This is a genomic window from Kitasatospora sp. NPDC051164 (genome assembly GCF_044455625.1).
Classification (GTDB): Bacteria; Actinomycetota; Actinomycetes; order Streptomycetales; family Streptomycetaceae; genus Kitasatospora.
Genome location: NZ_JBITFB010000033.1, coordinates 21251 through 78921 on the forward strand (window position 1 = coordinate 21251; position 57671 = coordinate 78921).

Below are 57671 nucleotides of genomic sequence, written 5' to 3' on the forward strand. Positions count from 1 at the left end.
GGCGGGGGGGGGGGGGGGGGGGGGGGGGGGGGGGGGGGGGGGGGGGGGGGGGGGGGCCGGGCGGGGGGGGGGGGGGGGGGGCCGGGGGGGGGGGGGGGGCCCCGGGGCCCCCCCCCCCACCACCGGTGAGACCGGAAAGCGGCGTAGCCGGCCGCGAAAAACAGTGAAGCCGGTCCATCCGAGGATGAACCGGCTTCACTGGAGGACCGGCATGCCGGTCTGCGCGTCAGCGCGAGACCTTACCGGCCTTGATGCACGAGGTGCAGACGTTGAGCCGCTTCGGCGTCCGCCCAATCACAGCGCGCACCGTCTGGATGTTGGGGTTCCAACGACGGGGGGTACGGCGGTGAGAGTGGGAGATGCTGTTGCCGAAGCCCGGCCCCTTGCCGCAGACGTCGCAGTTGGCAGCCACAGGAGTCACTCCAAGACTTCAGATCAGATACTTTCGAAAACCCCACTCACCCACCGGAAGCACTCGCGTGAACCGGGCCGGACAAGGGGGTGAGCCTGGACGGTTCCAGGCAACCGGAAGAGCATACATCGCTTGCTTCCGTCCCACGAAACTACCATGACCGGCCGAGTGATCGCTCCGGTCGCCGGTCCGGACGGCCCTCCCCGCCCCCCGATAACCTGCCGGTATCACCCCTCGCCGCTGCCCTGAAGGTGTTGCCGCCCCACAGGCCGTCGCGGCGTCCCATCCGGAGGAGACCTGGTGCTGCACACGCTCGACGCCCCGGCCGTGCGCACCTGGTGCCAGCTCGCCCTGCGCGCCCTCGGCCAGGCCCGCGAGGAGATCGACGCGCTCAACGTCTACCCGGTCCCGGACGGCGACACCGGCACCAACCTCTACCTGACCGTCGAGTCCGCCGCCGCCGAGGTGGAGAGCCGCTTCGCCGACCCCGCCGCCGAGCCGGCCCCCGGCCTGGCCGACGCGGCCCGCGCGATGGCCCGCGGCGCGCTGGTCGGCGCCCGGGGCAACTCCGGCGTGATCCTCGCCCAGTGGCTGCGCGGCACCGCCGAGACGCTGGCCGAGGGCGGCGGCGCCGAACACCTGCGGGCCGCCCTGCAGCGGGCCGCCGACTCGGCCTACCAGGCCGTCGCGGAGCCCGTCGAGGGCACGCTGCTGACCGTCGCCCGGGTCGCCGCCCGGGAGGCCGTCCGGGCCGGGGACGGGCTCGCCCAGGTCGCCGACACCGCGTACCGGGCCGCCCGGGACGCGCTGCGGCACACCCCCGAGCAGCTCGCCGTACTGGCCGAGAACGGCGTCGTGGACGCCGGCGGGCGCGGGCTGGTGGCCGTCCTCGGCGCGCTCGCCGACGCCGTGGCCGGGCAGCAGCCGATGGGGCCGGTCGCGCTGCGCGGGGACGTCCGGGCTGTCGAGAGCTGCGAGGTGCACGTGCGGCCGCCCGGGCCCGGGCACCCCGCCTTCGAGGTCATCTACCTGCTGGACGCCCCCGACGAGGCGCTGCCCGCGCTGCGCGAGCGGCTCGCCGGGCTCGGCGACTCGCTGGTGATCGGCGGCGGCGACGGCCTGTGGAACGTGCACGTCCACGTCGACGACGCGGGCGCCGCGGTGGAGGCCGGGGTCGGGGCCGGGCGACCGCACCAGATCCGGATCACGCACTTCGCCGAGGCCGCCGCCCGGGCCGGCAGCGCCGCCGAGCGCGGCGAGCGCGAGGAACGGGCCCGTGCGGTGCTCTCGGTGGTCTCCGGCGAGGGCCTGGCCGACCTCTGCGAGCAGGCGGGCGCCGTCGTCCTGCACGCCGACCCGGACCGCCCGCCGGCCAGCGCCGAACTCGCGGCCGCCGTGCGCCGCTCGGCCGCCCGCGAGGTCGTCCTGCTGCTCAACGACCCGGAACTGCGGGCCGCCGCCGGGGCCGCCGCCGACCAGCTGCGCGAGGAGGGCGTCCGGATCGCCGTCCTGCCCACCCGATCGCCGGTGCAGGGCCTGGCGGCGCTCGCGGTGCACGAGGGCGGCCGCCGCTTCGACGAGGACGTGGTCGCCATGACCTCCGCCGCCGGGGCCACCCGGTACGCCGAACTCGCCGTCGCCGAGGGGGAGTCCTGGACGATGGCCGGGGTCTGCCAGGCCGGGGACGTGCTCGGGCTGATCGACGGCGATGTCGCGGTGATCGGCACCGGACTGGAGGAGGTCGGCGGGAGCGTGCTGGACCGGATGCTCGGCGCGGGCGGCGAACTCGTCACCCTGATCCTCGGCGAGGGCACCGACGAGGCGCTCGCTGAACGGCTGGTCGCGCACGTGCGGCACCGGCGGCCCGAGGTGGACGCGGTGGTCTTCCACGGCGGGCAGGAGTCGGCGCCGCTGCTCATCGGGGTCGAGTAGCCGCCGCTCTGTCCGTCCCGTGGTGTAAACAGGGCCGTGATGGGCGCTCTCGATGAACCACTGACCAAGCTCGTCGGCGACCGCACCGCGAAGGTGCTCGCCGACAGCCTCAAGCTGCGCACGGTCGGGGACCTGCTGCACCACTACCCGCGCCGCTACGTCGAGCGCGGCCAGCTCACCAGCCTGGACGAGCTGGAGGTCGACGAGCACGTCACCGTGCTGGCCCGGATCGAGAAGGTCACCCTGATCCCGTTCCGCGGCCGCAAGGGCGACCGCCTGGAGGTCGTCGTCACCGACGGCCGCAGCCGGCTCTCGCTGGTCTTCTTCAACCAGGGCTGGCGGCAGAAGGACCTCAAGGCCGGCGCCCAGGGCCTGTTCGCGGGCAAGGTCGGCGTCTTCAACCGCACCCGCCAGCTGGTGTCGCCCGACTACCAACTCCTCGACGAGGAAGCGGGGTCGGACGCCGCGCAGCAGTTCGCCGGGCGGCTCATCCCGGTTTATGGCGCCAGCGCGCAGATGCCCAGCTGGAAGCTGTCGATCTGCGTCGAGACGGCCCTCACCAAGCACCTCGGCGATGTCGGCGAACCGCTGCCCGCCGAACTGCGCGAGCGGCACGACCTGATCCCGCTGCCCGAGGCGCTGGAGCTGATCCACCGCCCGCGCGGCCAGGCCGACCGCGAGCGCGCCCAGAGCCGGCTGCGCTGGGACGAGGCCTTCGTCCTCCAGGTCGCCCTGGCCCAGCGCCGGGCCGCCGAGTCCGCGCTGCCCGCCAAGCCGCGCAAGCCCCGCGCGGGCGGCCTGCTGGACGCCTTCGACGCCCGGCTGCCGTTCACCCTCACCGAGGGCCAGGAGAAGGTCTCCGCCGAGATCGCCGCCGACCTGGCGACCGAGCACCCGATGCACCGGCTGCTCCAGGGCGAGGTCGGCTCCGGCAAGACCCTGGTCGCGCTGCGCGCCATGCTCGCCGTGGTGGACGCGGGCGGCCAGGCCGTCCTGCTGGCGCCCACCGAGGTGCTCGCGCAGCAGCACCACCGCTCGATCGTCGAGATGATGGGGGACCTGGCCGAGGGCGGGATGCTCGGCGGCTCGGACCTCGGCACCCGGGTGGTGCTGCTGACCGGCTCGATGGGCGTCCCCGCCCGCCGCCAGGCGCTGCTGGACATGGCCTGCGGGGACGCCGGGATCGCCATCGGAACCCACGCGCTGATCGAGGACAGGGTCCGGTTCCAGGACCTCGGCCTGGTCGTGGTCGACGAGCAGCACCGCTTCGGCGTCGAACAGCGGGACGCGCTGCGCGCCAAGGGCGAGCAGCCGCCGCACCTGCTGGTGATGACCGCCACCCCGATCCCGCGCACCGTCGCGATGACCGTCTTCGGGGACCTGGAGACCTCCGTCCTGGACCAGCTGCCGGCCGGCCGCTCGCCGATCTCCACCCACGTCGTCCCGGCGCTGGAGAAGCCCAACTTCCTGGCCCGGGCCTGGGAGCGGGTCCGCGAGGAGGTGGCCAAGGGCCACCAGGCGTACGTGGTCTGCCCCCGGATCGGGGACGAGGAGCCCGCCGACCCGAAGACGAAGAAGAAGCGCCAGGCCTCCGCCGCCGAGGACGACCTGGAGGACGTGGGCGCCGGGAGCGACGAGCGGCGGCCCCCGCTCTCCGTGATCGAGACCACCGAGATGCTGGTGAAGGGCCCGCTGGCCGGGCTGCGGGTGGAGATCCTGCACGGCCGGCTCGCACCGGAGGCCAAGGACGACGTGATGCGCCGGTTCGCGGCCGGCGAGGTGGACGTCCTGGTCGCCACCACGGTCATCGAGGTCGGCGTCAACGTCCCCAACTCCACCGCGATGGTCATCATGGACGCCGACCGCTTCGGCGTCTCCCAGCTGCACCAGCTGCGCGGCCGGGTCGGGCGCGGCAGCGCGGCCGGCCTGTGCCTGCTGGTCAGCGACATGCCGGCGGCCAGCCCCGCCCGGGCCCGGCTGGACGCGGTGGCGGGCACCCTGGACGGCTTCGAGCTGTCCCGGATCGACCTCGAACAGCGCCGGGAGGGCGATGTGCTGGGCCAGGCCCAGTCCGGGGTGAAGTCCTCGCTGAAGGTGCTCTCGGTGCTGGAGGACGAGGAGGTCATCCTCACCGCCCGGACGGAGGCCACCCGGCTGGTCGCCGCGGACCCGGAGCTGGCCGCCCACCCGGAGCTGCGGACCGCGCTGGAGAGCCTGATCGACGAGGACCGCGCGGCCTACATGGAGAAGGGCTGAGGGCCGGCCGGGCCCCCGGATTGTCAGACCCCCGCGAGAGAATGTAGTTGTTCAGGGCGCACCCCCAAGGTGCGTACCTGGCGCGACACTTGGGGGTCCTGCCATGGCATTCCGTCATCTCAACGAGCTCCCGCTCGGCGACAAGGTCTTCCGGATCGAACTCGCCAGCGACGACGACCGCGAGGTCACCCTCACCCTGACCGGCTGGCGCGAGGGGGCGGCCGCCACGCCGCTCGCCTCGGGCAAGCTCCGCCTGCCGGTCGAGGACGTCGCCTCGCTGCGGATCGCGCTCAACCGCGCGCTCCGGGCGCTGGCGATCGTCGCCGACGTCTCCGAGCCCATCCCCGACCGCGACGTGCTGCGCGAGCTGTACCCCGGCCACGGCGCCCCCTGGGTGCCGCAGCACGAGGAGGAGCTGGTCCGGCGCTTCCACGACGGCGAGACCATAGCCCGGATCGCCGCCCGCTTCGGCCGTACGCCCGACTCCGTCCGGACCAAGCTGCGCGAGCTCGGGCACGACCCGCGCCGCCCCGAGTTCTGCCCGCCCGACGGCTGCCTGTCCTGGTCCCGCTACGCCTCGCCGGCGCTGCTCGGTGCGGCCGTCCCGGCCCAGGGCGCGGCGGCGGACGCGAGCTGATGCGCTGACCCCGGGGCCCCGCCGGCGCGTCGGTGGGGCCCCGGCTGTGACTCGCCCGCTCGCCTCCGGGGCGCTCGGGTCCGGTGCCGACGGTCGGCGCTCCCTCGCTCGTGCCTCGCTCCCTCGCTTCTCCCTTTCGGCACCGGCGCGCCCCTTCGGCTCGGGGCGGGATAGCGTGGTCGGGCAGCGACGAAAGGACCTTCCACCACCATGACCCGCGTGATCGCCGGGGCGGCCGGCGGCCGCCGACTGGCCGTACCGCCCGGCCGGGGCACCCGACCGACCTCCGACAAGGCCCGCGAGGCGATGTTCTCCACCCTGGAGGCGCTGCGCGGCACCCTGCACGGGGTCCGGATGCTGGACCTGTTCGGCGGATCGGGCGCGGTCGGGCTGGAGGCGCTGTCGCGCGGCGCCGAGCACGTCCTGCTGGTGGAGGCGGACGGGCAGGCGGCCCGGGTGATCCGGGAGAACGTCCGCGCGATCGGCCTGCCGGGCGCCGAGGTGCGGGCCGCGAAGGCGGAGCAGGTGATCGCCGGCCCGCCCCCGCCGAGCCCGTACGACCTGGTGTTCCTAGATCCGCCGTACGCCGTGACGGACGAGGAACTCCGCGAGATGCTGATCACACTCCTGGCCGGGGGCTGGCTCGCGGAGGACACACTCGTCACCGTGGAGCGCAGCACCCGTGGCGGCGAGTTCGGCTGGCCCGAGGGTTTCGAGGGGCTGCGCTCCCGCCGCTACGGCGAGGGCACGCTCTGGTACGGTGCCGCCGCCGCGGCCGACCAGCAGGAGTAGCGGGCCGCGGGCCCGCACGAGCCGTCACCCCACGAGGGAGCACACACGCCATGCGCCGAGCCGTCTGTCCCGGGTCGTTCGACCCGATCACCAACGGTCACCTGGACATCATCGAGCGGGCCTCGAAGCTCTACGACGTGGTGCATGTCGCGGTCGCGGTCAACCGGAACAAGCAGGGCATGTTCACCATCGAGGAGCGGATCGAGCTCATCGAGGAGACCACCGCCAAGTACGGCAACATCGTGGTCGAGTCGCACCTCGGCCTACTGGTGGACTTCTGCCGGGAGCGCGGCATCCCGGCGATCGTCAAGGGCCTGCGCGCCGTCAGCGACTTCGACTACGAGCTGCAGATGGCCCAGATGAACCACGGGCTGACCGGCGTCGAGACGCTGTTCCTGCCGACCTCGCCGACGTACAGCTTCCTCTCCTCCACGCTGGTCAAGGAGGTCGCGTCGTACGGCGGCGACGTCTCCCACCTGCTGCCCGAGACGGTGCACGGCCGGCTGGTCGAGCGGATCGCGGAGCGCAAGGCCGAGCAGTAGTCGGCAGCTTGTCCTTTTCTGCCGGTTCGTCACGCCTTGTCCGATGGGCGGGAGGCCGGTTCGGTTCGGGCGTTGTGACCCTGCCCCGCGGTGGCCGTACAGTCTGTATCCCTGCCCTGCGGTGAGGTTCACCGCGTCGGGCCTGCCTCCGCCGGACCGTCGGCGGCACACGGAAAGACGAAGCCCCCGTGGACGTGCAGAACAAGGTCGACGAGATCGTGGCGGCGGTCGAGAACGCCCGCTCGATGCCGATGTCGGCCTCCTGCGTGGTGAACCGGGCCGAGCTGATCGGCCTGCTCAACGACCTCAAGGCGGCCCTGCCCGCCGAACTCGCCCAGGCCCAGTCGATGATGGCCGACCACGAGCAGGTGGTGGCAGGCGCGCAGGCCGAGGCCGAGCGGATCATCCAGGGGGCGCACTCCGAGCGCGGCTCGCTGATCTCGGACACCGAGGTGGTCCGCCAGGCCCAGTCCCAGGCGGACCGGATCGTCGCCGAGGCGCGTACCGAGGTGGAGGCCAAGCGGGCCGAGGCCGACGACTACGTGGACAGCAAGCTCGCCAACTTCGAGGTCGTGCTGACCAAGACGCTCGGCGCGGTCGGCCGCGGCCGCACCAAGCTGCGCGGCGACGCCGGTGTCCTCGAGAGCGAGCACGAGGGCGACGGCGACGGCGAGGAGTTCCGGCCGCAGCGGATCAGCCCGAGCCCCGAGGTGGACGAGTACGTCGATGTGAAGCTCGCCACGCTGGAGAACGTGCTGAGCGCCACCCTGGAGGCCGTCGGCAAGGGGCGCGACAAGCTCCTCGGCAAGCGGCCCATCGACGAGCTGGGCGCCTACCTGGCCGCCGCCGACGAGGCGCAGCAGGCCAAGGAGCGGGCCGAGGCGGTGGCGGCGGGCTTCGCCGGCGACGCCGACGGCGCGGACATCGCCTGGTACCGCGAGGACGTCCCGCAGCAGCAGACCTGGCCCGAGCAGGCACCGGCCGCGGCCGGCTGGCAGGACCAGGGGACCGACCGGTACGCGGCCACCCAGCAGCCCGGCGGGCAGTACGCCGAGGTGTACGGCGGCGGCTTCGACCCGGCCGGGCAGGGCGACCCGTACAACACCCAGTGGGGCCAGCAGCAGGCCGGCGGCTACCAGCAGCAGCAGGGCTACCCGGCCCAGCATCAGGACGGCTACGGCTACCAGCAGCAGGGCTACGGCACGCAGCCGTACGACGGCTACAACTACCCGCAGCAGCCCGCAGCGCCGCCGGCGCTGCCGCCCGCCGTGCCGCAACAGCAGCAGGGCCTGGACGAGACCAGCTTCTTCGACACCAGCATGATCGACATGACCAGGCTGAGGGAGCTCGGCGGCCGCTGAGCGGACCACCGCGGAGTCTCCTGACGGGACCGAAGTTGGGCCTGACGGGAGACTCCGGTAGTCTGACCACTCCGGCATCCCCATGTCCGGCTGTCGGCTTGCCCTCGCGACGCCGACGTGACGGAGACGCATCGATCATCCCCATGGAAGTGCAGGACACCGTGAACCGCCTCGACCACCGCGACCCCCTCGTGTTCGACACGCACGAGCTGGGTCGTCGCGCCGGTGGGATGCGCAAGGTGACCCGCACCCTGGAGGCCCCCGAGGGCTTCGGGATCATCGATGTGATCGGCGTTCCGGAGAAGAGCCCGATCGAGCTGGAGCTCCGCCTGGAGTCCGTGGTCGAGGGCGTGCTGGTCACCGGCACCGCCGAGGCCCACGTCGAGGGCGAGTGCGTGCGGTGCCTGGAGCCCGTCGACTTCGACATCGACGTGGAGTTCCAGGAGCTGTACTACTACCCGGAGTCCGACGAGCGCCATCGCGCCCGGACCACGGGGACCGAGGACCTCGAAGAGGACTCGGAGAACGAGACTTACCGTCTGGAGGGCGATTACTTCGACCTCCGGCCGGTGCTGCGTGACGCGGTGGTGCTCGCACTGCCGTTGCAGCCGGTGTGCCAGGAAGACTGCCTGGGCCTGTGCTCCGAATGCGGAGCGCGCCTGAGCGACGACCCGGCGCACCACCACGACGCCGTCGACCCCCGGTGGGCGGCACTGCAGGGACTCTCCGCCACCCCCGGCGACGAGGCCCGCGGCGAAGTCGCTAACGGGCGGCGGGGAACTAAGAACAGCGGTACCCGTGAGGGTCTCGCCGAGAACCAGGAGAAGTAGCCGTGGCTGTTCCGAAGCGGAAGATGTCGCGCAGCAACACGCGCCACCGTCGGTCCAACTGGAAGGCCGTCGTTCCGGCCCTCGTGGCGTGCGACCGCTGCCACGAGCCGAAGCTGGGCCACCTCGCGTGCCCGAGCTGCGGCACGTACAACCGTCGCCAGGTCCTCTCGGTCTGATCGGCGGGGTGCACGGATCGATGTCGGACGGTAACTCCACCCGCAAGGCGTCCGCCGCCCCGAAGGGTTCCTCTTCAGGCGGTGGCAAGGCCGGCGGGCCGGCTTCGACCGAATACGACGTCCTGGAAGGGCGCCTCGGGTACACGCTCGAGCGCGCCCTTCTGGTACGTGCCCTGACCCACCGCTCGTACGCGTACGAGAACGGGGGTCTGCCCACCAACGAGCGCCTGGAGTTCCTCGGCGACTCGGTGCTGGGCCTGGTGGTGACCGACACCCTCTACCGCGTCCACCCGGACGTCCCGGAGGGCACGCTCGCCAAGCTGCGCGCCGCGGTGGTCAACTCCCGCGCGCTCGCGGACGTCGGCCGGGGCCTTGAGCTCGGCACGTTCATCCGGCTCGGCAAGGGCGAGGAGGGCACCGGCGGCCGCGACAAGTCGTCGATCCTCGCCGACACCGTCGAGGCCGTGATCGGCGCCGTCTACCTGGACCAGGGTCTGGACGCGGCCACCGAGTTCGTCCACCGGCTGTTCGACCCGCTGATCGAGGAGTCCTCTCAGCTGGGCGCGGGACTGGACTGGAAGACCAGCCTCCAGGAGCTCACCGCCTCGGTGGGCATCGGGGTTCCCGAGTACGTGGTCATGGAGTCCGGTCCGGACCACGAGAAGACCTTCACCGCAGCGGCCCGGGTGGCCGGCGAGGACTTCGGCAGCGGCGTCGGCCGCTCGAAGAAGGAAGCCGAGCAGAAGGCCGCCGAGAGCGCCTGGCGCGCGATCAAGGAGAAGTACGCCGACCGGCTGCCCGCCGGCGCGTGACGGCGCAGTAGCCTTCTCCTGCCGATCGATTCCGCAGGAGGCGTTTTCCCGTGCCCGAACTCCCCGAGGTCGAGGTCGTCCGCCGTGGTCTGGCCGGCTGGGTCGCCGGGCGGACCGTCGCCGACGTCCAGGTGCTGCACCCGCGCGCGGTGCGCCGCCAGCCGGCCGGCGCGGTCGACTTCACGGCCCGGCTGACCGGCACCACCCTCGGCACCGCGCAGCGGCGCGGCAAGTACCTGTGGGTGCCGCTGTCCGGGACCGGCGCGGGCTTCTCACTGATCGGCCACCTCGGGATGAGCGGCCAACTCCTCGTCCAGGACCCGTCGGTGCCGGACGAGACGCACCTGCGCGTCCGCCTGCGTTTCGCCGACGGCGGGCGCGAACTGCGCTTCGTCGACCAGCGGACCTTCGGCGGCCTGGCGGTCGAGGAGGCCGAGGACGGCGACCCGGAGGGCACGCCCGTCTCCATCGCGCACATCGCCCGCGACCCGCTTGACCCGCGCTTCGACGACGAGGCCTTCGTGGCCGCGCTGCGCGCCAGGCGCACCACCGTCAAGCGCGCGCTGCTCGACCAGACGCTGATCAGCGGCGTCGGCAACATCTACGCCGACGAGGCGCTGTGGCGCTCCAAGCTGCACTACGACCGCCCGACGACGACGTTGACCCGCCCGCAGGCCGCCGTCCTGCTGGCCCACGCCCGGGACGTGATGACCTCGGCGCTCGCCGTCGGCGGCACCAGCTTCGACAGCCTCTACGTCAACGTGAACGGCGAGAGCGGCTACTTCTCCCGGGACCTGGACGCCTACGGCCGTGAGCACGAGCCCTGCCGCCGCTGCGGCACCGCGATCCGGCGGGCGGCCTGGATGAACCGCTCCAGCTACTTCTGCCCCCGCTGCCAGCGCGTGCCGCGGGCCCGCAGCGGGGGCTGAGCCGGGCCTGGCCCTACTTCCGGCCGGCGAGTTCGGGCCGCTCGGCGTCCGCGTCGCCGGGCGTGCCGTGGGTGTCCTGGCCGAAGTAGGCGACCCCGACCGCGGACACCACCGCGAGCAGGAAGCCGAGCACGCCGAGCCAGCCCAGGCCGGCCTTGGAGGAGTCGCCGAGCCAGAGCACGCCGACCGCGCCGGGCAGCACCGTCTCGCCGACCACCAGCGCGGCCGTCGCGCCGTTCACCGAGCCGATCTGCAGCGCCACGGTGTGGATGTACATGCCGCCGAGGCCGCCGACCAGGATCGCGTACAGCGCCGGGTCGGAGAGCAGCGAGCCGAGGTCGAACGGCTCGACGCCGTTCAGGATGCGCACGCCGACGCCCAGGGCGCCGAAGCCGAGACCGGAGAGCAGACCGGCGACGATCGCGCCGCTCGCGCCCATCCGCCGCACCAGCAGGCTGCCGCCGGCCAGCAGCACGATGGTGATGATCAGCAGCCACCAGTGGAAGGACATCGCCGCGTGGTGGCCGCCCTCCGGGCCGGCCGAGACGGCCAGCAGCACCAGGGCCGAGCAGAGCACGCCGATCGAGGCCCACTCCAGCTGCTTGAGCCGGATGCCCAGCAGCTTGATGCTGAGCAGCGCGGTGATCACCAGGTTGGCGCTGATGATGGTCTGGGAGAGGAACAGCGGCAGCAGCCGCGCGGCCAGCGCGCCGAGCCCGAAGCCGATCAGGTCGAGCACCGTGCCGAGGATGAACTCCCAGGTGACGGCGGCCTTCGCGGTCGAGGACAGGCTCGGCCCGCCGTGCTCGGTCGTCGAGGTGGTAGCGCCCTTGGCGGCCTCCTCCCGGGCGGAACGGCGGGATCCGACGGCCTGCAGGACCGAGCCGGTGCCGTAGCAGGCGGATGCCGCCACGGCGGTGACGAGGCCGATGATCACCGAGTGCTCCGATCGGGAGTTGGGTCAAGAACGGGTAATGGGACCGACGGTCCGGGACCCACTATGCCCGTTCACGCGGTACGGTCGGCACGCCCCCTCGGGCGACCCGGAATCGGGCCGGACCCGCCGGGACGTACGCCCGGGCGCCTCCTGCGGTTCCCACGTGCCACCCGCATCAGGGTCGGCTGGGGGAAACATCATCCCCGAGAAGGGGAGCGGCCCCGGCGGACGGCGGGGACCCCCGCTATTACCAGTATGCGAAGGGTATGGCGTGCTCCGACGCCACTCGCGGTAGCGTCGGGGGCATGAGAACCCTTGCACGACGTTCCCGGGGCGCCGGGCCGCTTGCCCTGGTGGCGGCGCTGCTCGGGCTGCTGCTCCTGTTGGCGCCGGCGGCCTCGGCCGCGGGCGGGCTGAGCGACGCCTCCGGCACCCTGAAGAAGGGCAAGGTCTACGTCGACCCGGCGATGACCAGCCGCTTCAGCCAGGCCCAGGCAGACGCCCTGACCAAGAAGATCGACAAGGCCGACAAGCCGATCTTCATCGCGGTCGTCCCCGACTCGCCGGCCTACGGCAAGGACACCGTCTTCAAGGACCTGCGCACCCTGGTCGGCATCGACGGGGTCTACGGGATCTGGCGCGGCAACCAGTTCCTGGCCCACGCGGACCGCGGCGCGATGGGCGCCGGCATCCCGGAGCGGATCTCCGGCGCGGCCTTCCGCTCCCACGACGGCGACATCGACGCCACCCTGAACGACTTCGTCGACCAGGCGGCCCCGCAGACCAAGGGCCAGGGCGTCAACCACAGCACCTCGATCGCCTGGGTGGTCATCCCGCTCGTGCTGGTGGCCCTGGCCGGCGCCGGGGTCTTCCTCCTCTTCCGCCGCGCCAAGAAGCGCAAGGAGGAGAAGGCCCGGGCCGAGCTGGAGCAGCTGCGCCGGGTGGTGGACGAGGACATCACCGCGTTCGGTGAGGAGCTGGACCGGCTCGACTTCAACCCGCGCGCGGGGGACGCCGACGACGCCCAGCGCGCCGACTACGCCCACGCCCTGGACTCGTACGAGAAGTCCAAGCGCCTGATGGACGAGGCCAAGCGGCCCGAGGACGTCAAGCAGGTCACCGAGGCGATCGAGGACGGCCGGTTCGCGCTGGCCACCCTGAGCGCCCGGCGGGAGAACCGCCCGCTGCCCGAGCGCCGTCCCCCGTGCTTCATGGACCCGCGCCACGGCCCGTCCGTGAAGGACGTCGACTGGGCCCCGGCCGGCGGCTCCGCCCGCTCCGTCCCGGTCTGCCAGGCCGACGCGGACCGGGTGGCGGCCGGCCTCGACCCGGCCGTCCGCACCGTGGACACCGAGCACGGCCCGCAGCCGTACTGGAACGCCGGCCCCGCGTACGCCCCGTACGCGGGCGGCTACTACAGCAGCTTCGGCGGCGGCCTGCTGCCGGGCCTGCTGGTCGGCACCATGCTCGGCTCGATGATGAGCACCCCGGCCTACGCGGCGCCCATGATGGACGGCGGCCACCAGCACGGCTACCAGGACCAGTACGACGGTGGCGACTACACCGGCGGCGACTTCAACGGCGGCGACTTCGGCGGCTTCGGCGGCGACTCCGGTGGCGGTGGCGACTTCGGCGGTGGTGGCGACTTCGGCGGTGGCGGGGACTGGTAGCCCCAGGCCCGAGCGTTCGATCGCCCCGCGACTCCCCACGACTCCACGCGGCCCCGCCGGTTCCTCCGGCGGGGCCGCTCCCGTGCACGGCCCCGGGCCCCGGACCCGAGCGGTGACCGGGCGCGCGGGCGGCTAGGGTCGGGGCATGCACGGTCGCGACGCCCACAGTGAGGAACCGGTCCGGGTCACCGCCTGGGTCCGGGGGAAGGTCCAGCAGGTCGGGTTCCGCTGGTGGACCAGGGCACGGGCGCTGGAGGTCGGCCTGACCGGCTACGCGAGCAACCTCGGCGACGGCCGGGTGCAGGTGGTCGCCGAGGGACTCGCGGCGGACTGCGAGCAGCTGCTGGCCCTGCTGCGCGGCCCCGGAACCCCGGGGAACGTCAGCGGCGTGACCGAGATCTGGACGGCCGTCGGCCCTGGTTACGAGGGTTTCGAGATCCGCTGAGCCGCCGCCCGGGGGCCCGCCGCGGGCCCGCCGCCGGGTCCACCGGGAAAAGATCCGGAACGGTCGGTGTCACGAGGTTGCCATCCGGGCAGACTCGTGGTTGACTCCGCATCGAACGATGATCCACGAGCACGTGGTGGACCCCGTCCCGACGACCCCCCAGGCGTGACCACACCGCCGGGCAGGTGACAGGGGCGCGGTAGCGTGCGGTGATCGTGTTGACCCTTTCCGTCTTTGGTGAGACGCTGGAAACCCGCGCACACGACCGCGTTTTCCCGGCAGGCGCATGCCCTCGTGAGCCCAGCTCACAGTGCGTGTGCCGAAGTGCCCAGCCAGCACTTCCGGTGACGCGCCGCGCGTGCGTCCCCCTTCCCCCTAGACCTGGACCGTTCCGGTTCGGTCACTCAGCGTGGAGGACCATACATCATGGCAAAGGCGCTTCTCGGGTACGTCGGCGGCCCCGACCCGCGAATGCTCTCCGAGATGCGGCGGCTTCAGCAGCGCGTCCAGGACCTCGAAGACGAGCTCCTTCGGATGCAGGCTGAGAACGACGCTCTCACCGCTGTCGCTGACGAGCACTCGCTGCTCAACAGCATCGATCTGGATCAGCGGGAGCCGGCCCTCACCTGAGTCCCGCCCGGTCCTCGCAGATCGACGCCGCTGTGCACTGAGCCGCCCCGAAAGGGACGCAGCTTGCAAGGGACGCCCTGATGTGGCGTCCCTTCGTCGTGTCCGGCGCCGGATACAGTCGCACGCTGGGGGCCCTGGCGAGCGACGAGGAGACCGGCCGCGTGCACCTGAAGAGTCTGACGCTGCGCGGGTTCAAGTCCTTCGCCTCCAGCACCACCCTGCGCTTCGAGCCGGGCATCACCTGCGTCGTCGGCCCGAACGGCTCCGGCAAGTCGAACGTGGTCGACGCGCTGTCCTGGGTGATGGGCGAGCAGGGGGTCAAGTCGCTGCGCGGCGGCAAGATGGAGGACGTCATCTTCGCCGGGACGAGCGGGCGCGCACCGCTCGGCCGCGCCGAGGTCAGCCTCACCATCGACAACAGCGACGGCGCCCTGCCGATCGACTACTCCGAGGTGACCATCACCCGGACCATGTTCCGCAACGGCGGCAGCGAGTACGCCCTCAACGGGGAGACCTGCCGCCTGCTGGACATCCAGGAACTGCTCTCCGACTCCGGCATCGGCCGCGAGATGCACGTCATCGTCGGACAGGGACAGCTGGACTCCGTCCTGCACGCCGACCCGATGGGCCGACGCGCCTTCATCGAGGAGGCGGCCGGCGTCCTCAAGCACCGCAAGCGCAAGGAGAAGGCGCTGCGGAAACTGGACGCGATGCAGGCCAACCTCAACCGGGTCCAGGACCTGGTGGCCGAGCTGCGCCGCCAACTCGGACCGCTCGGCCGACAGGCCCGGATCGCCCGCCGGGCCGCCGGAATCCAGGCCGACCTGCGCGACGCCCGGCTGCGGCTGCTCGCCGACGACCTGTCCACCCTCCGCCGGGCCGTCGAGGCCGAGGTCGCGGACGAACTGGCGCTGCGGCTGCGCCGGACCACCGTCGAGCAGGAGCTGGCCCGCGCGGTGCAGCGCGAACGCGTCCTGGAGGCCCAGGTCCAGCAGCTCGGACCGAGCCTGGAGGCCGCCCGGCAGACCTGGTACCGGCTCTCCGCACTCGCCGAACGCACCCGCGGCACCATCGGGCTGGCCGAGGCCCGCGCCCGACACGCCGCCGCCGGCGGCCGGGTCGACGAGCGGCGCGGACGCGACCCCGAGGAGCTGGAACAGGAGGCCGAGCGGGTCCGCGAGGACGAGGCCGCGCTGACCGAGGCACTGGAGCAAGCGCAGTACGCGCTCGCCGAGGCGGTCGAGCGCAAGGGCGAACTGGAACGGGAACTGACCGCCGAGGACCGCCGGCTGCGGGACGCCGCCCGGGCCATCGCCGACCGCCGGGAGGGCCTGGCCCGGCTGCAGGGGCAGGCCGCCGCCGCCCGCTCCAAGGCCGCCGCGGCCCAGGCCGAGATCGGCCGGCTCGCCGAGGCCAGGGACGAGGCGCTGCTGCGCGCCGAGGCCGCGCAGGGCGAGCTCGACGACCTCCAGCACCAGGTGGACGGTGCGGCCGGGGACGACGAACAGGCCGAGGCCGGGTACCGGGAGGCACGCGAGGGGCTGGCCGCCGTCGAACGGGAACTCGCCGCCGCCCGGGAGGCGGCCGGCGCCGCCGAGCGCGAGCGGGCCGGGCTCACCGCGCGGCACGAGGCGCTCTCGCTCGGGCTGCGCCGCAAGGACGGCACCGGCGCGCTGCTGGCGGCAGGCGAACGGCTGGGCGGGCTGCTCGGCCCGGCGGCCGCCCTGCTGCGGATCGAGCCCGGGTACGAGGTGCCGGTGGCGGCGGCGCTCGGCGCCGCGGCCGACGCGGTGGCCGTCGACTCGCCGTCCGCCGCCGCCCGAGCGCTGCGGCTGCTGCGGGCGGACGACGCCGGGCGGGCCGCGCTGCTGATCGCCGGTGCGGCCGAAGTGCCGCACGAGCCGGGGGAGTTGCCGGACGGGGCGCGCTGGGCCACCGAACTGGTGGACGGCCCGGCCGAGTTGCTCGCCGCCGTACGGCGGCTGCTGGCCGGGGTGGCGGTGGTCGCGGACCTGGACGCGGCGCTGCGGCTGGTCACGACGTGCCCCGGACCGTCCGCCGGGCACCCCGGATTGACCGCTGTCACCGCCGATGGCGACCGGCTGGCCGCCGGCTTCGCGCACGGCGGCTCCGGCGGCGCGCCGAGCCTGCTGGAGACCCAGGCGGCCGTGGCCGAGGCGGCCCGGGCGATCGGGCAACTCACCGCCCGCTGCGCCGAGTCGGCCGAGCTGTTGGCCGAACTCACCGAACGGCGCCGGGAGTCGGCGGCCGAGCTCGAGCGGCTCGGCGAGCTGCGGCGGCAGGCGGAGAAGGAGCGGGCCCGGGTCGCGGGAGCGCTCGGCCGCCTCGCCGGGCAGGCCCGCGCCGCCGCCGGGGAGGCCGAACGGCTGTCCGCCGCCGCCGCGCGGGCCGAGCAGGGCCTGGCCGATCTGCCGGCCGCGGCCGAGGAGGCGGCGCAGCGCCTGGCCGCGGCCGAGGAGTCGGCGGACGCGGGGGAGGACGAGCCGGACACCGCCGAGCAGCAGCGGCTGGCGGAGGCCGCGAGCGCCGCCCGGCAGGCCGAGCTGGAGGCCCGGCTCGCGGTGCGCACCCACGAGGAGCGGGTCCGGGCGCTGACCGGGCGGGCGGACCAGCTGGACCGGGCCGCCCACGCCGAGCGCGAAGCGCGCGCCCGGGCGGCCGAGCGCCGCCGCCGGGCCGAGCACGACGCCGGGGTGGCGAACGCCGTCGTGGCGGGCGCCCGGCAGCTGCTGGCCTGCCTGGAGGTGTCGCTGGCCCGCGCGGACGCCGGGCGGGCGGCCGTCGAACAGGCGCGCGCCGAGCGCGAGGAGGAGCTGCGGGAGCACCGCGAGCACGGCCGCGGCCTCAAGGAGGAGCTGGACAAGCTGGTCGACGCCGGGCACCGGGACGAGGTGCTGCGGGCGGAGAAACGGCTGCGGATCGAGCAGCTGGAGTCCCGCGCGCTGGAGGAGTTCGGCATCGACGGCGGCGAGCTGCTCGCCGCGTACGGACCGGACCGGCTCGTCCCGCCCGCTGCGCCGGAGGAGGGCAGGGGGCCGGGGGAGCCGTACCCGTACGTCCGGGCCGAGCAGGAGAAGCGGCTGAAGGCCGCGGAGAAGGCGTACCAGCAGCTCGGCAAGGTCAACCCGCTGGCGCTGGAGGAGTTCACCGCGCTGGAGGAACGGCACAGGTTCCTCGGCGAGCAGCTGGACGACCTCAAGCGCGGGCGGCGCGACCTGCTGGACATCGTCCGGGACGTGGACCAGCGGGTCGAACAGCTGTTCACTTCGGCGTACCACGACACCGCCGCCCAGTTCGAGGGCGTCTTCGCCCGGCTCTTCCCCGGAGGGGAAGGCCGACTGGTGCTGACCGACCCGAACGACATGCTCGCCACCGGGGTGGAAGTGGAGGCCCGCCCGCCGGGCAAGAAGGTCAAGCGGCTGTCGCTGCTGTCCGGCGGCGAGCGCTCGCTGACCGCGGTGGCGCTGTTGGTGGCGATCTTCAAGGCCCGGCCCAGCCCGTTCTACGTGATGGACGAGGTGGAGGCGGCGCTGGACGAGACCAACCTGCGCCGGCTGGTCGGGATCATGGAGGAGCTGCGGGAGAGCTCCCAGCTGATCGTGATCACCCACCAGAAGCTGACCATGGAGTCCGCCGACGCGCTCTACGGCGTGACGATGAAGGGCGACGGCATCTCGCAGGTGATCAGCCAGCGGCTGCGCGCGGAGCACCGGGAGCGGCCGAAGGCGGTACGCGCCGCATCGGTGTAGGGCGGCTGCGGTCCATCCGGGCTCCTGTCACGGATACTGGAGCCGTTATGGGATACGTGATTCTTGCCGTTGTCATCGCCGTGGTCGCCGTCGGCGCGATCGCAGGCCTCGTCGTTTCCGGCAGACGACGCCAGCAGCTGCCTCCGAAGTCGCAGGCGCCGGTCATCACGGCGCCGAAGCCCACCCCGCAGGAGCCCCAGGTCGGCGAGGAGTCCGCGCCGCCGACCGAGGAACCCCGCCGCACCGTCGAGGAGGTGCAACTCCCGGCGGAGCCCGAGGCCCCCGAGGCCCCCGAGGCCCCGGAGGCCGTCGAGGTCGCGCCCGCCGAGGCCGAGGCGGTTCCCGCCGTCGAGGTCCCCGAGCCCACCGCCGGCCGGCTGGTCCGGCTGCGCTCGCGGCTCTCCCGCTCGCAGAACTCGCTCGGCAAGGGCCTGCTCTCGCTGCTCTCCCGGGAGCACCTGGACGAGGACACCTGGGAGGAGATCGAGGAGACCCTGCTCACCGCCGACGTCGGCGTCGCCCCCACCCAGGAGCTGGTCGAGCGGCTGCGCACCCGGGTGAAGGTGCTCGGCACCCGTACGCCCGGGGAGCTGCGCACGCTGCTGCGCGAGGAGCTGGTCGAGCTGATCGGCAAGGACTCCGACCGCACCGTCCGCTCCACCAAGCACGAGGAGGGCCCGGCGGTGGTCCTGGTCGTCGGCGTCAACGGCGTCGGCAAGACCACCACCACCGGCAAGCTGGCCCGCGTCCTGGTCGCCGACGGCCGCAGGGTGGTGCTCGGCGCCGCCGACACCTTCCGCGCCGCCGCCGCGGACCAGCTGCAGACCTGGGGCGAGCGGGTCGGTGCGCGCACCGTGCGCGGCCCGGAGGGCGGGGACCCGGCCTCGATCGCCTTCGACGCGGTCAAGGAGGGCATCGCCGAGGGCGTGGACACCGTCCTGATCGACACCGCCGGCCGACTGCACACCAAGACCGGCCTGATGGACGAGCTGGGCAAGGTCAAGCGGGTCGTCGAGAAGCACGGCCCGGTGGACGAGGTGCTACTGGTGCTGGACGCCACCACCGGCCAGAACGGCCTGATCCAGGCCCGGGTGTTCGCCGAGGTGGTCGACATCACCGGCATCGTGCTGACCAAGCTGGACGGCACCGCCAAGGGCGGCATCGTGGTCGCGGTCCAGCGGGACCTGGGCGTGCCGGTCAAGCTGATCGGTCTGGGCGAGGGCGCGGACGACCTGGCGCCGTTCGAGCCGGGTGCGTTCGTGGACGCGTTGATCGGGGACTGAGACTCCCCGCCGGTCTCCCGCAGGCCACTCGTACGAAAGGTCCGCTCGACCGCTTGGCTTCGAAGGCTTGGCTTCGAAGGCTTCGCTGGAAGGCTTGGCTCGAAGGGTCCGCTCCGCTCGGGGCGGGCCCTTCCGTATGCCCGGATCCGGGCGGGCTCGCGCGGATCACCGCCCGCGCCCCTTCGGCTCGGGGACGAGAGGGCTCGGGGGCGAGAGGGCGCGAGGGCGAGTTACGAAGCCGCCCAGGCGGGCTCGGCGGTGCGCTCGCGGCCGCGGTGACAGGCGTAGGCGAGGGTGCCGAGCAGCAGCCGGGCCTCGGGCGGGCAGCCGGCGTTGTCGCGGGTGGGGCGGCGCAGCCAGCGGACCGGGCCGAGGGCGCCGAGGACGGTGGGCGGGGCGGCGACGTAGCTGCCCTCGCCGTGGCAGGTGAGGTCGAGCGCGGCGTCGTCCCAGCCCATCCGGTACAGCAGGTCGGGCAGGCGGCGGGCGGTGCCGGCAGCGACCAGGAACTGCAGCCGGCCGGTGGGGGCAGCGAGCACCGGGCCGACCTGGGTGCCCATGCGCTCCAGCCGGACCAGTGCCTGCAGGCCGGCCTGCTCGGGGACGTCCAGGACGTCGAAGGCGCGACCGGTGGGGAACAGCACCGAGCCCTCGGCGCGGTCGGCATGGGCCCGGCCCTCGCAGCCCGGCACGGGGTGCAGGCCGGGCGCGGCGCAGCGGCCGGCGCCGCAGGGACAGCGGGTCGGGGCGGTGGCGCCAGTGGCCGGGGCGCCGGTGGCGACCGCCCAGCCCCAGCGGCCGGTGTACTCCGCGGCGGCCCGGGACGCGGTGACCTTGGTGCGGCGGCGCGCGCCCAGCGGTGCCAGCCGCAGGTGCCCCAGTCGAAGTTCGCCGAACAGGTTGTCCATGCCTCCCCCAACAGGTTCTCGTTGCCGATGGTTACGGGATGGTGACTGTGTGTCGATTGTCAGGTGTGTGGTGCGTAGTGCGGTGGCGGCGCGCGGCGCGTGGTGTGCGCCTGTTCCGATGGTGCGCCTCGGGCGCCGCCTTGCGAGGGCGACGCGGATGCCGGATCGTCGGGTGCGCGAAACTGTTGCCGCCCGGAGTGGGTGGTGAACTCGCTTGTGACTGCGGTGGATTGCGGGTTCTGCCGGGTCTACCGGGATGAGCCGGGCGACTTGGCGGCCCGCATATGCCGGACCGTCGGGACTACCCAGTGAAGCGTCTGCCCCCTGACTTCGGTTCACTCCTGGGGGTGGCGAAAGGTGGCGTTTCGCCAGGGTCGCTCCCACGGGCACCTCGCGGGGCATTACGTTCAGCACGCGGATGTCGCCGTGATCCCGCTCCGGGCCACCGGAGAACGGGAGTTGGGAATCTGACGGGACGTCCGCGACGATGGCACACCAGTGCGAGGGCGCGGTACGGCACCACCTCAGGCACGGCAGGCACGTCTGGCAAGAGCCCGCAACCGTCGGGCGGTCACGATCGGGGGCCCCGCGAGGGGCCGGGCGGGATGGGACGTTCCCATGGCAGAGAAGCAACCCAATGAGAAGCTGACCACGTGGTTCACCCGCAGCGGTTGGTCCAAGGGCGAGTTGGCCCGCCAGGTCAACCGCCGGGCCCGGCAGATCGGCGCCCACCACGTGTCCACCGACACCTCGCGGGTACGCCGCTGGCTCGACGGCGAACAGCCCCGCGAGCCGATTCCCAAGATCATGTCGGAGCTCTTCTCCGAGCGCTTCGGCTCGGTGGTCTCGATCGAGGACCTCGGCCTGCGCGCCGCGATTCCGGTCTCCACCGTGGGCGGCGGCGTCGACCTGCCGTGGAGCGGCCCGCAGACCGTCCAGCTGATCAGTGACTACTCCCGCAGCGACCTGATGCTCAACCGCCGGGGCTTCCTCGGCACCTCGCTGGCGCTGACCGCCGGCGCCGCGCTGATCGAGCCGATGCAGCGCTGGCTGACCCCCGGCCCGACCGGCATCCCCACCCCGATCCTCACCGCGGCCAACGGCGGCGAGGCGTTCACCGGCCGGCTCTCCGAGCCCGAGCTGGAACTGCTGGAGCAGACCACGGTCATGTTCCGCCAGTGGGACGCGCAGAACGGCGGCGGGCTGCGCCGCAAGGCCGTCGTCGGCCAACTGCACGAGGTCACCGACCTGCTCCAGGAGACGTACACCGAGGACACCACCCGGCGGCTGTTCCGGCTCACCGCCGAGCTCGCCCACCTGGCCGGGTGGATGTCGTACGACGTCGGGATGCACCCGAGCGCGCAGAAGTACTACGTGCTGGCCCTGCACGCGGCCAAGGAGGCCGGTGACCGCCCGTTCGGCGCGCTGATCCTCACCGACATGAGCCGCCAGATGATCCACCTCAACCGGGGCGAGGACGCCCTGGAGCTGATCCACCTGGCGCAGTACGGCAGCCGTGACACCGCCACCCCGCGCCAGCAGTCCCTGCTGTACGCGATGGAGGCGCGCGCCTACGCCACCATCGGGGAGATCAACCGCTGCGCCCGGGCGATCCGGCTGTCCGAGGACACCTTCACCGACATCCGTGAGGGCGACGGGGACCCGGACTGGCTGAAGTTCTTCTCACCGGCCGAGCTGAACGCCGAGAACGCGCACTCCTTCCGCGACCTCGCCTACCACTCGGACAACGCCGAGCTGTACGCCTCGCTGTCGGCGCCGGTGATGGAGCGCGCGGTCGACCTGTTCCGCCAGGACGGCGACCACGTGCGCTCGTACGCCTTCAACCTGATCGGCATGGCCAGCGTGCACCTGCTGCAGAAGGAGGCCGAGCAGGCGGCGGTGATGGCCGAGCAGGCGGTGGACATCGCGACCAAGGTGCGCTCGGAGCGGCTGAACTCCCGGGTGCGCAAGACCACGGAGGCCGCGGCGGCCCGGTTCAAGGGCGTGGACGCCGTCAGCCGGCTCAAGGAGCGGGTCGTCCAGGACATCCCGGAGTACCTCTCGGTGGTCTGATCACCGCTCCCTCCCCGACTCCACCACCCGCCCCGACTCCACCGCCCGTGCCGGCCGCCGCCGTCGCGGGCGGTGGCTCCTCCGCGCCGGGGCCGGGCCGTGCGGCGGCACGGTAGCCCCTCCGGGCCGCCGCGGGGCCGTGGTTCACGCAGCCGTAACCCGCGCGTCGCACGCGTCACGGCCGCGAAACAACCGGCCGCATTGGCCGAAACCAGCCTTCGGCACGCTCCTCTTCATCGCCGACACCCCGGGTGGCACGGGACAGGTACCCGGGTGCGGATCGGCTTGGACGCAGAGGAGACGCCGATGCCGGACGGCTTCAGCGCGGGCGACACCGCCTTCGTGCTCATCAGTGCGGCCCTGGTCATGTTGATGACCCCGGGCCTGGCCTTCTTCTACGGGGGCATGGTCAGGGCCAAGAGCACACTCAACATGCTGGCGATGAGCTTCCTCTCGCTCGGCATCGTGACCGTGCTCTGGGTCCTCTACGGGTACTCGCTCAGCTTCGGGCCCGACGCCTTCGCCGGCCTGATCGGCAACCTGGACTTCCTCGGGATGCGCGGCATCGGCCTGAACGAGCTGACCGGGAGCATCCCGATCACCGCCTTCGCGGTCTTCCAGCTGATGTTCGCGATCATCACCCCGGCGCTGATCAGCGGCGCCATCGCGGACCGGGCCAAGTTCGCCGCCTGGGGCCTGTTCATCGCACTCTGGGTGACGATCGTCTACTTCCCGGTCGCGCACTGGGTGTTCTTCTTCGACGGCGGCCACGGCGGCTGGCTGGGTGACAGAAACGGCGTGATCGACTTCGCCGGCGGCACCGCCGTGCACATCAACGCCGGTGTGGCGGGCCTCGCGCTCTGCCTGGTGCTGGGCAAGCGGGTCGGCTTCAAGAAGGACCCGATGCGCCCGCACAGCCTGCCGCTGGTGATGCTCGGCTCCGGCCTGCTGTGGTTCGGCTGGTTCGGCTTCAACGCGGGTTCGGCGCTGGCTGCCAACGGGGTCGCCGCGATGGCGATGGTCAACACCCAGGTCGCCACCGGCGCGGCGCTGGTCGGCTGGCTGATCTACGAGAAGCTCAAGCACGGCGCCTTCACCACGCTGGGCGCTGCCTCCGGCGCGGTGGCCGGGCTGGTCGCGATCACCCCGGCCTGCGGCTCGGTCAGCCCGCTCGGCGCGGTGGCGATCGGCCTGGTCGCGGGCGCGGTCTGCGCCGCCGCCGTCTCGCTCAAGTACCGCTGGGGCTTCGACGACTCGCTCGACGTGGTGGGCGTGCACGCGGTGGGCGGGGCGATCGGCTCGCTGCTGATCGGCCTGTTCGCCACCGGCGGGGTCGGCCAGACCGCCAAGGGCCTGTTCTACGGCGGCGGGCTGGGGCAGCTCGGCAAGCAGGCGATGGGCGTGGCCGTGGTCGCGGCGTACTCCTTCGTGCTCTCCTGGCTGCTGGCCAAGGCGGTCGACAAGCTGGTCGGCTTCCGGGTCGCCGAGGAGGTCGAGGTGGCCGGCATCGACCAGGCCGAACACGCCGAGTCCGCCTACGATTTCAGCGCTGTCGGGGCGGGCCTGGCCCGGGCCCTGCCGGGCCTGGCCGCGGCCGCCGCGTCGGCCGGATCGTCCGCCGGTTCGTCCGCCGAGAAGCCCACCGAGAAGGCCGCCGGAAAGGCGGCCGAGAAGACCGAGGTCGACGCCTGATGAAGCTCATCACCGCCGTGATCAAGCCGTACCGCCTGGACGAGGTGAAGGCCGCCCTGCAGGCCTTCGGAGTCCACGGCCTGACCGTCACCGAGGCCAGCGGCTACGGCCGTCAGCGCGGCCACACCGAGGTGTACCGGGGCGCCGAGTACACCGTGGACCTGGTGCCGAAAGTCAGAATCGAGGTCCTCGTCGAGGACGAGGACGCCGACGACCTGATCGAGGTCCTGGTGAAGGCCGCCCGGACCGGGAAGATCGGCGACGGCAAGGTCTGGAGCGTCCCGGTCGACACCGCCGTACGGGTCCGCACCGGCGAGCGTGGCCCGGACGCCCTGTAGCCCCCGCCCGTCGGCGGGCCTGTGATCCCCCGAGGGGACCACGGGCCCGCCGACGGCGTACCCCGCTCGGCCGAACCGCGCCGCACCGCATTCCCGGCGCACCGTGGCACGGCCCACCCCGCACGACGGACGGGACCCCAGCGCATGACCACCGAGACCAGGCCCTCCGACCCCGCCGACCCCGCCGCCGCCCGGGCCGCGCTGCTCGCCGACCCCGGCCCGGTCGGCCGCCCGCGCCGCGAGGCGCTCGCCGGGCTCACCGACGACTGGCTGGCCGCCCTGCTCGCGGCCGCCGGTGCCCCGCCCGGGGTCGCCCTGGTCGCCGTCGGCGGCTACGGGCGCGGTGAGCTCTCCCCGCGCAGCGACCTGGACGTCCTGCTGCTGCATGACGGCCCGATCGCCCGCGAGCTGCCCGAGCGGATCTGGTACCCGGTCTGGGACGCGGGCGCCAAGCTCGACCACTCGGTGCGCACCGTCGCCGAGGCCCGGGCGGTCGCCGCCGCCGACCTCAAGGCCCAGCTCGGCCTGCTGGACGCCCGCCACCTCGCCGGGGACCCGGCGCTCACCGCCGAGCTGCGCGCCGCGGTGTTCACCGACTGGCGCGCGAGCGCCCCCGCGCGCCTGCCCGAGCTGCGCGAGCTGGGCCGCGAGCGGGCCGAACGACACGGCGAGCTGTCCTTCCTGCTGGAGCCCGACCTCAAGGAGGCCCGCGGCGGCCTGCGCGACGTCGTCGCGCTCAACGCCGTCGCCGCCACCTGGCTCGCCGACGCTCCCCGGGACGGCCTGGACGCCGCCGCGCTGCGGCTTGCCGACGTGCGCGACGCGCTGCACCTGGTCACCGGCCGGGCCACCGAGCGGCTCAGCCTGCAGGACCAGGACCAGGTCGCCGAGCGGCTCGGCGTGCTGGACGCCGACACCCTGCTGCGCCAGGTCTACGAGGCCGCCCGGACCATCGCGTACGCGAGCGACGTCACCTGGCGGGCGGTGGACCGGGTGCTCGCCGCCCGGACCGGCCGGGGCCGCCGGGCGACGCGGCGCGCGTTCCCGTTCACCGCGCCGTTCACCGCCCCGTTCACCGGCGCCGGGCGGGGCGCGGGCGCGGTGGCCCGGGGCGCGGTCGAACGCCGCCCCCTCGCCGAGGGCGTGGTCGAGCAGGACGGCGAGGCGGTGCTGGCCCAGGGCGCCCGCCCGGCCGCCGACCCGGTGCTGCCGCTGCGCGCCGCGGCCGCCGCCGCGCAGAACGGGCTGACCGTCTCGTACGCGACGGTGCGCCGGCTGGCCGCCGAGTGCCGTCCGCTGCCGGTGCCCTGGCCGGACGAGGCGCGCGAGCAGCTGGTCACCCTGCTGGGCGCCGGGGAGGCGGCCGTCCCGGTGTGGGAGGCGCTGGAGGCGGAGGGACTGGTCACCCGGCTGCTGCCGGACTGGGAGCGGGTGCGCTGCCGTCCGCAGCGCAACGCCGTGCACCGCTGGACGGTGGACCGGCACCTGGTGGAGACGGCGGTGCGGGCCGCCGCGATGACCCGCCGGGTGGCCCGGCCGGACCTGCTGCTGGTCGCCGCGCTGCTGCACGACATCGGCAAGGGCTGGCCCGGGGACCACAGCGAGGCCGGCGAGGTGATCGTCCGCGACCTCGCCCCCCGGATGGGCTTCAGCCCCGAGGACACCGAGACCCTGGCGGTGCTGGTCCGCCACCACCTGACCCTGGTCGACACCGCGACCCGGCGCGACCCGGACGACCCGGCCACCGTCGAGGCGATCACCAAGGCGATCACCACCCTGCCGGAGCTGGAGCTGCTGCACGCGCTCACCGAGGCGGACGCGCTGGCCACCGGCCCGGCCGCGTGGAGCAGCTGGCGGGCCTCGCTGGTGGCCGGCCTGGTGGACCGGGCCGCCGACCGGCTGGCCGGGGCGGCCACGGCACCGGTGGAGGCGGCGCCGACCGCCGAGCAGGAGCGGCTCGCGGTCGAGGCGGCCCGCACCGGTGAGCCGGCGCTGTCGCTGCGGGCCCAGGCCGCGGGCGCGGACCCGGGCACCGAGCCGATGGGCGTGGAGCTGACCCTGGCCGTCCCGGACCGTCCGGGGCTGCTCGGCACCGCCGCCGGGGTGCTCGCGCTGCACCGGCTGACCGTCCGCTCGGCCGGGCTGCGCGAACTGGACCCGATCGGCGCCGGGCCGGTGCTGCTGCTGTCCTGGCGGGTGGCCGCCGAGTTCGGCGAGCTGCCGGAGGCGGCCCGGCTGCGAGCCGACCTGCGCCGGGCGCTGGAGGGCTCGCTGGACGTCGCGCGGCGCCTCGCCGAACGGGACGCCGCCGCCCCGCGCCGCAAGGGCATCCCGACCCCGCCGCCGCTGGTCGCGGTGGCGCCCGCGGTGGCCTCGGCGACCGCGACCGTGCTGGAGGTCCGCGCGCACGACGCCCCAGGACTGCTGCACCGGATCGGCCGGGCGCTGGACGGGGCCGGCGTACGGGTGCGCACGGCGCACGTCTCCACGCTGGGCGCGGAGGCCGTCGACTCCTTCTACCTGACCGACCCGGAGGGCCGTCCGCTGGCCGCCGGGCGGGCCGGGGAGGTGGCGGCCGCGGTCCGGGCGGCGCTGGGCTGAGGAAACCCCGGGAAGTAGCAGCTGAGCAGCCCCGGGAGCAGGGGCGGAGGAGCTCCTGGAGCAGGGGTGGAGACCTTACCCGGGGCGGCCGGATACCCTGGGGGACGACGACCGTACCGTTACCGATGCCGCAGAGGACCCGCGACGACGTGTTCGACACCCTTTCCGATCGCCTCGCAGCGACGTTCAAGAACCTCCGGGGCAAGGGCCGCCTGAGCGAGGCGGACATCGACGCCACGGCCCGCGAGATCCGTATCGCGCTGCTGGAGGCGGATGTCGCGCTGCCTGTCGTCCGGGCCTTCATCAAGCAGGTCAAGGAGCGGGCGCTCGGTGTCGAGGTCTCCGGCGCGCTGAACCCGGCGCAGCAGATCATCAAGATCGTCAACGAGGAGCTCATCGCGATCCTCGGCGGCGAGACCCGCCGGGTGCGGTTCGCCAAGAGCGGCCCGACGGTCATCATGCTCGCCGGTCTGCAGGGCGCCGGTAAGACCACCCTCGCGGGCAAGCTCGGCCACTGGCTGAAGAAGCAGAAGCACACCCCGCTGCTGGTGGCCTGCGACCTCCAGCGCCCCAACGCGGTCAACCAGCTCCAGGTGGTCGCCGAGCGCGCCGGCGTGGCCTTCTACGGCCCGCAGCCGGGCAACGGCGTCGGCGACCCGGTGCAGGTGGCCAAGGACTCGATCGAGTACGCCAAGCAGAAGCAGTACGACGTCGTCGTCGTCGACACTGCCGGCCGCCTGGGCATCGACGCCGAGCTGATGCAGCAGGCCGCCGACATCCGCGCCGCGGTGAACCCGGACGAGGTCCTGTTCGTCGTCGACGCGATGATCGGCCAGGACGCGGTCACCACCGCGCAGGCCTTCCTCGACGGCGTGGACTTCACCGGTGTCGTGCTCTCCAAGCTCGACGGCGACGCCCGCGGCGGTGCCGCCCTGTCGGTCGCCCACGTCACCGGCCGGCAGATCATGTTCGCCTCCAACGGCGAGAAGGTCGACGACTTCGACGCCTTCCACCCGGACCGGATGGCCTCGCGCATCCTCGGCATGGGTGACGTCCTCTCGCTGATCGAGCGGGCCGAACAGACCTTCTCGCAGGCCGAGGCGGAGAAGATCGCCGCCAAGCTGCGCGGCGGCCCGAAGGCGTTCACGCTGGACGACTTCCTGTCGCAGCTGGAGCAGGTCCAGAAGATGGGCTCGATCTCCAAGCTGCTCGGCATGCTGCCCGGCATGGGCCAGATCCGCGAGCAGATCAACAACATCGACGACAAGGACGTCAACCGGGTCGGCGCGATCATCAAGTCGATGACCCCGACCGAGCGCGCCGAGCCGGAGCTGATCAACGGCTCCCGCCGGGCCCGCATCGCCAAGGGTTCGGGCGTCCAGGTCGGCGAGGTCAAGAACCTGGTCGAGCGGTTCTTCGACGCCCGCAAGATGATGTCCGCGATGGCCTCCGGCAAGGGCATGCCCGGCATGCCGGGGATCCCGGGCATGGGCGGCGGCGCGAAGAAGTCCGGCAAGAAGGCCCCGCAGGCCAAGGGCAAGCGCAAGAGCGGCAACCCGCTGAAGCGGGCGCAGGAGGAGGCCGCGGCCGCCGAGCGCCGCGCGCTCGGCCCGGGCGCCGACCAGGCCCCGGCGGACGGCGGGGCGTTCGGCCTCGGCGCGGGCAAGGGCCCGGCCGACTTCGAGCTGCCCAAGGAGTTCAAGGACCTGCTGTAGTCCTTGAGCGTCCGGGGCTGGTCTGTGATCGGCCTTGATCGATTTCGCTCGGCCCGTCGTCCGGTATTTCCGGGCGGCGGGCCGATCGCGTGTCCGATGATGGGGGACATGCGAGTGATGATCAGGGCCCCGAGGGCCGAGGACGCGGTTGCGTACGCCGAGGCGGTCCGGCGGTCCGCCGAACACATCGGGCGGTGGAACCCGGTCGAGCCGGACGGGCTGCCCGAACTGCTGGAGCGCCAGGGGGCCGGCCTGCGCACCTTCCTGATCCTCGACGGGAGGACCGGCGGGCTGGTCGGCAAGGTGAACATCGCCAACATCGTGATGGGCCGGTTCTGCAACGCGACGATGGGCTACGACGCGTACCTGCCGTTCGCCGGCACCGGGCGGATGACCGAGGGCATGCGGCTGGTCCTGGACCGCTGCTTCGCCCCGCAGTCGGCCGGCGGGCTGGGACTGCACCGGCTGGAGATCAACGTGCAGCCGGACAACGAGCGTTCGGTCGCGATGGCCAAGCGGCTGGGCTTCCGACGCGAGGGCTTCTCGCCGCGGATGCTGTTCCTGCAGGGCGACTGGCGCGACCACGAGCGGTTCGCGCTGACCGCCGAGGAGTGGCCCGGCGCTTCGGCATAACCGCTGGTGGGAGGCGCCCGGCGGGACCGCTCGGGCGCTCGGGCGCGGCGTTGCGGTTGGCCCGCCCGAGCACCTGTCCGTATCGTCCGATGGGTGACCGAACCCGTGCCGCCGCGTCAGACCCCCGACCAGCCCTGGCGCTCCGAGGGCGCCCCGCCCCCGCCCCCGCCCCGCCGCAGGATGCCCGGCGGCTGGACCGGCCTCGTCCTCACCGCCCTCGTGGTGTTCCTGATCTCCGACGTGCTGCTGTCCTACTTCGGCAACGAGGGCGCCACCACGATCTCGTACACCGAGTTCAACAACCAGCTGAACAAGGGCAACATCACCAAGATCTACGCCAAGGGCGACGCGATCGAGGGCACCCTCAAGAGCGCCCAGCCCAAGCCGGACGGCGGCAAGGGCGACTACACCGAGTTCGACACCCAGCGGCCCTCGTTCGCGGGCGACAACCTGTGGACCACGCTGCAGCAGCAGGGCGTCGAGGTCACCGCCACCTCGCCGGTCCAGCAGCGCAGCTTCCTCACCAACCTGCTGCTCTCGCTCGCCCCGATGCTGCTGCTGATCTTCATCTGGGTGCTGCTCGCCCGCCGGATGGCCGGCGGCCTCGGCGCCGGGCCGCTCGGGCGCAAGGCACCGCCCAAGCCGGTCACCGCCGAGCAGGGCACCCGCACCACCTTCGCCGACGTGGCCGGCATCGACGAGGTCGAGGCCGAACTCACCGAGGTGGTCGACTACTTGAAGAACCCGGAGCGGTACCGCAAGCTCGGCGCCAAGATGCCTCGCGGCGTGCTGCTGAGCGGCCCGCCCGGGACGGGCAAGACCCTGCTGGCCCGGGCCGTGGCCGGTGAGGCGGACGTGCCGTTCTTCTCCGCCTCCGCCTCCGAGTTCATCGAGATGATCGTCGGCGTCGGCGCCAGCCGGGTCCGCGAACTGTTCGCCGAGGCCCGCAAGGTCGCCCCGGCGATCATCTTCATCGACGAGATCGACACCATCGGACGCCAGCGCGGCGCGGGCGGCGGCATGGGCGGGCACGACGAGCGCGAGCAGACGCTCAACCAGATCCTCACCGAGATGGACGGCTTCAGCGGCTCCGAAGGGGTCATCGTGATCGCCGCGACCAACCGGGCCGACGTGCTCGACCCGGCGCTGCTGCGCCCCGGCCGCTTCGACCGGCGGATCACCGTCAGCCCGCCCGACCGGGAGGGCCGGGCCGCGATCCTGCGCATCCACACCCGCACCGTCCCGCTGTCCGGCGACACCGACCTCACCCGACTGGCCAAGGTCACCCCCGGGATGACCGGCGCCGAACTCGCCAACCTGGTCAACGAGGCCGCCCTGCTGGCCGTCAAGCGCGAGCAGGACGCGGTCAACGAGCGGGACCTCTCGGACGCTCTGGAGAAGGTCCAACTCGGCGCCGTGCGGCCGCTGGTGATGCCGCAGGAGGAGCGCGAGCGGACGGCGTACCACGAGAGCGGGCACGCGCTGCTGGGCATGCTCCAGCCCGGCGCGGACCCGGTCCGCAAGATCACCATCGTGCCGCGCGGCCGGGCGCTCGGCGTCACCCTCTCCACCCCGGAGAACGACCGCTACTCGTACACCGAGCCCTACCTGCGCGGCCGGATCATCGGCGCGCTCGGCGGCATGGCGGCCGAGCAGGTGGTCTACGGAGTGATCACCACCGGCGCGGAGAGCGACCTGGAACAGGTCACCAACATCGCCCGCGGGATGGCCGGGCGCTGGGGGATGAGCGAGCGGGTCGGCCGGCTCACCGCGGTGCCCTCCGACCCGCAGGGCGCGTACGGGCTCTCCGCCGCGCCGACCACGCTGGACGCGGTGGACGAGGAGGCCCGGCGGATCGTCGCCGAGTGCTACGACGACGCGGTGCGGCTGCTGACCGAGCAGCGGCACCGGCTGGACGCGCTGGCGGCGGCGCTGCTGGAGGCGGAGACGCTGGACGAGGAGCAGGCCTACCGGGCGGCGGGGGTGCCCCGGGAGGGGGCCTCGGAGGGCTCCGGCGGGTCCGGCAGCTCTGGTGGGACCGACAGCTCCGGTGCTTCGGGTGGTCCCGGTGGTTCTGACGGTTCCGCCGGTTCCGGTGGCTCCGACAGTGCCGGTGGTTCCGAGGATGGCCCCGGCGGGAAGTCGCTCGACCAGGCGTGAACCGGCTGCCGGGGGCGCCCGCCGTGGTGGCGGGCGCCCCCGGTTCGCGTCTCCTAGCGCGGCCGCTCGGCGACCAGGTAGCGGAACACGTTCTCCATCCGGACCGAGCCGTCCGCGCGCAGGTACGGCTGCAGCGCCTCCTCCAGCTCCTTGGCCACCAGTGAGGCGCCGGAGAACTCCTCCGCCGCCTCGAACAGGCCGGTGGAGAGCAGACCGCGCACCGCGCTGTCGAGGTCGGCGTAGGCGAACGGGCAGCCCACCCGGCCGCTGCCGGCCGGGCGCAGGCCGGCCGGGGCGAGCAGGTCCTCCAGCGCTCCGGGCGCGCTCAGCTCGAACGGGTCGCGCGCGGTGGTGCGACCCGCCATCCGCCGGGCCACGTCCAGCAGCGCGGCGCTCTCGCAGCGCTCCGGCGGGCCCCAGACGGCGAGCACCACGTGCCCGCCCGGGAGGGTGAGCCGGGCGGCCTCGGCCACCACCGCGCAGGGCTCGGCGGCGCCGGGCAGCTGCTCGAAAACCGTCACCAGCGAATGGGCCGAGCGGGCGACGTCGGCGGCCGGCCGGGCCCCGGCGCACACCCGCAGGCGACGGTCGCGGGCCAGCTCGCGCAGCTCGTCCCGTGGCTCCTGCCCGGAGACCTGGGCGCCCCGTCCGGCGGCGAGCAGCAACGCCAGTCCGGACCGGCAGCCCAGGCCCAGCACACTGCTCGCCGGGCCGACCTCCAGCCGGTCGTAGACCGCCTCGTAGAGCGGCACCAGCATGCGTTCCTGGATCTCCGCCCAGTCGCGCGCCCGCACGGGCCCGGCGGCCCCGGGCTGCGGGTGGTGCGCGCGTGCGCCCGTTGGTCGTTCGGTTGTGCCGGTCGTCCGAGCTGAAGCCATCGCGGCCTCCCATCCGGTCCTTCGGTGTGCTGCTACGGCTCCCCCAAAGTCCCGCCCTACTCCAGCGAACAGCGGGTCGGGCCCGGCGTCCAGAGGGGTGCAGGGTGGTGCGCGCGTGTCGCGGTAGTGCGCCCCCCGTCCTTCGGCCCGTTCCGCGGCCCGGTCCGTCACCGGCCGGGGGTGTGATACCGATTCGAAGTCAGGGGGTCGCTCCCCGTACCATTCGCCCCATGGCTAAGGCACCCGTTCTCACCCCTCAGGCGGAAGACTTCCCGCGCTGGTACCAGGACCTCATCAACAAGGCCGAGCTGGCCGACAACGGTCCGGTGCGCGGCACCATGGTCATCCGACCGTACGGCTACGGCCTGTGGGAGCGGATGCAGCAGGAGATGGACGCCCGGATCAAGAAGGCCGGCGCGCAGAACGCCTACTTCCCGATGTTCATCCCGCAGTCCTACCTGACCAAGGAAGCGGAGCACGTCGAGGGCTTCGCACCCGAACTCGCGGTGGTCACCCACGGCGGCGGCAAGCAGCTGGACGAGCCGGTCGTCGTCCGGCCCACCTCCGAGACGATCATCAACGAGTACTTCTCGAAGTGGGTGCAGAGCCACCGCGACCTGCCCCTGCTGATCAACCAGTGGGCCAACGTGGTCCGTTGGGAGCTGCGCCCGCGCGTCTTCCTGCGCACCACCGAGTTCCTCTGGCAGGAGGGCCACACCGCTCACGCCACCTACGAGGACGCCCGTGCGTACGCGGCGATGATCCACACCCAGGTCTACGGCGACTTCATGACCAACGTGCTCGGCATCGACGTCGTGCTCGGCCGCAAGACCGCCAAGGAGCGCTTCGCCGGCGCCATCAACACCCTCACCCTCGAGGCGATGATGGGCGACGGCAAGGCGCTGCAGATGGGCACCAGCCACGAGCTGGGCCAGAACTTCGCCAAGGCGTTCAACACCACCTACCAGCTGCAGGGCGCCGAGCGCGAGCACGTCTGGCAGACCTCCTGGGGCGTCTCGACCCGCATGGTCGGCGGCCTGATCATGTCCCACGGCGACGACAACGGCCTGCGGGTTCCCCCGCGCCTGGCCGCCGTCCAGGCCGTCGTGCTCGCGATCAAGGGCGACGACGCGGTCATCGCCAAGGTCCGCGAGATCGGCGCGCAGCTGGAGGCCGCCGGCATCCGGGTCGTGGTCGACGACCGCACTGACACCCCGTTCGGCCGCCGCGCCGTCGACTGGGAGCTCAAGGGCGTTCCGCTGCGCATCGAGGTCGGTCCGCGCGACCTGGAGAACGGCACCGCGATGCTGGCCCGCCGCATCCCGGGCGGCAAGGAGCCGGTCTCCATCGACGCCCTGGCCGCGCTGCTCCCGAGCGTGCTGGAGGAGGACCAGGCGCTGCTGCTGCGCCAGTCCCGCGAGCGCCGCGAGTCCCGCACGGTCGACGTCAAGACCATCGACGAGGCCGTCGAGGCCGCCGCGACCGGCTGGGGCCGGATCTCCTGGGCCGACCTCGGCGCGGAGGGCGAGGCCAAGCTGGCCGAGCAGGGCGTCACGGTGCGCTGCATCGTCGCGGCCGACGGTTCGGTGCCGCAGTCGGACGACCAGGACGGCAATATCGCGATCGTCGCCCGCGCGTACTGACATCGATCCGGTTCCGACACCCGTTCCCGGTTCGCACCCGTGTCCGGTTCCGGTTCCGGGTTCGACCCGGGGTTCGGTTCAGGCGGCCGTTTCGCGGGTCTTCCACGATCCGGGATGTCCGCCGGTTGTCTGTTACCTGTAGGTAATGACCGTTGGCGGCGACATTTGCCCGTAATGCGGATGGGTAAGAATCCGGTAACTCCTTCGGGGGACTCCCGGCAGCGGACATCCCTACTGGCCGGTCAACTCCCGGTATTAACGGAATAGCGGTACGGTGTACGGCCCGTGGCCCTGTCAATCAGGCGGGACCACGGGCCGTACGTCCTGGGGGCGACAGCCCGCCGCCCGGGGCGGAATTCACCAGGCCCGCCGACCGTGGGACGGGCCGAAACCGGCAGGGGGTTGGTCTTGCGTCAGATCCGGAGCGTGCAATTCGCGCGCCGCCTTGCATTCCTGGGAGTTCCCTGTGAATTCCCGGAGGACGGAAACATGCGGAACATCGGCTCGCACTCCATCGTTGGTCTAGCGTGAGCACGACACAGCCCCTCGTCCTCGCGGCCGAACTGGCCGCCGCCTGGAGCGACATCCAGGCCTACCACCAGGATCTCCCCGACCTGGCCTCGCCCGAGGCCCTGATCGGCGAATCCTCCTCGGCCTGTGGCACGCGGCTCGGTTTCGAGCGGCTCCTCCACGAGGCTGCCCACGGTCTGGCCGCGGCCCGGGATATCCGGGACACCTCGCGGGCCGGCCGCTACCACAACCGGCGCTTCCTGATGCTCGCCTCCGAGCTGGGCCTGGCGCACCCGGTGGAGCCGCACGCGAGTAGCGGCTTCTCCCAGGTGACCATGCTCAAGGAGACCCAGGAACGCTACGCAGGAACCATCGAGCGCCTGGACCGCGCCCTCGGCGCGCACCAGGAAGCGGTGGCCGGCGACGGCGTGACGCGTGCCTTCCGCGGCCCGGCCGCCCGGCACGGCTCCTCCGGGGGCGGCGTCCGGGTCAAGGCGGTTTGCGGCTGCGGACGCAACGTCCGGGTCGTTCCGTCGGTGCTCGCGCAGGCGTCCATCGTCTGCGGCGCGTGCCAGCAGCCGTTCAAGATCACGTAAGTGGTCGGCGGGCCGGCGGGACTGCTGTGCGGGCAGCGGTCCGGCCGGAGCGAGCGGTCGCACGGCGGACCGGCAAAGCGGTACAGGCGCTACGAGCGGTCCGAGCGCTACGAGCGGTCCAAGCGCTATGAGCAGAACAACGGCAGGGCAGTACCACAGCGGTGAGTCCGTGGGCTGGACCGGGAGCGGGGGCTCCCGGTCGAGCCCTGATCCGTTCCCGGGCCGTGTGCGGGCGGTTCGCGCCGGTATGGCAGAATGGACAGCTGAGTACTCGGCAGCCGAGACAGGACCCCTCTCTCCTACGGCTGGCGTGTCCCTTGAACGGTCCACCCCGCAACCCCACGCGAGGCGAGCCCGCTCACCCACGTCAACACCAGGAGAACCCACTCCCGTGGCAGTCAAGATCAAGCTGAAGCGTCTCGGCAAGATTCGCTCCCCGCACTACCGCATCGTCGTCGCCGACGCCCGCACCAAGCGTGACGGTCGCGCGATCGAGGAGATCGGCATCTACCAGCCGACCTACAACCCCTCGAAGATCGAGGTCGACAGCGACCGCGCCCAGTACTGGCTGTCCGTCGGCGCCCAGCCGACCGAGCCGGTGCTCGCCATCCTGAAGCTGACCGGCGACTGGCAGAAGTTCAAGGGCCTGCCGGCCCCGGCGCCGCTGCTGGTCGCGGAGCCGAAGGTCGAGGACTTCTCGCACCTGTTCGCGAAGGCCGTCGCCGGCTTCGAGGACGCCACCACCGGTGTCGCCATCACCCCGAAGGCCAAGAAGTCGGACAAGGTCGAGGCTGAGGCCGACGCCGCCGCCGAGGCCTGAGCGTGATCGAGGACGCCCTCGACCACTTGGTGAAGGGCATCGTCGAGCACCCCGACGAGGTGCAGGTGCGTTCGCGCAACCTGCGTCGGGGCAACACCATCGAGGTGCGAGTGCACCCCGATGACCTCGGCAAGGTGATCGGCCGGGGTGGCCGCACGGCGCGCGCTCTGCGCACCGTGGTCGGCGCCCTCGGCGGTCGCAACGTCCGGGTCGACCTGGTCGACGTGGACAACATTCGCTGACGCAGCTGCTCGTTCAGCCGTCAGGGCTTGGGGCCGACCGGGACGCATGTCGTCCCGGTCGGCCTTTTCTCGTTTCCCGCACCACCCGTTCGCACCACCCCTTCGGGGCATCGCACCACCCCACCGCACCAGCCCTTCGCACCGGCCCTTCGCATTTCGTCGGGCTCTCGTTTCGGCTCAGGAACTCCAGGAGAACGATCACCGTGCAGCTCGTCGTCGGCAAGATCGGCCGTGCCCACGGCATCAGGGGGGACGTCAGCGTCGAGGTCCGCACCGACGAGCCGGAGCTCCGGCTCGGCCCGGGTGCCGTCCTGCTCACCGACCCCGCGTCGGCCGGGCCGCTGACCATCGAGTCCGGCCGGGTGCACAGCGGCCGGCTGCTGCTGCGCTTCGTCGGCGTCAAGGACCGCAACGCGGCCGAGGCACTCCGGGGCACCCTGCTCATCTCCGAGGTCGACCCGGAGGAGCGCCCCGACGATCCGGAGGAGTACTACGACCACCAGCTGATCGGCCTGGACGTGGTGCTGCTCGACGGCACCCTGGTCGGCGAGCTGACCGAGGTGCTCCACCTGCCGTACCAGGACCTGCTCACGGTGGAGAGGCCCGACGGGACCGAGGTGCTGGTGCCCTTCGTCAGCCAGATCGTGCCGACCATCGACCTGGAGAACCAGCGCGCGGTGATCACCCCGCCGCCCGGGCTGATCGACCTGGAGCAGGCGGAGGTCGCCGGTACGTCCTCGGCCGAGGGCCCTGAGACCGCTGAGGCTGCCGAGGCTGCCGAGGCCACTGCGCCCGCCGACGGTTCGGAGGAGTCGGAGTGACCGTCGAGGAGAGCGGCGGTGTGCAGAGCGGCATGCGGATCGACGTCGTCACGATCTTCCCCGAGTACCTGGAGCCGCTGAACATCTCGCTGGTCGGCAAGGCCCGCGCGCGCGGCCAGCTGGACGTGCACGTCCACGAGCTGCGCGAGTGGACCCACGACGTGCACCGCACGGTGGACGACAGCCCGTACGGCGGCGGCCCCGGCATGGTGATGAAGCCCGAGCCGTGGGGCGAGGCGCTGGACGCGGTGGTCGCCGGCGGGCCCGAGGGCGAGGTGCCCACCCTGGTCGTGCCGACCCCGAGCGGGCGCCCGTTCACCCAGGAGCTCGCCCAGGAGCTGGCCGGCCGCCCCTGGCTGGCCTTCACCCCCGCGCGGTACGAGGGCATCGACCGCCGGGTGATCGAGGAGGCGGCCACCCGGATGCCGGTGGTCGAGGCCTCGATCGGCGACTACGTGCTGGCCGGCGGCGAGGTCGCGGTGCTGGTGATGGTCGAGGCGATCGCCCGACTGCTGCCCGGGGTGCTCGGCAACGCCGAGTCCCACCGCGACGACTCCTTCGCGCCGGGCGCGATGGCCGACCTGCTGGAGGGGCCGGTCTACACCAAGCCCGCCGAGTGGCGCGGCCGCACCGTGCCGGACGTGCTGCTCAGCGGCAACCACGGCCGGATCGCCCGTTGGCGGCGCGAGCAGGCCTTCGCCCGTACCCTGGCGAACCGCCCCGACCTGGTCGAGCGCTGGCAGTACGGCGCCTTCGACAAGAAGGAGCGGGAGGCGCTCAGCATCCTCGGCCTGGCCTGGGACGAACGGCTCGGCCGATTTCGGTCCGTGGCCGGTGGTGTGGAAGAATAGGCCGCTGCTGTCTGTCGCTGGCACCCTCTCGTAGGGGGCACGTGGACCGGCGCCCCCGCCACGGGGGGCTCGCCGTCAGCCGATGCGGCCCGCAGTAAACCCCATTGTGACGATTTTCCGTGGGCGGCCCGTGGCGCCTGCGATGGAGAGCAACATGAGCAACAAGCTCGCTGCTGTCGACGCGGCTTCGCTGCGTAGCGACATTCCGGCCTTCCGTGCCGGTGACACCCTGAAGGTCCACGTCCGGGTCATCGAGGGCAACCGCTCCCGTGTCCAGGTCTTCCAGGGCGTCGTCATCCGCCGCCACGGCGCCGGCATCGGTGAGACCTTCACCGTTCGCAAGGTCAGCTTCAACGTCGGCGTGGAGCGCACCTTCCCGGTGCACACCCCGGTCGTCGAGAAGATCGAGGTCGTGACCCGCGGTGCGGTTCGCCGCGCCAAGCTGTACTACCTGCGTGACCTCCGCGGCAAGGCCGCGAAGATCAAGGAGAAGCGCGACCGCTGATCCACCGGCCCCCGGCCTCGCCGGGGGATCGGAGCGCTCAAGGGGACCGAGAGACCGCAAGGTAAGCTCACCCCCCGATGAGCACGCACGAACCACCCGCGGACCGCGACAGCAGTCCCGCACCCTCCGGTGCGGACTCGCTGTCGCGGTCCGCGGTCGTGTCCGGGGCGGTTACCGGGGCCGCTTCGGTCGTTTCCGCGGTCGTTTCCGAGGACACGGCGACCGGTCCGGCTACTGCCGCTTCCGCGCGCACCGCCGAGGAGAGCCAGGCCGCGGAGAGTCGGGCCGAGGAGGGCTCGGAGCAGGACGAGGAGCCCGGCCACTCGCGTTCGCGTGACCTGCTGCTGTTGGTGGGGATCTGCCTGACGGCCCTGCTCCTGGTGAACGCCTTCGTCGCGCGTCCGTTCGCGGTGCCCTCCGGATCGATGGAGGACACCCTGCGACCGGGCGACCGGCTGATCGCGAACCAGCTCGCCTACGCCTTCGGCGGCCACCCCCAGCGGGGCGACATCGTGGTCTTCGACGGGAGGGGCTCCTTCCTGCGGGAGTCTGCGCAGCCGCAGGGCTTCTGGGACGGCGCGCGTTCGCTCGCCCAGGACCTCGGGCTGGCCCCGGCCGGGAACACCATCTACGTCAAGCGCGTGATCGGCGTCGGCGGCGACCGGGTGACCAGTGCCGGCCCGGGTGCGCCGATCACCGTCAACGGCGTGCCGGTGGACGAGACCTCCTACCTGGCCCCGGGGAACGACCCGTCGAGCGTGGCCTTCGACGTGGTGGTGCCGGCCGGCGAACTGTGGGTGATGGGCGACCATCGCAGGGCCTCCCGTGACTCCCGCGACCACCTCGGCGAGCCCGGCGGCGGCTTCGTGCCCGAGGAGAAGGTGATCGGCCGGGCGGACTGGGTGGTCTACCCGTTCTCGCGCTGGACCAGCCTGGACCGGCCCGCGGCTTTCGCCGCGACTGCGGGGACGGGTGGTCATGGGGACCAGAGGTAGGGGTCGGCTCGCCGACCGCCCGGCCCGCGAGCCGGACGACGGTGGGCCGGAGGGCGCCGGGCCTGCCGTGGCCCGGTCGGTGCGCGGCCGGGCCGAGCGTCGCCGCAGCGCCCGTCGGGCGGCTCGTCGGCGTAAGCGGTCGCTGGTGCGCGAGGTCCCGATGATCATCCTGGTGGCCCTGCTGGTGGCGCTGGTGATAAAGACCTTCCTGGTCCAGGTGTTCGTGATCCCCTCGGGTTCGATGGAGCAGACCATCCGGATCGGGGACCGGGTGCTGGTGGACAAGTTGACCCCCTGGTTCGGCAGTGAGCCGCAGCGCGGCGACGTGGTGGTCTTCAAGGACCCGGGCGGCTGGCTGGAGAACGACCACAAGCCCTCCGACGACGGCCCGGTGCTGGGCGCGGCCAAGCAGGCGCTGACCTTCGTCGGACTGCTGCCGTCCGACAACGAACAGGACCTGATCAAGCGGGTGATCGGCGTCGGCGGGGACACCGTCGAGTGCTGCGACGCGCAGGGGCGGCTCAGCGTCAACGGGCACCCGGTGGACGAGACCTACCTCGCACCCGGCAACCCGCCGTCCCGGCAGCCCTTCAAGGTGAAGGTGCCGCAGGGGCGGCTCTGGGTCATGGGCGACCACCGGGACGTCTCCGCCGACTCCCGCTTCCACATGGGCAATCCGGGTCAGGGCACGATCCCGCTGAGCGGTGTGGTCGGTCGCGCGTTCGTGATCGCCTGGCCGCTGGACCGCCTCCATCAACTCGATGTGCCGAGTTCACTCTCCTCTCTCGCCCGGGCTCCGCAAGCCGGAGGAACTAGCGCGGAATCCGTGGGCGTTGGGCCGGTTCCTGTGGAACCTCCGCTCGTTATGGGTGTGTTGGGCATCCTTCCGCTCGTCGGTCGTCGGCCGGGGGGGGCGGCGGGGGGGGCCCCCCCGGCCCCCCCCCCCCCGGGCCCCCCGGGGGGGGCCCCGAGCCGGGTGGCGTGGAGTGATAGAGAAGTGCAGGTGCGGCCGGGAGTGGTTCCGGGTCGCGCGCCGAGACTGTGCTGGTGTCAGGGGAGCCCGCGGTGGGCAGCCCTGAGGCGTTCATGGTCATGGTGAGCGTGGTGCCCGCTGTGCGGCACTCTGAGCGCGGGCGCGCGGGCGTCCGCACAGCAGGGAGGAGACGTTGTGGGGGATTTGGTGATCGGTGCCCGTTCGGGCGCCGGAGAGCCCGAAGGCCCAGGTCGTCGGGTGGCCCGGTCCGCCGAGTCCTCGGCGCCCTCGGCCGCGGTCGACGACGCCGCGGCCCAGACCGCCGACGAGCAGGGCACGGGGGCCGAGGACTCGCCGGAACCCTCGCACCCGGAGACCGGGTCGGTGGACGGATCGGAGTCGGAGTCTCCGGCCAAGCCGCGCAAGCCGCGCTCCTTCTGGAAGGAGCTGCCGATCCTGATCGGGATCGCGCTGATCCTCGCGCTCGTGATCAAGACCTTCTTCGTCCAGGCGTTCTCCATTCCGTCGGAGTCGATGCAGAACACGCTGCAGGTCGGCGACCGCGTCCTGGTGGACAAGCTGACCCCCTGGTTCGGGGCCGAGCCCGAGCGCGGCGAGGTCGTGGTGTTCCACGACCCGGGCGGCTGGCTGAACGACGAGCCGACCCAGCAGAGCAGCAACTCCTTCGTCCGCGGCGTTCAGGACGTGCTCAGCTTCGTCGGTCTGATGCCCTCCACCAATGAGAAGGACCTGATCAAGCGGGTCGTCGCGGTCGGCGGGGACACCGTCGAGTGCGAGGGCGAGGGACCGGTCAAGGTCAACGGCGTCGCGCTCAACGAGCCGTACGTCTACCCGGGCAACACCCCCTGTGGTGACCACCCCTTCCAGCCGGTCAAGGTACCCAAGGGGCGGATCTGGGTGATGGGCGACCACCGCGCCAACTCGCTGGACTCCCGCTTCCACATGGACCAGCCGGGCGGCGGCACCGTCCCGGTGGACAACGTGATCGGGCGTGCCTTCGTGGTGGCCTGGCCGATCAACCACTGGTCGACGCTGTCGGTGCCGGACACCTTCGACCAGAAGGGCCTGGCGGCGGCCGCGCCCATGGCGCCCCCCGTGGTCGGTGCGGTGGGGGCTGTCGCCCTGCTTCCGCTGGTGCGCCGGGTGCGGGTCCGGGTGGAGCGCCGCAAGGAGTCCTGAGCTCCACCGGGTTGTCCCCGACTCTTGCGCGGGCCGTGGTACCGACGAGTAATCTGCTCGGACGTGCCACGGCCCGTCGGCGTTCCCGCCGGTGCCTCCGGCGTGCCAGTGGTGTTCTCCGGTAGGCCAGAGGTGGACGGTGTCGATGAGCAGTGTCGTGGAGCAGACGGCCGATCGCCCGGCCGCGCCCGCCCGTGAGCGCCGTCGCCTCGCCGCGGTGATGCAGGGCGTCGCGCTGGCGCTCGGGCTGGTGCTGATGATCGGCGGCTTCGCCCTGATCGCGATCGACTACCGGCCGTACAACATCCCGACCGCCTCGATGCACCCGACGCTGCAGGTCGGAGACACCGTGCTGGCTCGCAAGGCCGACGGCGGGAAAGTCGGCCGGGGGGACGTGGTGGTCTTCCGGGACCAGGCCTGGGGCGGCGAGCTCATGGTCAAGCGCGTGGTCGCGGTCGGCGGGGACACCGTCGCCACCAGCGGGGACAACCGTCAGCTGACGGTCAACGGACAGCCGGTGGACGAGCCCTACCTCGCGACGCAGGGCCGCCAGGGCGAGTCGTTCAGCGTGACGGTGCCGCAGGGCCGGCTGTTCCTGCTCGGCGACAACCGGGTCGGCTCGCTCGACTCCCGCACCCACCTGGAGGTCGACGGCGGGACCGTCCCGGCCGACGTCATCGAGGCCAGGGTCGAGGCCACCCTGAAGCCCTTCGGCCGGACGGGCCTGCTCGACCGGACCACGGCCTTCGACGGCTTCACGGGGCCGAGGGCGTCGCAGCCCGGCCCGCTGGAGCCCGCCGCCTACGCCACCGTCGCCGGCGCGGCGCTGATCCTGGTGACCTCGGCGGTGGGCGGGGTGGCGGGCCTGGCCCGCCGGCTCCGCCGGGGGCGCAGCTCCTGAGCGGGGCCGTCGCGGCGCGGGCCGCTCTGGCGAACATCGCCCCGAACGGCGGCGTCGGGTGGCAGGATCGGTAGCGCCACCGATGCGAACGGAAGGAGCGTGGAGCGCAGCCATGACAGCACAGCGTCGCCGGGCGGCGCGGATCCTGCTGCTGGACGGGCTGGACCGCATCCTCCTCTTCCGGGGCGCCGACCCGGCCGTCCCCGGGGAGACATGGTGGTTCACGCCCGGGGGCGGCTTGGAAGCAGGGGAGGACGTGCGCGAGGCCGCCGAGCGGGAGCTCGCGGAGGAGACCGGCTTGCGGGGCGTGGACCTGGGGCCCTTGGTGGCGTACGGCACGGTGTCGTTCTCCTTTCAGGGACAGCGCTTCGAGCAGGAACAGTGGTTCCACCTGGCCCGGACCACGGAGACGGGCCTGGATCACTCGGGCATGGGCGCGGACGAGCACGCCCAGTTGCTCGCGGCGCGCTGGTGGACGGTCGAGGAACTGAGGGGGACCGGCGAGATGGTCTATCCGGCCGGCCTGGCGGACTTCCTGGCACGGCTGCTGGCCGAGGGCCCGCCGGTGGACCCGGTGCGGCTCTGACCGTGGGTGCGGTGGTCCACAATGGGTGGACGTGACAAGTTGAGGGGACGCCTGGATGAGTGCCGAAGATCTCGAGAAGTACGAGACCGAGATGGAGCTCAAGCTCTACCGGGAGTACCGGGACGTCGTCGGCCTGTTCAAGTACGTGATCGAGACCGAGCGACGGTTCTACCTCACCAATGACTACGAGCTGCAGGTGCACTCGGTCCAGGGCGAGGTGTTCTTCGAGGTGTCGATGGCGGATGCGTGGGTCTGGGACATGTACCGGCCGGCCCGGTTCGTCCGCAAGGTCCGGGTGCTGACCTTCAAGGACGTGAACATCGAGGAACTCGCTAAGAGCGACCTGGAGCTGCCCTCGGACGAGTCCGGCTTCGGGAACTGACGTTGAACGACTCCGGCCCGCGTTGTCCAGCCGAATTTCGCGGGATCGGGGCTTCTCACCCCTGCGGGTGACAGAAGTTGTCCACAGGCCCGAGTTATCCACAGGGAAACGGAATTTCCGGGCCCCGCCGTGCGCGGTGGTGCAGCCTCCTCGGCGGAGGTGGTCACCATGCAGCACACCGTCGAGCAGGACCAGGCCGTACCGGAGCAGGTCGCACCGGGCACGGCCGTAGCCGACCCGACCGCGCCGGACACGGCCGTACCGGAGCAGGCCGTGCCCGGGAAGAAGCCGCGGGGGATCCCGGACCGCAGCACCAGGAACGCGCTCGGCCGCTACGGGGAGCGGGTCGCCGCCCGCCGTCTCGCGGAGGCCGGGCTCCGCATCCTGGACCGCAACTGGCGCTGCGTCGAGGGCGAGCTGGACATCGTCGCCCTCGACGGCGACACCGTGGCGGTCTGCGAGGTGAAGACCCGCTCCGAGCGGGGCTTCCAGCAGCCCACCGAGGCCATCGACCAGGCCAAGGCCGCCCGGCTGCAACGCCTGGCCGAGCGCTGGATGGCCGAGCGTTGGCCCGGTCACTTCGCCCGGCTGGCCGGGGCCGACGACGACGTGGCGCCGACAGATCCGCACTGGCCGCCCGCCCCGCCGGGTGGGGTGCGGATCGACCTGGTCGCCGTGGTCAACCGGGCGCGGGGTGCGGCCCTGGTCGACCACCTGCGGGGGGTGGTCTGAGATGGCCTTCGCCCGAACCTGTTCCGTCGCGCTGGTCGGCGTCGACGGGGTGATCGTCGAGGTCCAGGCCGATCTGGAGCCCGGGGTGGCCGCGTTCACCCTGGTCGGCCTGCCCGACAAGGCGCTCACCGAGTCCCGCGACCGGGTCCGCGCCGCGGTGGTGAACAGCGGCGAGGCCTGGCCGCAGCGCAAGCTGACGGTCGGCCTCAGCCCCGCCTCGGTGCCCAAGAGCGGCAGCGGCTTCGACCTCGCGGTGGCCTGCGCCGTGCTGGCCGCCGCCGAGCGGCTCGACCCGTCGTCCATCGCCGAGCTGCTGATCATCGGCGAGCTGGGGCTGGACGGCCGGGTGCGGCCGGTCCGCGGCGTGCTCCCGTCGGTGCTGGCCGCCGCCGATGCCGGTTACGAACGGGTCGTGGTCGCCGAGCAGACCGCGCCCGAGGCCTCGCTCGTCCCCGGGGTGACGGTGATCGGCGTCCGCAGCCTGCGCCAGCTGGTCGCGATCCTGACCGGAGCGCCGCCGCCGGAGGAGCCGCCCGATCCGATCGGAGGCCGACCGGACCCGCTGATGGCCGGGCTGATGCTGCCCAGCGCGAGCGTGCGGGGCCTGTCCGAGGACAAGGCGGCCCGCCTCGACATGGCCGACGTGGCCGGCCAGTACGAGGCGCGGCGAGCCCTGGAGATCGCCGCCGCCGGAGGACACCACCTCTACCTGAAGGGTCCGCCGGGCGCGGGCAAGACCATGCTGGCGGAGCGGCTGCCCTCGCTGCTCCCGCCGCTGACCCAGCAGGAAGCGCTGGAAGTCACCGCCGTGCACTCGGTTGCCGGCCTGCTCCCGGTCGGGCGCCCGCTGATCGACACCGCGCCCTACTGCGCCCCGCACCACTCCACCACGATGCCCGCGATCGTCGGCGGCGGCAGCGGCCTGCCGCGACCGGGCGCCGTCTCGCTGGCCCACCGGGGCGTGCTGTTCCTGGACGAGGCGCCGGAGTTCCCGGTCCGGGTGCTCGACGCACTGCGCCAGCCGCTGGAGTCGGGCGAAGTGGTGATCGCCCGCTCGGCCGGGTCGCTCCGGCTCCCGGCCCGCTTCCTCCTCTGCCTGGCCGCCAACCCCTGTCCGTGCGGCCGGCACTCACGGCGGGGCGAGGGCTGCGAGTGCACCCCGGTGATGGTCAGCCGCTACCAGGGGAGGCTCTCCGGGCCACTGCTGGACCGGGTCGACCTCCAGGTCCAGGTCGCCCCGGTGACGAGGATCGAACTCATGGAGCGGGACACCACGGCGGAGAGCACCGAGACCGTCGCGGCCCGGGTGCTGGCCGCGCGGGAGCGGGCGGCGGCCCGGCTGGCGGACACCCCGTGGCGGACCAACGGGGAGGTCCCGGGCCACGAGCTGCGCACGCGGTGGCAGCTCGCGCCCGGCGCGCTCAACGATGTCGCACGCCAGCTGGAGCGGGGGCTGCTGACCGCCCGTGGCCTGGACCGGGTGCTCCGGGTCGCCTGGACGGTCGCCGACCTCGCCGGCCGCGACCGGCCTGACCAGCGGGACCTGCGCACCGCCCTGGTCCTGCGCACCGGGGTGGAGCACGGGCTGGCGCTGACCGAACGGGGCACCGGCCGGCTCGGGGGCATCCCGGCCCAGCGCGGCGGCCCGCCGGACGGCGGTCGGCCCGGGACACGTGCCGAGCAGACGGAGAACGCGGAGGGCGAGGCATGAACCGGTTGGTGAGGCACCCCCAAGCCCACAGCGGAGCCGGAGCTGGAGCCGGAGCTGGAGCCGGGCTCGGGCCCCAGCTCCGGATCGGGCCAGGAACCGATCCCACCGACGCCACGGCAGCGCCCGATCCCGAGCGCCTCGCCCGCGTCGTGCTCAGCCGGCTCAGCGAACCGGGGGACGCGGTGGTCGGCCGCTGGCTCGGCCGGCTCCCCGCCGTCGACGTGGTCCAGGCGATCCGGGACGGGACGGTGCCCGACCACCCCGGGCTGGATTCCGCCCGCCTGGCCGGGTACCAGGCGAGACTTCCGGGGCTGGACCCGGAGATGGACCTGAAACGGGTACGGCTCGCCGGTGGGCGGTTCATCATTCCGGGGGACACGGAATGGCCCAGCCAACTCCATGACCTGGGCGACGGCCGTCCCATCGGGCTCTGGACGATCGGCACCGGCTCGCTGAGGCTGCTCGCGCTCCGCTCGGTTGCGATGGTCGGCTCCCGGGCCTGCACGGCCTACGGCGCCCACGTCGCCGGCGAACTGTCGGCCCAACTGGCCGAGCGCGGTTGGGTGGTGGTGTCCGGCGCCGCCTACGGGATCGACGCGGCCGCCCACCGCGGCGCACTCGCCGTCGGAGGGATGACCGTCGCGGTGCTTGCCTGCGGAGTCGACGTGGCCTACCCGAAGGGGAACGCCGAACTGATCCGACGGATCGGCGTCCAGGGTCTGCTGGTCAGTGAACTCCCGCCCGGGGAGCACCCGAACCGCTTCCGCTTCGTCCTACGCAACCGGGTCATCGCGGCGCTCACCCGGGGCACCGTGGTGGTCGAGGCGGCGGTCCGCAGCGGAGCCCTGAGCACGGCGAGGCGGGCGCGGGACCTCAACCGCCACACTATGGGCGTCGCCGGCCCGGTGACCTCGGAGCTCTCGGCCGGGGTGCACGCCCTGATCCGCAGCGGCGCCGCCGCCCTGGTCACCGACGCGGCCGAGATCACCGAGCTGATCGGGGCGATCGGGGACGACCTGGCCCCGCAGCGCAGTGGACCGGTGCTGCCGCGCGACCTGCTGGAGCCCCCGGTGGCCCGGGTCCTGGAAGCCGTACCGGCGACGGCGGAGGGCGCGCCGGTCGAACGACTGGCCCGCCAGTCCGGGCTCCCGCCGGACGAAGTGCTGCAGCGGCTCTACGAGTTGGGCTCGCTCGGCTACGTCGAGCGACACGGCGCGCACTGGCGCATGGTGCGGAGGAGGTGAGCGTCGGAGCAGGGAACGCGCGTGCGCCGAGGGAGGGCGCGTGTCCGAACCGCCCGGCTGACCTGCTGATCCGGGTCTTCCGCTCGTGTGCCCGGATCCGGTGAGTGAACGCCACCGGATCGGGGGACGACCGAGTGGCGGTAGCGCTTTGCAGTGAGTCGGTCACGCTACGCTCCACATGCCTTCCCTATCAGCACATGACTCGGCAGAACGGCGCAGACCAACGCATGCCCACACACATTCCCGGACACAGAGTGACCGGTGGCGCTCGGTCCTCGGGAGGGCCGAGGACCGAGCGGCGCCCGGCGACCGAGTTCCCGTCCAAGTCGGCGGGGGCGATGGGCGGCCTGTCGCGCCAGGGCGGCCGGCCGACGGTGGTGCCAGGCCAGCCCGCAGACGCGACCCGGGGCACCGAGGCGGTCCGCGCCGGCGACGCGCCGGTGGACACAACCGCCGCCACATCCGCCGCGACACCAGCCGCCACGCCCGCGGACACCGGACAGGCCGGCCCGGACGCCGTGACCCAGGGGCGCAGCGCGCTCGAAGAGCTCTGGCGCTCCTACAAGGAGACCGGCGACCAGCGGCTGCGCGAGCAGCTGATCCTGCACTACTCACCGCTCGTCAAATACGTGGCGGGGCGGGTCGGGGTCGGCCTGCCCTCCAACGTCGAGCAGGCGGACTTCGTCTCCTCCGGGGTCTTCGGGCTGATCGACGCGATCGAGAAGTTCGACATCGAGCGCGCCATCAAGTTCGAGACCTACGCGATCAGCCGCATCCGCGGCGCGATCATCGACGAGCTGCGCGCCCTGGACTGGATCCCGCGCTCGGTGCGGCAGAAGGCGAAGGCGGTCGAGCGGACGTACGCGACGCTGGAGGCCCGGCTGCGCCGGACGCCGCACGAGCCCGAGGTCGCGGCCGAGATGGGCATCGCGATCGAGGACCTGCACGCCATCTTCAGCCAGCTGTCGCTCGCCAACGTGGTGGCCCTGGACGAGCTGCTCCACCCGGTGGGGGAGGGCGGCGACCGGCTGAGCCTGATGGACACCCTGGAGGACCACGGCGCGGACAACCCGGTCGAGGTGGCCGAGGACCGCGAGCTGCGCAGACTGCTGGCCCAGGCGGTCAACACCCTTCCCGAGCGGGAGAAGACCGTCGTGACGCTCTACTACTACGAGGGACTGACCCTTGCCGAGATCGGGCAGGTGCTGGGGGTGACGGAGAGTCGGGTGAGCCAGATCCACACCAAGTCCGTCCTCCAGCTGCGCGCCAAGCTCTCGGAGGTCCGGTAGCGCCCCGATCCGGTAGCGCCCCGATCCGGTCGCGCGCCGATCCGGTCGCGCGCCGATCCGGTCGCGCGCCGATCCCGTAGCGCCCCGATCCGGCGGCGCGGGGTTCAGCCGGACAGGCCGGGCCTGCCCGGCGGGCCCCTGCCTCCTCCGCATGCGCGGCGCCTTATCGGCCGCGGGCAGGGCTCCGTACAGTGGGAGCGTGCCGAAGATCCGAGCGGCCACGGTGGCCGAGCATCGCCAGCTGCAGCGAGCAGCACTCCTCGACGCTGCCCGCACCCTGCTCACCGAGGGTGGCAAGGAGGCCCTGACCTTCCCCGCGCTTGCCGCGCGTACCGGGCTGGCGCGTTCCTCGGTCTACGAGTACTTCCGCTCCCGCGCCGCCGTGGTCGAGGCGCTCTGCGAGGTGGACTTCCCGCTCTGGGCGGCCGAGATCGAGGCCGGGATGGGGAGCTGCGACACCGCCGCAGAGCGGATCGAGGCGTACGTCCGGGGTCAGCTGGCGTTGGCCGCCGACCCGCGCCACCGTGCGATCGTGGCGATCTCGGCGCTGGAGCTCGACGAGGCCGCGCGCGAGCGGATCCGGGCGGCGCACGGCAGGCTGGCCGGCCTGGTCGTCCGGGCGCTGGAGGACCTGGGCCACGAGCGGCCCCGGCTCGCCGCGGTGCTGCTGCAGGGGGTCGTGGAGGCGGCCGTCCGTCGAGCCGAGCAGGTGACTACCGGGGAGCACGCCGGTTGCCCGACCGAGAACCCCGAGAACCCGGAGAACCCCGAGGAGATCGCGGCCGCCGCCGTCGCTTTCGCGCTGCACGGCCTCAGCCGGGCGTGACCGCCTGCTCGGCCTCCGACGGCTGCAGACGCTCGGCCCCCAGCGGTTCTGAGCCCAGCGGCAGCAGCCGTGCCGTACCCGCGCCGAACAGGGCCAGCGGGTCCAGGTAGCGGCCCCCGCGCAGCAGCCCCCAGTGCAGGCAGTCGCGCGCGGCGCAGTGCCGCCCGTCCGGGGCGAGCCGGCCGATCACCTGCCCGGCGGCCACCGCGGTGCCGACCGGGAGGGTGCCGGTGAGCGGCAGGTAGGTGGTCCGGAGCGGGGGAGACCCCGAGCCGAGGTGGGAGACGGTCACCACCGGACGTCCGGCCACCAGCCCGGAGAACGTGACCACGCCGGCGGCCGCCGCCCGGACCTCCGCCCCGGGCTCGGCGGCGAGGTCCACTCCCCGGTGCCCGGCGGCCCAGGGCTTCGCGGGCGGCTCGAACCGCCCCAGCACCGCGCCGGGCCCGCCCACCGGCCAGGCCCGGGCACCGCGCGGGCCCAAGTCACTGCCGGAGCCACTGCCGGAGCCGGAGCCGGAGTCGGAGCCATTGCCGGAGCCCGAGCCGCCCGCCGCCCCCGCCGCTGTCCCCGGCATCCCGAGCGCCCCCACCACCCCCAGCGCCACCCCCACGGCGACCAGCCCCCGAATCCCGACGAACCACGCACGAGCAGTCATGCGCGAAGGCTCGCCGCCCGGCCGCCCCCCGCACCACCCGGATCCGGATTCCTGTGGACAAACCGCCCCCGCGTCCGACCGCCGTCCCTCCAACGGGTGTACGGAGGCCGCCATCCGGTGTACAAGCGGCATACCGGTGGCCAACCGCGGGCAGGCAGCCGACCGGCGCACGCACGCTCCCCAGCTCCGCCGCCCCCGGCGCCGGTACCGCCGCCGACCCGCCCGTCGGCACCCCCGCCGACCCGCCCGTCCCGGCCGTTCCCAGGTTCTTCCCGGGTCCTCGGCAGGCCCTCGGCCGCTCGCGAAGTCGCCCGTCGCTCGGCGCTTCCCGTACACTTCACACGCGACCCGGTCCGCCGGGTCGACTTCGCACGCCCCGCCACCGGCGGCCGGACGCGGTTCGTCCGCAGCCCCGCCAGGTGCGAGTGCCGCTCGGTCCGCCGAGCCCGACCGGCCCCCGGCCGAGCGGGCGCAAGCGGCTCGGCACGTTCGGGGCGTCAGGCGTGGCTGTCACCTGGCCGCCACGGACAAACCGAGACTGACCCGGCTGTGGGCGATCGCTGCGACGCAGTGCCGCTGTCGGGCCGTAACACCTGAGGAGCACGGCAATGGCCGTCGTCACGATGCGGGAGCTGCTGGAGAGCGGCGTCCACTTCGGTCACCAGACCCGCCGCTGGAACCCGAAGATGAAGCGCTTCATCATCACGGAGCGCAACGGCATCTACATCATCGACCTCCTGCAGTCGCTGAACTACATCGACCGCGCCTTCGAGTTCATCAAGGAGACCGTTGCCCACGGCGGCAGCGTCCTCTTCGTCGGCACGAAGAAGCAGGCCCAGGAGGCCATCGCCGAGCAGGCCACCCGCGTGGGCATGCCCTACGTGAACCAGCGCTGGCTCGGCGGCATGCTGACCAACTTCTCGACCGTCTACAAGCGCCTTCAGCGTCTGAAGGAGCTCGGCGAGCTGGACTTCTCGGACGTGGCCGGTTCCGGCCTCACCAAGAAGGAGCTCCTGGTCCTCCAGCGCGAGCACGACAAGCTGGAGAAGACCCTCGGCGGTATCCGCGACATGCAGCGCGTTCCCAGCGCCGTCTGGATCGTGGACACCAAGAAGGAGCACATCGCGGTCGGCGAGGCCCGGAAGCTCAACATCCCGGTCGTCGCCATCCTCGACACCAACTGTGACCCGGACGAGGTCGACTACAAGATCCCGGGCAACGACGACGCGATCCGCTCCGTCACCCTGCTGACCCGCGTGATCGCCGACGCCGTGGCCGAGGGCCTGAAGTCCCGCGCCGGTGTCGCCAAGGGCGACGCCAAGGCCGAGCCGGGCGCCGACCAGCCGCTGGCCGCCTGGGAGAAGGACCTCATCGAGGGCGAGAAGGCCGAGGAGGCCCCCGCCGCCGCCGAGGCCCCCGCCGCCGAGGAGGCCCCCGCTGCCGAGGCGTCGGCCGCCGAGGAGGCCCCCGCCGCCGAGGCTCCCGCCACCGAGGCGCCGGCCGAGCAGGCCTGACGTACCAAGGGTGAGGGGCACCCGCCGGTACGAAGCCGGCAGGTGCCCCTCTCTCCAGCGCCGGGACCCGAACCATCGGTCCCGGCGCCACTCCACGCAGACACGCGAGACGCGAGAAGAGATTCACACCATGGCGAACTTCACCGCCGCGGACGTCAAGAAGCTCCGTGAGCTCACCGGCGCCGGCATGATGGACTGCAAGAAGGCCCTGGACGAGGCCGAGGGCAACGTCGAGAAGGCCGTCGAGCTCCTGCGCATCAAGGGCCAGAAGGGCGTTGCCAAGCGCGAGGGCCGCGACGCCTCCAACGGCGCCGTCGCCGCGCTGATCGCCGAGGACAAGAAGTCCGGCGTTCTGGTCGAGCTGAACTGCGAGACGGACTTCGTCGCCAAGGGTGACAACTTCGTCAAGGTCGCCGACGCCATTGCCGCCCACGTCGCCAAGACGGCCCCGGCCGACCTGGACGCCGCCCTGGCTTCCGAGATCGAGGCCGGCAAGACCGTCCAGCAGTTCGTGGACGAGGCCAACGCGACCCTGGGCGAGAAGATCGTCTTCCGTCGCTTCGCCCGGTTCGACGGTGACGGCTTCGTCGCGGTCTACCTGCACAAGACCAGCCCCGACCTGCCGCCGGCCGTCGGCGTCCTGGTCGAGCTGGACAAGGAGAACGCCGAGGTCGCGAAGGACGTCGCGCAGCACATCGCCGCCTTCGCCCCGAAGTACCTGTCCCGCGAGGACATCCCGGCCGAGGACATCGAGAACGAGCGCCGCGTCGCCGAGGCCACCGCTCGTGAGGAGGGCAAGCCGGAGGCTGCCCTGCCGAAGATCGTCGAGGGTCGCGTCACCGGCTTCGTGAAGGAGTTCTCCGTCCTGGAGCAGGCCTTCGCGAAGGACAACAAGAAGACCGTCGCCAAGGTCCTCGAGGAGAACGGCGTCGCCCTCAAGCGCTTCGCCCGCTTCCGCGTCGGCGCCTGAGCCACGTTCCACCGGGTTCCCGGCCCCCTTAGGCTGGGAACCGCCCCCGCCCGCTGACCAGGGCGGGAGGAACGCCGAACGGGCTCACCCAGCGCCAACCGCCCACGGGCGGGCTCGCGTCGGCACCATGAACGACGAGGAGGCCATTGCCGTGCAGGACACCGAACCGGTTCCCGCGGCAGTGGCCTCCTCGCGTGTACGCGCAGGCGGGGCATCCGCACACCCGCGCCTGTGACCAGTAGGTGCAAAAAGGAGAAGTCCATGCAGGAGACGCAGGAGACCGCGCAGGACCCCAGGGTCGGCTCGCGCCGCCGGGTGCTGCTCAAGCTGTCCGGTGAAGCCTTCGCCGGTGGCGGCGGACTCGGCGTCGACCCGGACGTCGTGCACGCGATCGCCCGAGAGATCGCCACGGTCGTCCGCGCCGGTACCGAGGTCGCGGTGGTCATCGGTGGTGGCAACTTCTTCCGGGGCGCCGAACTGCAGGTTCGCGGCATGGACCGGGCCCGCTCCGACTACATGGGCATGCTCGGCACCGTCATGAACTGCCTGGCGCTGCAGGACTTCCTGGTCAAGGAGGGCATCGAGACCCGGGTCCAGACCGCCATCACCATGGGCCAGGTCGCCGAGCCGTACCTCCCGCTGCGGGCCGTCCGGCACCTGGAGAAGGGCCGCGTGGTGATCTTCGGCGCCGGTATGGGCATGCCGTACTTCTCCACCGACACCACGGCCGTCCAGCGCGCGCTGGAGATCCACGCCGACGTCCTGCTGATGGGCAAGAACGGCGTGGACGGCGTCTACGACTCCGACCCGCGGACGAACCCGGACGCGGTCAAGTTCGACGCGCTGGAGTACTCCGAGGTCATCGCGCGCGACCTCAAGGTCGCCGACCTCACCGCGATCACGCTGTGCAAGGACAACAACCTCCCGATGCTGGTCTTCGAACTGCTGGCGGAGGGCAATATCGCGCGTGCGGTGAAGAGTGAGAAGATCGGCACACTCATCAGCCAGGATTCTGTCCGGGCCTGAGCAGCAACCAGCCGTACGGGAACGGTGCGGGAGCCGCGAACGGCCGCCGCGCCGACACCGGTCGGAACAACAGCAGATGAACCGGACAGGGAGACCACAGTGATCGAAGAGACCCTCCTCGAGGCCGAGGAGAAGATGGAGAAGGCCGTCGGCGTCGCCAAGGACGACCTCGCGGCCATCCGTACCGGCCGTGCGCACCCGGCGATGTTCGCCAAGATCGTCGCGGAGTACTACGGCGCCGTGACGCCGATCAACCAGCTGGCCTCGTTCTCGGTGCCGGAGCCGCGGATGGCGGTCGTCTCGCCGTTCGACAAGACCGCGCTGAAGGCCATCGAGCAGGCGATCCGCGACTCCGACCTGGGCGTCAACCCGTCGAACGACGGCTCCATCATCCGCGTGGTGCTGCCCGAGCTGACCGAAGAGCGCCGCCGGGAGTTCATCAAGATCGCCCGCACCAAGGGCGAGGACGCCAAGGTCTCGATCCGTGCCGTGCGCCGCAAGGCCAAGGACGCCATCGACAAGCTGGTCAAGGACGGCGAGGTCGGCGAGGACGATGGCCGCCGCGCCGAGAAGGAGCTCGACGACACCACGGCCAAGTACGTGGCCCAGGTCGACGAGCTGCTGAAGCACAAGGAAGCCGAGCTGCTCGAGGTCTGATGAACGACGCCCCTGACGCCCCTGGCTACTGGGGCCCGTCCGACCAGCAGTTCCAGCCCTACCGCCCGGCGCCGCAGCCGCAGGCATCCCGTACCCCGGCCCATCCGGCGCCGGGGTACGGCGAACCGGCGGCGCCGGTCCAGGGACACCCCGGCCACCCGGGCGGCCGAGCCGTGCCCCCGGGCGCGCCGGGTGCCGGCCCGCCGGAGCGGGACCTCCGTTCGGATCACCCGCAGCAGCCTCCGGTGTACTGGGGCGGCGACGCGGAGGAGACTCAGGTCATGCCTCCCGTACCGGCCGACCCCGGCCCGCCTCCGGGTGTGCCCGGCGGCGGCCGACCGGTCGGCCGCGGCGCGTCCGCGGCACCGGGCCGGCCCGCGCCCGGTCAGCCCACCGGCGGACCGGCCGACCCCGCCGCAGGCCAGGCCCGGGAAGCCGGCCGGCTGAGCGGCCCGCTGTTCCGGGACGAGCAGCCGGAGACCGCGCCGCCCGGCGTGACGGAGACGGTCGTGCTGCGCGCGATATCCGGTGACACCGCCACCGCCCCCGGCCACGGCACCCCGCCGTACCCGGGGGCACCGGTGCATTCCGCGCCGCCGCCCAGCCACCCGGCGGCCGGACAGCCCCACTTCGTGCCGTCGTCCCATCCAGGGCAGGAGACACCCGTGGCCGCCCAGCCCGACCCGCAGCCGCAGCCGCGCAAGCAGCGCGGCGGCCGTAATCTCCAGGCCGCCATAGGCGTGGGCGTCGGCCTCGGCGCGGTGATCGTCGCCTCGCTGTTCGTGGTGAAGGCACTGTTCCTGGCCGTCGTGATGGCCGCGGTCGCGGTCGGCGTCTGGGAGCTGACCAGCCGGCTCTCCGAGCGCAAGCAGATCAAGGCGCCGCTGATCCCGCTGGTCGCGGGCGGCATCGCCATGGTCGCGACCGGCTACTGGTCCGGGATCCAGTGGGCCGCGGCCTCGCTCGCGCTGACCGGGCTGGCGGTGATGGTCTGGCGGATGGCCGAACCGCCGGAGAACTACCTGCGGGACATAACAGCAGGGGTGTTCACCGCCTTCTACGTGCCGTTCCTGGCCACCTTCGTGGCGATGATGCTGGCGGCCGACGACGGCCCCCAGCGGATCGTGCTCTTCCTGATCGTCACGATCTGCAGCGACACCGGCGCCTACGCCGTGGGCTACAAGTTCGGCCGCACCAAGCTGGCCCCGACGATCAGCCCCGGCAAGACCCGCGAGGGCCTGGCCGGCGGCATCGGCCTGTCGATGCTGGCGGGCGCGGTGCTGATGCAGCTGATCATCGACGACGGCAGCTGGTGGCAGGGCCTGATCCTGGGCGGCTGCGCGGCGGTCACCGCGACCCTGGGCGACCTGGGCGAGTCGATGATCAAGCGTGACCTCGGCATCAAGGACATGGGCACGCTGCTGCCCGGCCACGGCGGCATCATGGACCGGCTGGACTCGCTCCTGCCGACCGCCCCGGTGGTCTGGCTGCTGCTGACGGCCTTCGTCGGCAGCTGATCCGCGCGTACCCGCGAGGGCCCCGGACGCCTGGCGTCCGGGGCCCTCGCGCGTCTGCGACACTGGAACAACCATGCCTAAGCCCGGAGAACTCACCTTTGTCGCGCCGCGCGGCGCCAAGCCCCCGCGACACCTCGCCGACCTGAGCCCCGCCGAGCGCAAGGAGGCCGTCGCCGAGCTGGGCGAGCAGCCGTTCCGCGCCAAGCAGCTCTCCAACCACTACTTCGGCCGGATGTCGAACGACCCGGCGAGCTGGACGGACATCCCCGCCGCCAGCCGGGAGAAGCTCACCGGGAGCCTGCTGCCCGAGCTGATGTCGGTGGTGCGGCACGTCTCCTGTGACGACGACGCCACCCGCAAGACGCTGTGGAAGCTCTTCGACGGCACGCTCGTGGAGTCCGTGCTGATGCGCTACCCGGACCGGGTCACCATGTGCATCAGCTCGCAGGCCGGCTGCGGCATGAACTGCCCGTTCTGCGCCACTGGCCAGGCCGGGCTGACCCGCAACCTCTCCACCGCCGAGATCGTCGAGCAGATCGCCGCCGGGATGCGTTCGCTCAAGGACGGGGAGATCCCGGGCGGTGAGGCGCGGCTGTCCAACGTGGTGTTCATGGGCATGGGCGAGCCGCTGGCCAACTACAACCGGGTGCTGGCCTCGATCCGCCGACTGACCGACCCGGCGCCGGACGGCTTCGGCCTGTCCCAGCGCGGCATCACCGTCTCGACCGTCGGGCTCGTCCCGGCGATGCACCGCTTCGCCGACGAGGGCCTCAGCTGCCGCCTGGCGCTGTCCCTGCACGCCCCGGACGACGAGCTGCGCGACGAGCTGGTGCCGGTGAACACCCGGTGGAAGGTCGACGAGGTGCTGGACGCGGCCTGGAACTACGCGGAGAAGTCCGGCCGCCGGATCTCCATCGAGTACGCGCTGATCAAGGACATCAACGACCAGGCGTGGCGGGCCGACCTGCTCGGCCGGCTGATCAAGAACCACCGGGTGCACGTCAACCTGATCCCGCTGAACCCGACCCCGGGTTCCAAGTGGACCGCCTCCCGGCCCGAGGACGAGCGCGAGTTCGTCCGCCGGCTGCAGTCGCACGGTGTGCCGACGACCGTCCGCGACACCCGCGGCCAGGAGATCGACGGCGCCTGCGGCCAGCTCGCCGCAGCGGGTTAGCCCCCGGGAGCCCGGCCGCTACCGCAGTCCGGCGGCCGCCAGTGCGGCGGTCGCCCCGCCGGTCAGCAGCAGCGTGGTGCCGACCGCCAGGGTGCGCAGCGCGACCGCGCCGAACAGCAGGCGGGGCGAGGCGCCGAGGCGCAGCAGCGCGTCGGTGACGTGGCGGCGGTCGGTGCGGACCTCGGCGAGCCGGGCGACCACCGCGGCGGCCGCGCAGCCGAGCACCAGGCAGGCCTCGACGGCGGGCAGCGCGTCGGCACTGTCGGGGGTGCCGATCCAGTAGCGGATGGTGGTGAGCACCAGCGCGACGGCGAGGGTGAGGACGGCCAGCGGCGCGCCGAGGCGCGGGGCCTGGGCGGTGAGCCCGCGCCCGGCGAGCAGCCGCAGCGGGGTGGGCCGGCCGAGGGCGAGCAGCCGTCCGGCCCAGGCCAGCAGCGGGCCGGTGAGCAGGGCGAGGCCGAGCGCGCTGGTGGCCCAGCCGCCGAGCGCGGCGGTGCTGGTGGTGCCGAGCCCGGCGGGCAGGTGGATCGGGCGGCCGTCGGCGGCGGCGCCGGGCCGCAGCGCGATGAGTTCGAGTGCGGCGCCGATCACGCCCAGCCCGATCGGCAGGGCGATCCGCCAGACGCCGAAGCCGGTGCGGCGGCGGGTGCGGCCGCCGGGCAGGTTCTCGGTGGCGGGCACCGCGCAGGCGGCGGCGAGGCCGGCGGTGAGCGGGACCAGGGCGAGCAGGGTGACCGGCGCGGCGGGCGGCAGCGGCACGCCCATGCCGAGGTCGGGGGCGAGCGAGGGCCCGGCGATGTCGTTGCGCAGTACCAGGAAGACCAGCAGGGTGAGCACGCTGCCGAGGGTGCAGGCGAGGGCGACCTCGCCGGCGATCAGGGCCCGGATCCGGCGGGAGCCGGCCCCGGCGGCGGTG

General features: G+C 72.9%; 52 protein-coding genes (1 of these 52 cut by a window edge). 46 read left to right on the plus strand and 6 right to left on the minus strand.

Annotated features, from left to right (window positions below; all coding sequences use genetic code 11):
* Positions 1-226 precede the first annotated feature (226 nt).
* The gene (rpmB, locus tag ACIBEC_RS37295) at positions 227-412 is read right to left on the minus strand and encodes a 50S ribosomal protein L28 (protein WP_014138233.1); all 186 of its coding nucleotides are present in this window, start codon (positions 410-412) and stop codon (positions 227-229) included.
* 300 nt (positions 413-712) lie between these two features.
* Between rpmB and ACIBEC_RS37300 the strand changes: the two genes are divergently transcribed.
* The 10 genes from ACIBEC_RS37300 to mutM all read left to right on the plus strand — a co-directional run bounded on the left by ACIBEC_RS37300 (position 713) and on the right by mutM (position 10679).
* On the plus strand, positions 713-2344 hold the full coding sequence (locus tag ACIBEC_RS37300) for a DAK2 domain-containing protein (RefSeq protein ID WP_360504605.1): 1632 nt from the start codon (positions 713-715) through the stop codon (positions 2342-2344).
* A gap of 39 nt (positions 2345-2383) precedes the next feature.
* Positions 2384-4600 carry an ATP-dependent DNA helicase RecG gene (gene recG, locus ACIBEC_RS37305; protein ID WP_360504606.1) on the plus strand — a complete coding sequence of 739 codons (2217 nt, stop codon included), beginning with the start codon at positions 2384-2386 and terminating at the stop codon, positions 4598-4600.
* A gap of 103 nt (positions 4601-4703) precedes the next feature.
* Entirely contained in the window at positions 4704-5237 is a 534-nt protein-coding gene (locus ACIBEC_RS37310; protein WP_360504608.1) for a hypothetical protein, read from the plus strand.
* Positions 5238-5447: 210 nt separating this feature from the next.
* Complete coding sequence (rsmD, locus tag ACIBEC_RS37315) at positions 5448-6029, plus strand: 16S rRNA (guanine(966)-N(2))-methyltransferase RsmD (protein WP_360504610.1); 582 nt, start codon at positions 5448-5450, stop codon at positions 6027-6029.
* A 50-nt stretch (positions 6030-6079) separates the two neighbouring features.
* On the plus strand, positions 6080-6571 hold the full coding sequence (gene coaD, locus ACIBEC_RS37320; protein ID WP_360504612.1) for a pantetheine-phosphate adenylyltransferase: 492 nt from the start codon (positions 6080-6082) through the stop codon (positions 6569-6571).
* A gap of 188 nt (positions 6572-6759) precedes the next feature.
* The gene (locus ACIBEC_RS37325; protein ID WP_360504614.1) at positions 6760-7932 is read left to right on the plus strand and encodes an ATP synthase F0 subunit B; all 1173 of its coding nucleotides are present in this window, start codon (positions 6760-6762) and stop codon (positions 7930-7932) included.
* Positions 7933-8075: 143 nt separating this feature from the next.
* Positions 8076-8762 carry a YceD family protein gene (locus ACIBEC_RS37330; protein WP_360504616.1) on the plus strand — a complete coding sequence of 229 codons (687 nt, stop codon included), beginning with the start codon at positions 8076-8078 and terminating at the stop codon, positions 8760-8762.
* Between the two features lie 2 nt (positions 8763-8764).
* Positions 8765-8938, plus strand: coding sequence for a 50S ribosomal protein L32 (gene rpmF / locus ACIBEC_RS37335; RefSeq protein WP_350641993.1), 174 nt, complete (start codon positions 8765-8767; stop codon positions 8936-8938).
* Positions 8939-8958: 20 nt separating this feature from the next.
* Complete coding sequence (gene rnc / locus ACIBEC_RS37340) at positions 8959-9750, plus strand: ribonuclease III (protein WP_189923506.1); 792 nt, start codon at positions 8959-8961, stop codon at positions 9748-9750.
* 50 nt (positions 9751-9800) lie between these two features.
* The gene (gene mutM / locus ACIBEC_RS37345) at positions 9801-10679 is read left to right on the plus strand and encodes a bifunctional DNA-formamidopyrimidine glycosylase/DNA-(apurinic or apyrimidinic site) lyase (RefSeq protein ID WP_360504618.1); all 879 of its coding nucleotides are present in this window, start codon (positions 9801-9803) and stop codon (positions 10677-10679) included.
* A 13-nt stretch (positions 10680-10692) separates the two neighbouring features.
* Here mutM and ACIBEC_RS37350 read toward each other — a convergent pair whose 3' ends face one another.
* Positions 10693-11616 carry a hypothetical protein gene (locus ACIBEC_RS37350; RefSeq protein ID WP_360504620.1) on the minus strand — a complete coding sequence of 308 codons (924 nt, stop codon included), beginning with the start codon at positions 11614-11616 and terminating at the stop codon, positions 10693-10695.
* A gap of 305 nt (positions 11617-11921) precedes the next feature.
* Between ACIBEC_RS37350 and ACIBEC_RS37355 the strand changes: the two genes are divergently transcribed.
* The 5 genes from ACIBEC_RS37355 to ftsY all read left to right on the plus strand — a co-directional run bounded on the left by ACIBEC_RS37355 (position 11922) and on the right by ftsY (position 19414).
* Entirely contained in the window at positions 11922-13286 is a 1365-nt protein-coding gene (locus tag ACIBEC_RS37355) for a hypothetical protein (protein ID WP_360504622.1), read from the plus strand.
* 145 nt (positions 13287-13431) lie between these two features.
* On the plus strand, positions 13432-13731 hold the full coding sequence (locus tag ACIBEC_RS37360) for an acylphosphatase (RefSeq protein ID WP_360504624.1): 300 nt from the start codon (positions 13432-13434) through the stop codon (positions 13729-13731).
* Positions 13732-14157: 426 nt separating this feature from the next.
* On the plus strand, positions 14158-14361 hold the full coding sequence (locus ACIBEC_RS37365; protein WP_360504626.1) for a hypothetical protein: 204 nt from the start codon (positions 14158-14160) through the stop codon (positions 14359-14361).
* A gap of 161 nt (positions 14362-14522) precedes the next feature.
* A complete protein-coding gene (smc, locus tag ACIBEC_RS37370; RefSeq protein WP_360504628.1) occupies positions 14523-18131 on the plus strand; it encodes a chromosome segregation protein SMC in 3609 nt (1202 codons plus the stop codon).
* 47 nt (positions 18132-18178) lie between these two features.
* On the plus strand, positions 18179-19414 hold the full coding sequence (gene ftsY / locus ACIBEC_RS37375) for a signal recognition particle-docking protein FtsY (RefSeq protein WP_360504629.1): 1236 nt from the start codon (positions 18179-18181) through the stop codon (positions 19412-19414).
* A 230-nt stretch (positions 19415-19644) separates the two neighbouring features.
* Here the strand turns inward: ftsY and ACIBEC_RS37380 are convergent, their stop codons facing one another.
* A complete protein-coding gene (locus tag ACIBEC_RS37380; RefSeq protein ID WP_360504631.1) occupies positions 19645-20322 on the minus strand; it encodes a bifunctional DNA primase/polymerase in 678 nt (225 codons plus the stop codon).
* A 618-nt stretch (positions 20323-20940) separates the two neighbouring features.
* Here ACIBEC_RS37380 and ACIBEC_RS37385 point away from each other — a divergent pair.
* The 7 genes from ACIBEC_RS37385 (at position 20941) to ftsH (ending at position 31534) form a co-directional block, all read left to right on the plus strand.
* On the plus strand, positions 20941-22395 hold the full coding sequence (locus ACIBEC_RS37385) for a hypothetical protein (RefSeq protein ID WP_360504633.1): 1455 nt from the start codon (positions 20941-20943) through the stop codon (positions 22393-22395).
* A 306-nt stretch (positions 22396-22701) separates the two neighbouring features.
* On the plus strand, positions 22702-24087 hold the full coding sequence (locus ACIBEC_RS37390) for an ammonium transporter (protein ID WP_360504635.1): 1386 nt from the start codon (positions 22702-22704) through the stop codon (positions 24085-24087).
* The gene (locus ACIBEC_RS37395; protein WP_045700226.1) at positions 24087-24425 is read left to right on the plus strand and encodes a P-II family nitrogen regulator; all 339 of its coding nucleotides are present in this window, start codon (positions 24087-24089) and stop codon (positions 24423-24425) included. Before ACIBEC_RS37390 ends, ACIBEC_RS37395 begins: the two co-directional genes overlap by 1 nt.
* 144 nt (positions 24426-24569) lie before the next feature.
* Positions 24570-27026, plus strand: coding sequence for a [protein-PII] uridylyltransferase (locus tag ACIBEC_RS37400; RefSeq protein ID WP_360504637.1), 2457 nt, complete (start codon positions 24570-24572; stop codon positions 27024-27026).
* 149 nt (positions 27027-27175) lie between these two features.
* Positions 27176-28741 (plus strand): signal recognition particle protein, encoded by a 1566-nt coding sequence (gene ffh / locus ACIBEC_RS37405; RefSeq protein WP_360504706.1) that lies wholly within the window; start codon positions 27176-27178, stop codon positions 28739-28741.
* A 108-nt stretch (positions 28742-28849) separates the two neighbouring features.
* Positions 28850-29374 carry a GNAT family N-acetyltransferase gene (locus ACIBEC_RS37410; protein WP_396289949.1) on the plus strand — a complete coding sequence of 175 codons (525 nt, stop codon included), beginning with the start codon at positions 28850-28852 and terminating at the stop codon, positions 29372-29374.
* A 93-nt stretch (positions 29375-29467) separates the two neighbouring features.
* On the plus strand, positions 29468-31534 hold the full coding sequence (gene ftsH, locus ACIBEC_RS37415; RefSeq protein ID WP_360504639.1) for an ATP-dependent zinc metalloprotease FtsH: 2067 nt from the start codon (positions 29468-29470) through the stop codon (positions 31532-31534).
* A gap of 53 nt (positions 31535-31587) precedes the next feature.
* Here the strand turns inward: ftsH and ACIBEC_RS37420 are convergent, their stop codons facing one another.
* Positions 31588-32412 (minus strand): SAM-dependent methyltransferase, encoded by an 825-nt coding sequence (locus ACIBEC_RS37420; RefSeq protein WP_360504641.1) that lies wholly within the window; start codon positions 32410-32412, stop codon positions 31588-31590.
* A 230-nt stretch (positions 32413-32642) separates the two neighbouring features.
* Here ACIBEC_RS37420 and proS point away from each other — a divergent pair, with 230 nt between their 5' ends.
* The 18 genes from proS (at position 32643) to ACIBEC_RS37510 (ending at position 49239) form a co-directional block, all read left to right on the plus strand.
* Positions 32643-34055: a proline--tRNA ligase gene (gene proS / locus ACIBEC_RS37425; RefSeq protein WP_360504643.1), complete on the plus strand. Its 1413-nt coding sequence runs from the start codon at positions 32643-32645 to the stop codon at positions 34053-34055.
* A 527-nt stretch (positions 34056-34582) separates the two neighbouring features.
* Positions 34583-35161, plus strand: a complete 579-nt coding sequence (locus tag ACIBEC_RS37430) for a hypothetical protein (protein ID WP_360504645.1) — start codon at positions 34583-34585, stop codon at positions 35159-35161.
* 391 nt (positions 35162-35552) lie between these two features.
* On the plus strand, positions 35553-35981 hold the full coding sequence (gene rpsP / locus ACIBEC_RS37435) for a 30S ribosomal protein S16 (RefSeq protein ID WP_360504647.1): 429 nt from the start codon (positions 35553-35555) through the stop codon (positions 35979-35981).
* Between the two features lie 2 nt (positions 35982-35983).
* Positions 35984-36223 (plus strand): RNA-binding protein, encoded by a 240-nt coding sequence (locus ACIBEC_RS37440; protein WP_030056773.1) that lies wholly within the window; start codon positions 35984-35986, stop codon positions 36221-36223.
* A 203-nt stretch (positions 36224-36426) separates the two neighbouring features.
* On the plus strand, positions 36427-37044 hold the full coding sequence (rimM, locus tag ACIBEC_RS37445; RefSeq protein WP_360504649.1) for a ribosome maturation factor RimM: 618 nt from the start codon (positions 36427-36429) through the stop codon (positions 37042-37044).
* 32 nt (positions 37045-37076) lie between these two features.
* Positions 37077-37895: a tRNA (guanosine(37)-N1)-methyltransferase TrmD gene (trmD, locus tag ACIBEC_RS37450; RefSeq protein ID WP_360504710.1), complete on the plus strand. Its 819-nt coding sequence runs from the start codon at positions 37077-37079 to the stop codon at positions 37893-37895.
* 154 nt (positions 37896-38049) lie between these two features.
* Positions 38050-38400 carry a 50S ribosomal protein L19 gene (gene rplS, locus ACIBEC_RS37455; RefSeq protein WP_030306736.1) on the plus strand — a complete coding sequence of 117 codons (351 nt, stop codon included), beginning with the start codon at positions 38050-38052 and terminating at the stop codon, positions 38398-38400.
* Positions 38401-38477: 77 nt separating this feature from the next.
* Entirely contained in the window at positions 38478-39395 is a 918-nt protein-coding gene (gene lepB, locus ACIBEC_RS37460) for a signal peptidase I (protein WP_360504651.1), read from the plus strand.
* Entirely contained in the window at positions 39379-40494 is a 1116-nt protein-coding gene (gene lepB / locus ACIBEC_RS37465; RefSeq protein ID WP_396289954.1) for a signal peptidase I, read from the plus strand. The genes lepB (ACIBEC_RS37460) and lepB (ACIBEC_RS37465) overlap by 17 nt, the downstream gene beginning before the upstream one ends.
* 69 nt (positions 40495-40563) lie before the next feature.
* Entirely contained in the window at positions 40564-41568 is a 1005-nt protein-coding gene (gene lepB / locus ACIBEC_RS37470) for a signal peptidase I (RefSeq protein ID WP_360504655.1), read from the plus strand.
* A 145-nt stretch (positions 41569-41713) separates the two neighbouring features.
* A complete protein-coding gene (gene lepB, locus ACIBEC_RS37475; protein ID WP_360504657.1) occupies positions 41714-42469 on the plus strand; it encodes a signal peptidase I in 756 nt (251 codons plus the stop codon).
* Positions 42470-42581: 112 nt separating this feature from the next.
* Positions 42582-43055 (plus strand): NUDIX domain-containing protein, encoded by a 474-nt coding sequence (locus tag ACIBEC_RS37480; RefSeq protein WP_360504661.1) that lies wholly within the window; start codon positions 42582-42584, stop codon positions 43053-43055.
* Positions 43056-43110: 55 nt separating this feature from the next.
* Positions 43111-43437, plus strand: a complete 327-nt coding sequence (locus ACIBEC_RS37485) for a DUF2469 domain-containing protein (RefSeq protein ID WP_030056781.1) — start codon at positions 43111-43113, stop codon at positions 43435-43437.
* A gap of 297 nt (positions 43438-43734) precedes the next feature.
* Positions 43735-44169, plus strand: coding sequence for a YraN family protein (locus tag ACIBEC_RS37490; RefSeq protein WP_360504712.1), 435 nt, complete (start codon positions 43735-43737; stop codon positions 44167-44169).
* 1 nt (position 44170) lies between these two features.
* Complete coding sequence (locus tag ACIBEC_RS37495; protein ID WP_360504663.1) at positions 44171-45880, plus strand: YifB family Mg chelatase-like AAA ATPase; 1710 nt, start codon at positions 44171-44173, stop codon at positions 45878-45880.
* Positions 45877-47124 (plus strand): DNA-processing protein DprA, encoded by a 1248-nt coding sequence (dprA, locus tag ACIBEC_RS37500; protein ID WP_396289957.1) that lies wholly within the window; start codon positions 45877-45879, stop codon positions 47122-47124. Before ACIBEC_RS37495 ends, dprA begins: the two co-directional genes overlap by 4 nt.
* A 254-nt stretch (positions 47125-47378) precedes the next feature.
* Positions 47379-48413, plus strand: coding sequence for an RNA polymerase sigma factor WhiG (gene whiG, locus ACIBEC_RS37505; RefSeq protein ID WP_360504665.1), 1035 nt, complete (start codon positions 47379-47381; stop codon positions 48411-48413).
* Positions 48414-48636: 223 nt separating this feature from the next.
* Complete coding sequence (locus tag ACIBEC_RS37510) at positions 48637-49239, plus strand: helix-turn-helix domain-containing protein (protein WP_360504716.1); 603 nt, start codon at positions 48637-48639, stop codon at positions 49237-49239.
* On the opposite strand, the gene ACIBEC_RS37515 is transcribed toward ACIBEC_RS37510, so the two are convergent.
* Complete coding sequence (locus ACIBEC_RS37515; protein ID WP_360504667.1) at positions 49226-49897, minus strand: M23 family metallopeptidase; 672 nt, start codon at positions 49895-49897, stop codon at positions 49226-49228. The genes ACIBEC_RS37510 and ACIBEC_RS37515 overlap by 14 nt on opposite strands.
* 608 nt (positions 49898-50505) lie before the next feature.
* Between ACIBEC_RS37515 and rpsB the strand changes: the two genes are divergently transcribed.
* The 6 genes from rpsB to rlmN all read left to right on the plus strand — a co-directional run bounded on the left by rpsB (position 50506) and on the right by rlmN (position 56755).
* Positions 50506-51411, plus strand: coding sequence for a 30S ribosomal protein S2 (rpsB, locus tag ACIBEC_RS37520; RefSeq protein ID WP_360504669.1), 906 nt, complete (start codon positions 50506-50508; stop codon positions 51409-51411).
* 130 nt (positions 51412-51541) lie between these two features.
* On the plus strand, positions 51542-52381 hold the full coding sequence (gene tsf / locus ACIBEC_RS37525; protein ID WP_360504671.1) for a translation elongation factor Ts: 840 nt from the start codon (positions 51542-51544) through the stop codon (positions 52379-52381).
* A gap of 261 nt (positions 52382-52642) precedes the next feature.
* Positions 52643-53407 (plus strand): UMP kinase, encoded by a 765-nt coding sequence (gene pyrH / locus ACIBEC_RS37530; RefSeq protein WP_360504673.1) that lies wholly within the window; start codon positions 52643-52645, stop codon positions 53405-53407.
* Positions 53408-53506: 99 nt separating this feature from the next.
* Positions 53507-54064, plus strand: coding sequence for a ribosome recycling factor (frr, locus tag ACIBEC_RS37535; RefSeq protein ID WP_359900627.1), 558 nt, complete (start codon positions 53507-53509; stop codon positions 54062-54064).
* A gap of 281 nt (positions 54065-54345) precedes the next feature.
* Complete coding sequence (locus tag ACIBEC_RS37540; protein ID WP_360504675.1) at positions 54346-55581, plus strand: phosphatidate cytidylyltransferase; 1236 nt, start codon at positions 54346-54348, stop codon at positions 55579-55581.
* Between the two features lie 73 nt (positions 55582-55654).
* Positions 55655-56755, plus strand: coding sequence for a 23S rRNA (adenine(2503)-C(2))-methyltransferase RlmN (gene rlmN, locus ACIBEC_RS37545; protein ID WP_360504676.1), 1101 nt, complete (start codon positions 55655-55657; stop codon positions 56753-56755).
* 18 nt (positions 56756-56773) lie between these two features.
* On the opposite strand, the gene ACIBEC_RS37550 is transcribed toward rlmN, so the two are convergent.
* Positions 56774-57671: the 3' portion of a hypothetical protein gene (locus ACIBEC_RS37550; RefSeq protein ID WP_360504677.1), read on the minus strand. Its footprint extends 254 nt past the window's final position; the window shows 898 of its 1152 coding nt (coding positions 255-1152); the start codon falls outside the window, past its right edge — the gene reads right to left on this strand; it ends in the stop codon at positions 56774-56776.

What these genes read in the sequence shown, in the direction of transcription:
- rlmN (WP_360504676.1), top strand. Translation starts at nt 55,655, where the DNA reads ATGCCTAAGCCCGGAGAACTCACCTTTGTCGCGCCGCGCGGCGCCAAG.
- ACIBEC_RS37385 (WP_360504633.1), top strand. Translation starts at nt 20,941, where the DNA reads ATGGCAGAGAAGCAACCCAATGAGAAGCTGACCACGTGGTTCACCCGC.
- ftsY (WP_360504629.1), top strand. Translation starts at nt 18,179, where the DNA reads ATGGGATACGTGATTCTTGCCGTTGTCATCGCCGTGGTCGCCGTCGGC.
- dprA (WP_396289957.1), top strand. Translation starts at nt 45,877, where the DNA reads ATGAACCGGTTGGTGAGGCACCCCCAAGCCCACAGCGGAGCCGGAGCT.
- ACIBEC_RS37355 (WP_360504622.1), top strand. Translation starts at nt 11,922, where the DNA reads ATGAGAACCCTTGCACGACGTTCCCGGGGCGCCGGGCCGCTTGCCCTG.
- ACIBEC_RS37390 (WP_360504635.1), top strand. Translation starts at nt 22,702, where the DNA reads ATGCCGGACGGCTTCAGCGCGGGCGACACCGCCTTCGTGCTCATCAGT.
- ACIBEC_RS37420 (WP_360504641.1), bottom strand. Translation starts at nt 32,412, where the DNA reads ATGGCTTCAGCTCGGACGACCGGCACAACCGAACGACCAACGGGCGCA.
- rplS (WP_030306736.1), top strand. Translation starts at nt 38,050, where the DNA reads ATGAGCAACAAGCTCGCTGCTGTCGACGCGGCTTCGCTGCGTAGCGAC.
- ACIBEC_RS37330 (WP_360504616.1), top strand. Translation starts at nt 8,076, where the DNA reads ATGGAAGTGCAGGACACCGTGAACCGCCTCGACCACCGCGACCCCCTC.
- ACIBEC_RS37400 (WP_360504637.1), top strand. Translation starts at nt 24,570, where the DNA reads ATGACCACCGAGACCAGGCCCTCCGACCCCGCCGACCCCGCCGCCGCC.
- ACIBEC_RS37395 (WP_045700226.1), top strand. Translation starts at nt 24,087, where the DNA reads ATGAAGCTCATCACCGCCGTGATCAAGCCGTACCGCCTGGACGAGGTG.
- recG (WP_360504606.1), top strand. Translation starts at nt 2,384, where the DNA reads ATGGGCGCTCTCGATGAACCACTGACCAAGCTCGTCGGCGACCGCACC.
- ACIBEC_RS37310 (WP_360504608.1), top strand. Translation starts at nt 4,704, where the DNA reads ATGGCATTCCGTCATCTCAACGAGCTCCCGCTCGGCGACAAGGTCTTC.
- ACIBEC_RS37365 (WP_360504626.1), top strand. Translation starts at nt 14,158, where the DNA reads ATGGCAAAGGCGCTTCTCGGGTACGTCGGCGGCCCCGACCCGCGAATG.
- lepB (WP_360504657.1), top strand. Translation starts at nt 41,714, where the DNA reads ATGAGCAGTGTCGTGGAGCAGACGGCCGATCGCCCGGCCGCGCCCGCC.
- ACIBEC_RS37485 (WP_030056781.1), top strand. Translation starts at nt 43,111, where the DNA reads ATGAGTGCCGAAGATCTCGAGAAGTACGAGACCGAGATGGAGCTCAAG.
- tsf (WP_360504671.1), top strand. Translation starts at nt 51,542, where the DNA reads ATGGCGAACTTCACCGCCGCGGACGTCAAGAAGCTCCGTGAGCTCACC.
- ACIBEC_RS37410 (WP_396289949.1), top strand. Translation starts at nt 28,850, where the DNA reads ATGCGAGTGATGATCAGGGCCCCGAGGGCCGAGGACGCGGTTGCGTAC.
- ACIBEC_RS37495 (WP_360504663.1), top strand. Translation starts at nt 44,171, where the DNA reads ATGGCCTTCGCCCGAACCTGTTCCGTCGCGCTGGTCGGCGTCGACGGG.
- ACIBEC_RS37515 (WP_360504667.1), bottom strand. Translation starts at nt 49,897, where the DNA reads ATGACTGCTCGTGCGTGGTTCGTCGGGATTCGGGGGCTGGTCGCCGTG.
- ACIBEC_RS37540 (WP_360504675.1), top strand. Translation starts at nt 54,346, where the DNA reads ATGCCTCCCGTACCGGCCGACCCCGGCCCGCCTCCGGGTGTGCCCGGC.
- ACIBEC_RS37360 (WP_360504624.1), top strand. Translation starts at nt 13,432, where the DNA reads ATGCACGGTCGCGACGCCCACAGTGAGGAACCGGTCCGGGTCACCGCC.
- rpsB (WP_360504669.1), top strand. Translation starts at nt 50,506, where the DNA reads ATGGCCGTCGTCACGATGCGGGAGCTGCTGGAGAGCGGCGTCCACTTC.
- trmD (WP_360504710.1), top strand. Translation starts at nt 37,077, where the DNA reads ATGCGGATCGACGTCGTCACGATCTTCCCCGAGTACCTGGAGCCGCTG.
- rsmD (WP_360504610.1), top strand. Translation starts at nt 5,448, where the DNA reads ATGACCCGCGTGATCGCCGGGGCGGCCGGCGGCCGCCGACTGGCCGTA.
- proS (WP_360504643.1), top strand. Translation starts at nt 32,643, where the DNA reads ATGGCTAAGGCACCCGTTCTCACCCCTCAGGCGGAAGACTTCCCGCGC.
- rnc (WP_189923506.1), top strand. Translation starts at nt 8,959, where the DNA reads ATGTCGGACGGTAACTCCACCCGCAAGGCGTCCGCCGCCCCGAAGGGT.
- ACIBEC_RS37480 (WP_360504661.1), top strand. Translation starts at nt 42,582, where the DNA reads ATGACAGCACAGCGTCGCCGGGCGGCGCGGATCCTGCTGCTGGACGGG.
- lepB (WP_360504651.1), top strand. Translation starts at nt 38,478, where the DNA reads ATGAGCACGCACGAACCACCCGCGGACCGCGACAGCAGTCCCGCACCC.
- ACIBEC_RS37380 (WP_360504631.1), bottom strand. Translation starts at nt 20,322, where the DNA reads ATGGACAACCTGTTCGGCGAACTTCGACTGGGGCACCTGCGGCTGGCA.
- lepB (WP_396289954.1), top strand. Translation starts at nt 39,379, where the DNA reads ATGGGGACCAGAGGTAGGGGTCGGCTCGCCGACCGCCCGGCCCGCGAG.
- coaD (WP_360504612.1), top strand. Translation starts at nt 6,080, where the DNA reads ATGCGCCGAGCCGTCTGTCCCGGGTCGTTCGACCCGATCACCAACGGT.
- pyrH (WP_360504673.1), top strand. Translation starts at nt 52,643, where the DNA reads ATGCAGGAGACGCAGGAGACCGCGCAGGACCCCAGGGTCGGCTCGCGC.